Here is a 57,671-nt window from a genome sequence, read left to right on the forward strand (position 1 = left end):
TGTTCTCCAGCCCACGCAGCCCGAGGAAGCTGTTGCGCCGCTCGACGGTGATCCCCGGCGAGTCGGCCTCGACGACGAACGCGGTGATCCCGCCCCGCCGGTCCGCCGTCTTCGGCACCCGGGCCATCACCACCAGCAGGTTCGCCACCGTGCCGTTGGTGGCCCAGAGCTTGACGCCGTTGAGCCGGTAGCCGGCGCCGTCACCGGTCGGTTCGGCGGTGCTGCCGAGCCGGGCCGGGTCCGAGCCGACGTCGGGTTCGGTGAGCAGGAACGCCGACACCTCGCCGGCGGCGAGCCGGGGCAGGAAGCGCTGCTTCTGCTCCTCGCTGCCGAACATCTTCAACGGCTGTGGCACGCCGATCGACTGGTGTGCGGAGAGCAGTGCGCCGATCGCCGGGCTCGCCGACCCGGCCAGCATCAACGCCCGGCAGTAGTGCAGATGCGACAGCCCGAGGCCGCCGTACCTCTCGTCGATCTTCATCCCGAAGGCGCCGAGCCGGGCCAGTCCCTGGAACACCTCGTCGGGGATCCGGGCGTCCCGCTCGATCGCCGCGCCATCCACCTCGGACCGGACGTACGCGTCGAGGCGGCCGAGGAACTCCTCCGCCTTCGCCGCCCGCTCCGGGTCGGATCGGGGCCACGGTTCGATCAGGTCGAGCCGGAACCGGCCGAGGAACAACTCCTTGCCGAAGCTCGGCTTGCGCCACTCCGACTCCCGGGCCGCCTCGGCGACCTGCCGGGCCTCCCGTTCGGAGACCTGAACGCCCTCCCGGGGCGACGAGCCGACCTCCGTGGGCAACGGTCCGATCCCGTCGCCGCCGGCGGCCGGAGTGACGGCGGTCTCCGCCGCCGTCCCAGAGCTGTCGGGCTCTCCCGCCGCCGACGTGTTGTGCTGCGTCGTGGTCACGGCACACCCCCTGACGTGTAAGGAAGGGCCCTGCCAACGCTTCTGGTCGAGGAAGGCCCCCTGTTAACGCCTGCAAGCAGTAGGAACAAACGCTACTCCGGCTTGTTACCCGGCGGTAGCTAGCGTTATGCCGGTACGGGGGAAACCTCGCCACTTTGGACATGTCGACCGGTCCGACAGGAAGCCGATCATGCCGGTTCAGGCGTCACGCACCTGCTCGGCCGCGTACTGCACCCGCCGGCGGTACTCCACCCACCACGCCGGGCCGACCGCCGGCAGGTTGCTGGCTTCCTGCAGCATCCCCGCCTTCCCGTCGACCAACTCCCGGACGATGTCCGCGTGGCCGGCGTGCCGCTGCGTCTCGGCGACCACGTGCACCAGGATCCGGTGCAGTGTGACCTCGTTGCGGTCCTTCGGCCACCACGCCACCCGACCGACGGCGTCCAGGCCGAGGGTGTTGATCGTCGTATCCGCGTGTGCCCACACCCGCCGGTAGAGCCCGACGATCCACTCCCGTGACTCGTCGGCGGTGGCCCACATGTCCCCGTTCGGCTCGGTGTGGTCGGTCAGCCACGGCAACGACTCGGCGAACGGCCGTCCGAAGCAGTCCCCGAAGTAACCCGCCTCGACCGTGGCCGCGTGCTTGACCAAGCCCAACAGGTTGGTGCCGGTCGGGGTCAACGGGCGACGGATGTCGTACTCGGCGAGGCCGTCGAGCTTCCACAGCAGCGCGTCACGGGCACCCTGGAGGTAAAGGTGCAGGTCCGCCTTCGGATCCGATTCCATCATGACAAGCAGCCTGCCACCGGGTCTGACCTACGCCGTCACCGACCCACGCCATCACCGACCCACGCCACGCAGGCGGCGCGGCCGAAACAGCCAGCCCGACGGCGCCCAAACGGGCAGGCGGAGCAGCCGGCCGCTCCGGCGGCGGTTCAGTGCGTGGAGTCCTCGGGTGCCGGGATGGCCCGCAACTGGTTCAGGGTGTACTTCGCCACCCGTTCCACCAGCTTGATGCCGTTCTGCTGGCTCTTGTGGTGACCGGAGAGTACGACGACCAGCCAGTCCCGGTCCGGTTCGGTGATCCGGCCGATGCTGTTGACCTGCCAGAGCCCGTTGTCGACGTCGATGGTGTCCCAGCCGTTCTTGACGTAGCTCGCCGTGGCGTCCTCGGTGGCGGCCGCGGTGATCCCCCAGTCCTGGGTCTCGTCGACGTCCCCCATCAGGTCGAGCAGGTAGCTGCGGCTCTCCTCGGTCAGCGGACCCTCCGGATCCATGATCGCCTTCAACAGCCGGAGCTGGTCGGCCGCGGTGGTGGTGGTCATCCCCCAACTCGCGTTCGGCTTCGTCTCCTTCAGGCCGAGGGTCTTGTTCGCCGCGGTGAGCCCGGTACGGTAGCCGATGGCCTGATACAAACCGGTCGTGGCGTTGTTGTCGCTGAGCGTGATCATCGCGCGGGCGAGTTGCCGCTCGGACCGGGTCAACGCCCGGTCCTGCTCCTGACGGCGCAGCAGCAACGCGGCAAGAATGTCGACCTTGACGATGCTGGCGGTCTGGAAGCGCCGGTTGCCGACCGTGACCTCCAGGCCGGTCACCTGGTCGCGTGCCGCGACGGTGACCCGGTCGCCCGCGTCCCGCAGGTACTTCTCGATCTTCGATCGGGCGATGCCCCGATAGTCGGGAGTCGGGGTGGGCGGGGTCGGTGGCGGGAGCGGCGGCCCGGACGTACCGCTGGCGCCGTCCTCCCACCACCGGGTCAGCCCGCTACCGACAACACCGACTCCCAGTAGCGCCGTGGCACCCGAGAGAAGGATTTCCCTACGACCGACACCTCGCCGCCGCGACCGGCTAGCCAAGAAGATCCACCAACTTCTCCGCCGTCTCGTACACCTGCCACCCGTCCATGGGACCCGGCACGTTCAGCGTCGAGAGTAAATCACCCCGACGTACGGTCAGAAAGAGGGTGAACCGTTCGGGTGCGCCGGGAAGCTCGATCGTCCCCGCACCAGCAGGCCCTCCTCGGCCCGCATCCGGCCGTCGTCGAGCACGGCGAACGAGACGGTGCCGCCCCAGGCCGTGTACCGGAAGCAGGTGCGGACCACCCGACGTACGTCGTCCAGCGCGCGCACCACCCATCCCGTCTGGCACGCCTCGACGACGTGCATCGCGGCCTCCTGTGACGATTCGTGCTGGTAGCGGCGTTGCATGGCATTCCGGCGATGCCGCCGGGCGGGGCAGTCCGCGTCCCGGTACGCCGGGCAGTCCGCCTGCGACCACGGCCAGGGTGGCACCTCCGACGGCAAGCCGCCCTCCCGCCATCCCGGGCTTAGTTGACCGGAGGCCGGCAGGGCCGTCCGGAGCGTGTCGCCAGACGGGCCGTCCACGGCGGCCGACGTACTCACCGCACCGACAATATGACTCTTCGTGACCGGACTGCTCCCGGCCGGTCCCCCGCCCCCGCTGCGGCGACGCCGTGTCCGGGCCGGTACCCACTCCCCGCCGTGCCTGGTGGTCCGTCACACCCCTGGTACGACGATGGGGGCCCGCCACGTTGCATGACGTCGACCACTCGTCGGGATCGAGGTTCACCACGGCACAGCCGACGGTCGTACCGCCGGATCGGGCCGGACCGGGCCGCCGCCCGCGGACGACGTCCGGTGCGGGCCGGTGACCGGCTTGGGCCGGCCGACCAGGTACCCCTGGGCGAAATCGACCCCGTAGTCCCGGAGCAGGTCCCGGATGGCCGGCTCCCGGACCTGCTGGGCCGCCGTCCGGATGCCCAACTCCCGACAGGTCTCGACGACCGACCGTACGGCCCGCCGGTGCGGCCGGGAGAGGTGGAGCCCGGAGGTCAGTTCGCCGTCGAGCCGGACCAGGTCCACCGGAAGGTACGTGAGCGCGTCGACGTCGGCACGTCCCGGATCGAAGTCGTCGAGAGCGAGTTGACAGCCGAGTTGCCGCAGGCCGTGCGCGAAGTCCACCGCGCTGGTCAGGTCTCCGGTCAGCGCCGCCTCGCTGATCACGAAGGTGAACTGGGCGGGGTCGACGTCGTGCCGTCGCAGCTGCTGTTGCAGATGCTCCAGCAGTTCCGGGTCGCCCGGCGACTGGTCGGAGAGACTCACCTGGTAGTGCGAGGTACGGGCGCCCCGGGCGACCAGCTCGACGGCATGGTCGACAACCCAGCGGTCCAGTGGTGGGATCGCCTCGTCAACCGGTCGCGCGGTCCCGGCCGGCCCCGCCTTCCGGTGGCGCGCGGCACCCTCGTCGACGAGCCGGAGCAGGATCTCCTGCCGGGTGATCTGGTTCAGCCGCAGGTCGAGGATCGGCCGGGTGTGCAGGGTGAACCGGTGTACAGGTGGTGGCACCGGCGCGGCGCCCGCCGTCCGCTCCGTCCCGCCGGCCGCCTCTCCGGGTGCGACGCAGTCGACCCCGGCCACCCGGGCCAACCGCCAGGCGGCCTCGGCGTCGAGCAGCACGTCCAGGGCCCGACTCCCGTGCCGGCCCGGATAGCGGATCAGACCGGCCCAGGCGTGCAGACGCAGCCGGTTGCGGCCGAGCAGGAAGGACTGGTGGCGAATCCCCGCGACCACCGCCTCGGCGACCGCCCTGGCCGCCCCGAGCGTGGTCCGGTGCATCAACACCCCGAACTCGCCGGGCGCGGTACGGCCGCAGAGGTCACCGCGACGGATCGCCCGCCGCACCACCGCGCCGACGGCGGCGTCCAGCCGGTCGTGGTCGTCACCACCGGCGAGGTCGGGGTGCACCGGGTGGACCCCACTGGTGTCGGGATAACCCGATCGGGCTCCGGCCCGGACCGGGCCGACCGGGGCGACGGCCACCACCAGCAGTACGCCCGGGCCGGCCCGCCGGGCGGCGTCGATCTCCTCGACGAACCGTGGCCGGCTGAGCGGTTCGTCGCCCGGGTCCCGAGCGGTCAGTTCGGTCCGTACGGTCTCCCGACGTCGGGCCAGCCGGACACGCTCCTGCCGGGCCAGCTCCGCCTCGGTGACGTCCTGCCCGATGGCGACGATCCCGGACGGGCGGTTCCGCTGGTCGACGACGATCTCGACCAGCACGGAGACGTACCGGATGACCTTGTCCGGCCGGACCACCCGGAAGGTCGTCTCGCGGGCCGTCTCGGTCCGCCAGGCGCTCTCGACGGTCCGGCGGGCGTCCGCGAGGTCGTCCGGATGGATCAGCCGGGCGAGCAGGCCCACCGACGGTCGAACCGTGCCCGGCGCATAGCCGAAGACCAGCGACATCTCGTCCGACCAGCGCAGTTCGCCGTCGGACCGGTTCCACCACAGGCTGCCCAGCTTGGCCAACTGGGCGGCCCGGCTGATCCGGGCCGCCTCGTCGACATCGTCGGCCAGCGGATCGCGTACGTCGACATCGCTGATCGGGTCGATCCCGACAGACTCGGCACGTTGGTACTCCTGCTGGACCCGCCGGGTCGCCCGGCGGGCCCGGGCCCGTTCCAGTTCGCTGAGGCCACGATCGCCGGCCAGGGCGAGAACCTCGTCGAGGTTCACGACCGCCCGTCGCCCTCGGCGTGCCCCGTCCGCTCGGCGACCTCCCGGAGCCGGCGCCGGGCCTGCCGCCGGTAACCGCGGGCGGTGCGGTACGCGACACCGAGCACCCGGGCGATCTCGTGGTCGGACCAGCCGTCGAGAGCCAGTGCGAGAACCTCCGCCTGGCGCGGCGGCAACTGTCGCAGCCACCCCCGGAGCACTTCCCGCGCCACGGCGGCCGAGCCGTCGGGTGGCTCGTCCGACGCTCCGGCCGGCGGCGTACCCGGCCCACCGGGCTCCACCGTCTCCCCCGGTTCCGCCGCGCCGCGCCGCCGGACGATCAGCAGCCGGTGCCGGGCGGTCTGCACCACCCAGGCCAGCGGCTTGCGGTAGCCACGGATCTCGTGCCACTCGGCCCGGGCGGCGACAAACGCCTCCAGTACGGCGTCCTCGACCACGCCCGGATCCGGACACTGGTGGAGCAGGAAACGCTCGACCAGTACGAAGTTCTGTTGGCAGAACTCCTCGAAGCTGGCGTCCAGGTCGACCTCGCCCCGGTCCCCCAACCGGGTGTCGACCCGTACCGCCGCCTTGCCGCCGTCCCCCCTCACGCCGTCCCGCCCCCATCTGGTCCGAGCCCCGCTCCCCCGATCGGGCCCGCTACAGCTGCCGCCGGTTCCCCGGTCGACAACCCCCCCTGCAGGTGATCCATTCTCGCCTCTCGCCTCCATAGGTGTGGTTCCGCGTATAACTCTCCGTCAATGACGGGGATGTCGGCGGCGACGCGCGGAGGTCAGGATGACGATGATCAAATAGACGACGTCCACCTGCGACACCTCGGATGATCGGTCAATGGAGAAAACCAGATCATACGAGCATAGGTACTGTCCAGTATGGATCGCGGAGAGTAGTACTTTTCTGTTCCGGGATGTTACCGGCCCCGGCCCGCGTTGTCAGGCAGGCGAATCCGGCTCGTCACCTCCATCGACAGACCCCCACACCGGGGGGTCGGCGCGGCGGGCGGCCGGCTCAGGCCCCGACCACCTCGTCGCGGCCGGGAAACTCGTCGTCGCCGTCCTCGTCGTCGGGCTCACCCCAGTTGCGTCGCAGCCACGGCAACGCGACCCAGAAGGTCAGGAACCAGGCCCCGGTCAACCCGCTGAGCACAAAGGCCACCCCTCGGGGCAGGACGAAGTCCGTGATCAGCAGGACCGAGCTGACCATCGCGATCAGCATGAAGGCCAGACCGGCGGTCGCCACGGCGTGCGCGAACCGGACCAGTTCCGGCTTGCGCCCCTGCCGGAAGAGCGCCCGGTGGAAGGCGACCGGCGAGATGATCAGCGCGGTCGCGGCGGCCGCGGCGATCAACGCGACGATGTAGGTGTCCTTCTGGAACTGGGTGGCCCGGGGAAAACCGTTGCTGAACGGCAGGGTGAGCAGGAAGGCGAAGAGGATCTGGACACCGGTCTGGGCCACCCGCAGTTCCTGGAGCAGGTCGGTGAAGTTGCGCTGCCAGCGCTGCTTCTCGGTTTCGACGCTCACCCGGCCACCTCCGCTGCCACCGCCGCGTTCGTCCGGCGGAATCAAGTGCGGAGCAGTGTGCCCGGCATCGACGTACCCGAAACGCGAGGCCGGTTCGCGCGGTTTGGGCTCCTTCGGACGGTTCGGGCTGTGGTAGCCGGTTCGGCTCCTGCGGGCGGTTCGGTCCGCGGTTGCCGGTTCGCCGACGGTGGTTGTCGGCTCAGGAACCGAGATCCGGCCGGAACAGGGCCAGCGCGGCCCAGTCCAGCGGCCGCACACACGCATGTCGTGTCGGGCCTCGGGCGCCGGGTCCGTGACGTCGGACCCGGCGCCCGCTCACGCCCCGCGCCGGATCCGGCCCGCGTACCGGGCCTCCAGCACCTTGTTGTGCTCGTCCCCGGCGGGAATGTTGGCCGACAGGTAGACCGGCGGCGTCTCCCCCGCCTCGACCAGCCGGGCCACCACCTCGACCGTGATCTGCTGGGCGAGCAGCGCGGCGGTGATCGACGAGACCGCGCCGACCGCGCCGCCGCCGGGCAGCGGTAGCGTCGCGTCGCCGTACGGGGCACCGTTGTCCAGCACCACGTCGGCGAGGTCACCGAGTCGGCGACCGGACGGATGCCGGGACGGCACCCCGGCCGAGTGCTCCGCCGAGGTGATCGCGATCAGCGGGTGCCCACGCTCCTTCACCAGGGCGGCGAACTCGACGATGGTGCCGTTCACCCCCGAGTTGGAGGCGATCACGAAGATGTCCGCCGGCTGGACCGGAGCCAGTTCCAGCAGCCGGCGGGCCACCGTGGGGTCGCGCTCCAGGGTCGGGCCGAGGACGTCGGCCGGCGCACCGCCGTACAGCACCAGGTCACGCAGGGCGATCCGGTTCGTCGGGACCAGTCCACCGGCCCGGCCGGCGATCTCCATCGAGAGCGCCTCCGAGTGGCCGGTGCCGAACGCGTGCACCACCCCGCCGGCCCGCAGCGCCGCGCTGACCAGGTCGGCGGCCCGGCGTACGTTGTCCCGCTGCTCAGTCGCGACCCGGGTCATCAGCCCGGTCACGACCTCCAGGTAAGCCTCGGCGCTCAGTGTCACCGGTCCCGTCCCTTCGCCCCCACCGTTGATCATCCGTCGGTGTCGACGATGCCACGCCCGGCCCGGAAACTCACCTCGTGTCGGTGATCCGGGCCAGTACGGCGTCGGCGAGCGCCTGCGCCGCCGTCTCCGGAACCCAGTGCCCGACCCCGGTCAGTGGCACGAAGCGGTAGTCGCCGGTGACGAACCCGGCGCAGTTCCGGGCCGCGACCGGGCCGACCGCCATGTCGGTGTCGCCCCAGACGAAGGTGGTCGGCACCGCCACCGGCCCGGTGCCGACCAGTGCCTCCGTCGACATCGCCCGGTACCAGTTCAACGCGGCGGTCAGCGCGCCCGGTTCGCGCATCGGGGCGACGTACCGCTCGATCCGGTCGGAGGGCAGCCCGCCGAGCATCCGGCGCAGTGCCGCCGCGTCGTCCGCGAGCAGCACCCGCTCCGCCTCGCCGGCCTGCCGGAACAACTGCATGTACGTCGAGCGGGCCTGCTGGTCCGGGTCCTGCGCGATCGCGGCCCCGAACGGGGCCGGATGCGGTACGGAGACCGCGGTCAGGGTACGGACCCGGTCCGGATGGTCGGCGGCGAGCCGCCAGGCGACCGCCGCACCCCAGTCGTGCCCGACCACGTGCGCCGACGGTACGTCGAGCGCGTCGAGCACCGCCACCGCGTCGGCGACCAGTTCGGGCAGCTGGTACGCCGACACCTCGGTCGGCCGGGCCTGCGGCGAGTAGCCCCGCTGGTCCAGGACGAGGGTGCGCAGCCCGGCCGCGTGCAGCGTCGGCAGCAGGTCGTCCCATTCGCCACCGTGCTGCGGGAAGCCGTGCAGCAGCAGGACGGCCCCGCCGTCCGCCGGCCCGCCGGTGTGCAGGTCGAAGGTGAGGTCCCGGACGGTGATCCGCATGACCCGAGCCTAGTCGTGGCTATCGGCGCAGACGGATCCGGTGCTAGCGTTCGCGAAACAACCGCACATCCGACAGGGGAGCGCGCAGCGCTGAGAGTGTGGGCCGACCCGCCCGCAGACCCTCGAACCTGATCTGGGTAATGCCAGCGCAGGGAGTTCGGTCACGTCTCCAGCCGCGTCACGGTCCGGGACCCGGGCCGTGACGCGCGTTCCGCCCCTGGATCGCCGAGCGACTGGGAGGCAGTACACATGAAAGAGTCCGGCAGCACACGGTGGCGCACCGTCGACATCGTCGTCGCCTCGGTCATCGCCGTCGCCTTCGGCGTCATCTTCTGGGCCTGGAACCTGGTCTGGGGCGCCACCGAGGGGGCCTTCACCTTCTTCCCGCCGGCCCAGGCGGTCATCTACGGCGTCTGGCTGCTGCCCGGGGTGCTCGGCGGCCTGGTGATCCGCAGGCCTGGAGCGGCCCTGTACTGCGAGTTCCTCGCCGCGTTCGTCTCGGTGCTGCTCGGCAGCCAGTGGGGCACGATGGCCATCCTGCAGGGTCTCTTCCAGGGTCTCGGCGCCGAACTGGCCTTCCTGGTCTTCGGCTACGGCTTCTTCCAGCTGCCGGTCGCGGTGCTCTCCGGCGCCCTGGCCGGGCTCGCCGCCGCGATCTTCGACCAGATCCGCTACTACGCCGGGTACGACTTCGCCTCGGTCCGGCTGCCGTTCTTCGTGATCACCGTGGTCAGCTCGTTGATCATCGCGGGTGCCGGCGGCTGGGCACTGACCCGGGCGCTGGCCCGGACCGGCGTACTGGACCGCTTCCCGGCCGGCCGGGACCGGGCCGCGGTCTGAGCCCGGTCGACCGGACGGCGGAACGGACGGTGTCCCGGTGAGCGCGGTCGACCCGACGACGCAACGGACGGTGCCCTGGTGAGCGCGGTCGAGCTGCGCGGCTTCGGCTGGCGGCACGCCGGGCGCCGGGCCTGGGCGGTCCGTGACGTCGACCTGCGGATCGAGCACGGCGAACGGGTCCTGCTGCTCGGCGCCTCCGGGGCCGGCAAGAGCACCCTGCTGGCGGCGCTCGCCGGGCTGCTCGCCGAGGACTCGGGTGAGCAGACCGGCAGCGTCGAGATCGACGGGCTGGACCCACGCAAGGCCCGGGAGCGGGTCGGCATCGTCTTCCAGGATCCGCAGACCCAGCTGGTGATGGCCCGGGCCGGGGACGACGTGGCGTTCGGCCTGGAGAACCGGGGCGTGCCGGCGGCGGAGATCTGGCCCCGGGTCACCGAGGCGCTGGACCGGGTCGGTTTCCCGTACCCGGTGGACCGGCCGACCGCCGCGCTCTCCGGCGGTGAGCAGCAACGGCTCGCCCTGGCCGGGGTGCTGGCGCTACGCCCGGGGCTGCTGCTGCTCGACGAGCCGACCGCCAACCTCGATCCGGCCGGCGCCGCCCTGGTCCGAGGCGCGATCGGCGCCGCGTTGGACGCCGACACCACACTGATCCTGGTCGAGCACCGGGTGGCGGAGGCGCTGCCGCTGGTCGACCGGGTGGTCGTCCTGGAGCCGGGTGGCGGGATCCGGGCCGACGGGTCCCCCGCCGAGGTCTTCGCCGCGCACGGCGCCGAGCTGGCCGCCGCCGGGGTCTGGGTGCCCGGCCCGCCGCCGGCACCACGCCGCTCCGGCGCCGCGGCCGGGGCGGTGCTGCTCGCCGCCGAACGGCTCGGCCTGCCGCCGCGGCTGGCCCCGACCGACCTGACCGTACGCACCGGCGAGGCGCTCGCCGTGCTCGGACCGAACGGAGCCGGCAAGTCGACCCTCGCGCTGCTCCTCGGCGGCCTGCTCGACCCCGGCACCGGCACGCTGCGGACCACCCCGGCCCTGGCCGACCGGTACGCGGGCCGCCCGCCGCACCGCTGGCGGGCACCGGTGCTGGCGCAACGGATCGGTTCGGTCTTCCAGAACCCGGAGCACCAGTTCGTCACCGGCACGGTACGGGCCGAACTGGCGCTCGGCCCGCTCCGGGCCGGTCGCCCCGACGCCGAGGTGACCTCCATCGTGGACGACCTGCTCGCCCGGCTCCGGCTGGACCGGTTGGCCGCCGCCAACCCGTACACCCTCTCGGGTGGGCAGGCGCGGCGGCTGAGCGTGGCGACGGCGCTGGCCACCGCGCCCCGGCTGCTGATCCTGGACGAGCCGACGTTCGGTCAGGACCGACGGACCTGGCTGGAGCTCGTCGACCTGCTCGCCGGGCTGCGGGACACCGGACACGGCATCGTCGCCGTCACCCACGACCCGGACTTCGTGGCCGCCCTGGCCGACCGGACCCTCACCCTCGACCCACCGCAACGTGATCTCCTCGACACCGCGGTACGGGGGCCGCGATGATCCCGTACCCGACGGTTCCGACCTCCGCCGCGCCGCTGGCCCGACGCAACCCGGTGGCGAAGCTCGCCGCCGCGCTGCTCTTCTCGGTGCCGCTGCTCGCCACCCTCGACCCGTTCGTCCCGGCCCTGGCCATCGGAGTGGAACTGCTGGTCGCGCCGCTGTTCGGCGTCCCGTACCGGCTGCTGGCCCGACGGGCCCGGCCACTGCTGCTCAGCGCGCTCGGCATTCTCGTCACGATGCTGTTCTTCGCCGCCGATCGCTCCGGTGACGTCCTCGTCTCCGCCGGTCCGCTGCTGGTGACCACCGGGGTGCTCAGCACCGGTCTGGGACTGGCGCTGCGGGTGATCGCGGTGGCGCTGCCCGCGGTCCTGGTCGTCGCCACCACCGACCCCACCGATCTCGCCGACGCCCTGGTGCAGAACGCCAAGGTGTCCCCCCGGTTCGCGATCGGCGCCCTGGCCGCGTTCCGGCTGGTGCCGTTGCTCGGCACGGAATGGCGGATGATCAGCATGGCCCGCCGGGCCCGCGGCGTGGACGCCGGGCGCAACCCGGCGACCCGGCTACGACTGTTCGGCTCGACGGCGTTCACCCTGCTGGTCGGGGCGATCCGCCGGGGCACCCGGCTGGCCACCGCGATGGACGCCCGCGGCTTCGACTCCGGTGTTCCGCGTACGTCGGCCCGCCGGCAGCACTTCACCGGGGCGGACACCGTCCTGGTCGTCGGGGCGCTGCTGCTCGCCGCCGGAATCCTGGCGGCCAGTGTGGCGCTCGGTACCCACCGCCCCCTGATCGGCTGAGCCCACCGCTCGGCGGCGACGGCCCAGGTCGAACCATCAGTACGGTCGCATGTTCGCATAAGTGCCCCGAGCAGGCCATCTGTTGTTTGCCGAGGTAGGCGAGATTGATCAGCTGATCAGATTCGCCAGTCGATGGAGCAACCGATGGGCCACGGCCACCCGCACCACCACCACGACCACAGCCACGACCACGACCACGACCACGCGGTCGGCGGCGACCTGCCCGCCGCCCTCGACCCGACCGTACCGGAGACCGAACTCTCCCCGGCCGATCGCTCCCGACGCAGTTTCCTGCGCAACGCCGGCCTGCTCGGCGCGGGCACCGCGGCCACCGTCCTGGCGACGCCGGAGCTCGCGCACGCCCACGGTAACGGCGGCGACACCGGACACGGCGGCGACAAGGAGCCGAAGGGCGGCTTCCACTGGCTCGCCGGCGACCACCACATCCACACCCAGTACAGCTCGGACGCCCAGTACCGGGTGATCGACCAGGCCCGGCACGCCCGCGGCCACGGTCTGGACTGGATGGTCGTCACCGACCACGGCAGCGTGGCGCACGCGAAGATCGGCGTGGAGAAGGTCAACCCGGACATTGTCGCGGCCCGGGAACAGCTCAAGGACCTGCTGATCTACCAGGGCCTGGAGTGGAACATCCCGGCCGCCGAGCACGCCACCGTCTTCGTCGCGCCGGGGCGCAACGAGGTCGCCGTGCTGAAGGAGTTCGAGAACGCGTACGACGGCAGTGTGAAGAACGCCGGTGGCTCGTCACCGGCCAACGAGGCGCTCGCCATCGCCGGCATCAAGTTCCTCGGCGAGCAGGTCCGTCGGCGCCGGGTCGACGGCGCGCTCTTCCTCGCCAACCACCCGGCCCGGCGCGGCATCGACTCCCCGCACGAGGTGCGAGCCTGGCGCGACGCCGACCCCACGGTGGCGATCGGCATGGAGGGTGCCCCGGGCCACCAGGCGGCCGGCCTGCCCCGGCCGACCGCCGGCCGCAACCGCGGCTACTACGACAACGGACCGTCGGCGGACTCGTTCGCCGGCTACCCGCTGGAGAGTTACCGCACCTGGGGCGGCTTCGACTGGATGACCGCGACCGTCGGTGGCCTGTGGGACAGCCTGCTCGCCGAGGGCAAGCCGTGGTGGATCAGCGCGAACTCGGACTCGCACGTCAACTATCTGGACACCTCGCAGCGTGGGCCGGGCAGCAACTTCGACCTCAACGGCCGGCACGACGACCCGGTGTACGGGCCGCTGCTCACCGACGCCGGCGACTACTGGCCCGGCCAGTACAGCCGTACCCACGTCGGCGCCGCCTCGTTCAGCTACCGGGCGGTCATGGACGGGCTTCGGGCCGGTCGGGTCTGGGTCGACCACGGCGGCCTGATCAGCGGTCTCGACGTACGTGCCCGGGTGGCCGGCGACCGGCGGCCCGACTCGGGCACCCCGCTCGGCGGCGTGCTGCGGGTCAAGCGCGGCACCCGGGTCGAGCTGACCATCGACATCGACCTGGCCAACACGCCGAACTGGTCGCAGTTCGTCCCGGTGCTGGGCCGGGTCGACGTGATCGCGGGCCAGGTCACCGGCCCGGTCGCCGACCGGGACACGTTCACCGCGCCGACCGCCCGGGTGGTCAAGTCGTACGAGGTGGGCAAGGGCACCGGACGGGTCTCGTTCACCTACGCCTTTGGCCGGGTCGACCAGCCGTTCTACGTCCGGCTCCGGGGCACCGACGGCAACCGGACCGCCCCCGGCCTGATGGGGGCACACGTCGACCCGTTCGGTCCGGCGCTGGACATCGCCGGGGACGCCGACCCGTGGAAGGACCTGTGGTTCTACGCCAACCCGATCTGGGTACTGCCGAGCTGACCCGACCGGTGATCGGACTCAGCTTCGGGCACCGGACCGTCCGGGAGGCCGAGCACTGGCTGCACGAGGTGGTGCGGCCGCTCGGCCTTCCCGGCCTGGTCGCCTGTACCCATCTCACGCAGCACCCCTTTCCACACGTCGCGATCAGCCTCTCCACCGACGGGGAACCGCCGGCCGGGCTCCTCGCAGGCGTACCGGTGGAACTGGTGGTGGCCGGCGAGCACGCCGCCGCCGAGCACTCGACCCGGCGGTCCGGCCGGGCGGTGCTCTTCCCCGGTGTGGCACGGCTGACCGGCGTACTGAGCGTCGACGAACTGCTCGCGGCGAGCGCCATCGAGCGGGTGACCGCACTCGGTGGTGTGCCGCCGGCCGGGGACACCCTGGTCGAGACCCGGGACTTCGTACGTCCACTGTGGGCGGAAGGCCGGCTGACACTGGTCACCACGCCGGTGGCCGGCGGCCGGATCGGACCGTTCGAGGTACCCGAGCCGACGCCCTGCTGCGCGGACCACTGAGCACGGCAGGCGGGCGTTGCACCGGGCAACCCTGTGACGGCCGGACGGACCACCACCGTCCGTCCGGCCACCGGATCTCCCGACCTGGCGTACCTGACGGTTAGGCTTCACCCGTCGGTATCGGAGGCCCGGTCATGAAACACGTCGTACTCGGACTGCTCGCCACCGGGCCCGCCCACGGGTACGAGCTGCGCCGACGGTACGACGACCTGTTCGCCGACGCCGGCGTCGAGGTCAACATCGGACAGATCTACGTCACCCTCGGCCGGCTGGAACGCGACGGCCTGGTCAGCCACACCACCGAGTCCGGCGGCGACCGGCGGGACCGCAAGGTCTACCGGCTCACCGAGGACGGCGCCGCCGAACTGCGCGACTGGGTCACCCGGCCCTCGGACACCCCGCTGGTGAAGCCGGACGTCCTGCTCCGACTCGTCACCGCCCGCCTCGCCGCCGTGCTGCTGCCCGACGTCGACCCCACGGCGGTGATCACCGACCACCGGCAGCGCTGCCTGCAGGCGCTGCGGGACCTCGACCGGCAGGCCGCCCGCACCAGCGGCACGAGCGTCGGCGGTCTGCTGGTGCAGGCGACCGCGCTGCACCTGCAGGCCGAACTCCGCTGGCTGGAAGCGTGTCAGCGACAGCTCGCCGAGATCGAGCTGACCACCTCGGGGAACGGAGGCCACGATGGCTGACCCGGTGCTGCGCGCGGCCGGGCTGACCCGGACCTATCGGCACGAGGCGCGGGACCGGACCGCCCTGCGGGACGCCTCGATCGAGGTCGGCCGGGGTGACTGGGTCGCGGTCACCGGGCCGAGCGGCAGCGGCAAGTCCACGTTGCTCCACCTGCTCGGCGGACTGGACCGCCCGGACCGGGGCGAGGTGTGGCTGGCCGGGCACCGGTTGGACAACCGTTCCGAGAGTGGCCGGGCCCTGCTGCGCCGCCGACACGTCGGCTTCGTGTTCCAGTTCCTCAGCCTCGTACCGACGATGACGGTCCTCGGGAACGTCGAACTGCCGCTGGTGCTGCAGGGTGTCGGACACCGCGACGCCCGACGCCGGGCGCGGGAGGTCCTCGACGAACTCGGGGTCGCCGACACCGCCGACACGGTACCCACCGCCCTCTCCGGCGGTGAACAGCAGCGGGTGGCGCTGGCCCGGGCCGTCGTACACCGGCCTGACCTGCTGCTCGCCGACGAACCGACCGGGGCGCTGGACTCCACGGCCGCCGGGGTTGTCCTCGATCTGCTGCGGCGCCGGCACGCCGACGGGCAGAGCATCGTGCTGGTCACCCACGACCACCGGGTGGCGGCCGCCGCCGACCGGGTGGTCACCATGCTCGACGGGCGGATCGCCGACGAACGGAAACTGGCCGAGCCGGCCGGCGAACCGACGTACGCCCACCTGCTCGACCTGGACGGCTGACCGGTGGCCGCCGTCCTCCGCCTCGTCCTGGCCGGCGTCCGGGGCGGCAACCGGGCCACCGCGCTGGCCGCCGTCGTCGTCGCGGCGCTGGCCACCGCCGGCATCGTCGCCGGGCTGTCGGTACGGGACCAGGGCGGTCCACGGGTGGACCGGCTCTACGTGGAGGCGGGCCGGCCCGACCTGGTCGTCTACGGCACCCCGGAGGCGCTGGAGACGGTCCGCCGGGACCGGGCCCTCGCCGACTCCTCCCCCGTCGTCCGGTACGTCGCCGCCACCGTCGCGCTGCACGCCGAGCCGGTCGACGCCCGGGTCGACGCCCTGTCCGGCCCCGCTGCCACCGGCGGCAACCCGCCCGGCCGCGCGCCGACCGTCGACGGCCCCGACCCCGGTACGGGCGCCGGCCCCGGCCGGCCACTGCTGCGCACCGGACGCTGGCCGGTCCCGGGCGCCACCGACGAGGTCGTCTTCGACCGGGCCGCCGCCACGGACGCCGGGATCCGGGTCGGCGACCGGGTGGAGGTGACCGTCGCCGGCCGGCCGTACCCGCTGACCGTGGTCGGTACCGCGATCGACCTGACCGACTGCTTCCACCCCGACTGCGACCCGATCCGGCTCTTCGTCGACGCCGCCACCCTGTCCCGACTCGCCCCTGCCCCGGGCGACACCGACACCGGCGCCCCGACGTCCCCCGACCCGACCGCCGGCACCCCGACGTCACCCGCCCCGGGCCGGTCCGGGGCGCTGCTCGTCGGCCGGCTCACCGATCCGGCGGACGCCGAGGCGGTGGCCGCCCGGCTGCTCGCCGACGGTCAGGTGACCGGGGTGCAGACCTGGGCGGACACCCGGGACGACATCCTGATCCGGGACCGGATCTTCGGCGCCTCGCTCGCCGGGTTCGGCCTCTTCGTCCTCGTCGCCGCCGCGTTCGTGGTCGCGGGTACGGCCACCGCCCGGCTGCTCGTCCGACGGCGGGAGATCGCACTGCTCGCCTCGGTCGGGTACACCGGACGACAGCTGGTCGCCGGACTGGTCGGTGAGATCGTGCTGCTCGGTACGACGGGGGCGCTCGCCGGCGGGATCGCCGGCAGTCTGCTCGCCCCCTACCTCCAGGTCGGCCTGACCAACCCGCTCGGTCGGCCCGCTCCCCGGATCGCACCGCTGACCCTGCTCGGTGCCGGCGTGCTCGTCGTCCTGATCCTCGGGGTGGCGACCGGGCTGCCGGCGCTGCGGGCCGCCCGGCAACCCGCCTCCGAGGTGCTCCGGGACCGGCCACCCCGGGCTGTCACCCCGGACCGGGTCGCCCGACTGCTCGACCGGCTCCGGCTCGGCACCACCGTCCGGTACGGCATCGGCGCGGTGCTGGTCCGCCCCGGCCGTACCGCCCTGACCGCCGGGGCGGTCGCGGTCGCGGTCGCCGCGCTCGTCGTCGGCGGCGGTTTCACCGCCACCATGGACCGGCTCGTCGCCGAACCCGCGTACACCGGCGACCCGTACGACGTGGTGGTCGCGCCGGCGTCCGGCACCGACCCGCAGCGGCTGGTGGCGGCCCTCTCCGGGATACCGGAGGTAGGGGGCTGGTACAGCCAGACCGACCGGCGGGCGCTTCTCGGCGACCGGACGTTCCTGTCCCGGGCGGTCGGCGGCGACCCCGACGACGCCGGGTTTGTCGTCCGGGAGGGTCGACCGTTGCGGGCGGCCGGTGAGGCGCTGGTCGGCTACGGCCTCCTGCACCGCCTCGACCTGCGGGTCGGCGACACGGTGCCGGTCCGGGTCGACGACATCCCGCTCACCCTCACCGTCGTCGGCTGGTACAGCGAGACCGAGGACACCGGGGAGGTGCTGCTGTACCGGGCCGAGCAGCTGCCCGGGGTGCCGCCCGACGCCTTCCTGGTCAGCGCCCAGCCGGAGGGTACGCCCGGGGCGCTCGCCGCCGTACTCCGGGACCGGCTCGGCACGGACGCCACCGTCCGGATCCGGGCGTCCGACCCCGACGAACTCGGCACCTTCACGGTGGCGGTACGGCTGATGGCCGGCCTGCTCCTCGCGGTCGGTCTGGCGCACCTCGGCACCGGACTGCTGAGCGGGGCCCGGGAACGGTCCCGGGCCCTCGGCGTACTACGGGCCGTCGGCTTCACCGTCCGGCAGACCGTCGGACAGGCCGCCGCCGGTGGCGCCGCGCTCGGGCTGCTCGCCGCGAGCGTCGGCCTGCCACTCGGCCTGGTGGCCCACCGGCTGCTCGCCGACCGGGCCACCATCGGGATGGGCGCCGGCCCGGGCCTGGCCGAGGCGCCTCCGCTGTTCCTCCTGCTCGGGACCGTTCCCGGCACCGTGCTGGCCGGGGCGGTCGCCGGGGCGCTGGCCACCCGGCGACTCGCCCGACGCGCCGCGTCCGAGCTGGTGCGCTGGGAGTGAGCCGGACCGCTCAGCTACGCCGGAAGGCGTAGCGGCGGGCCGACCCCGCCCCCTGGCCGCGTCCCATCCCGGAGAAGCCCGCACCACCTCGGGGAACCGGTCCGGTGGTCGGTGCGGCCGGCCGGCTCGCGGCCGGCAGCACCGGCCGGGCCGCCTCCGACGACTCGGCCACCGCCGCGTCACCGGCGCCGGCCGACGTCGGGCCCGCCGACTTCCCACCAGCCAGCTGATCGCCGGCCAGTTCCCTGCCGGTCGGTTTGGTGACGGTTGCGGACTTCCGCCCACTCCTGGTCTTTCGCTTGGCCGCCATACGGCGCCTCCTCGTTGGTCTCAGGACCGCCCTGCGGCGGTGGAACGACGGGACAGTGCCCCGGGAAGGTCCTGTGTCCTGAGGATGCCGTGACGGCGGAGAGTGCCGAACTGGCGGGAGGAAACGGACGCCCGGAGCGCACAGACCACGCGGCAAGCGGCAAGCGGCAAGCGACAGTGGCAAGCGGCAGCGCGGGTCCGGCTCTGCTGAAGGGGCGTCAGTTACGCATGGAGCCACAGTAACCGGCCGGGCCGGCCGGCGCAGCCCGTTTTCGCCACGCACCGCCGACTGAGTCTCCGGGCCGGCCCGGAGACTCAGACCCGGGACGTCTCCGGGGCGACCGGGTTCGGCAGCGCCCCGCCGAATCGCCGGTCCCGCTGGGCGTACAACTCGCAGGCGTACCAGAGGTGCCGGCGGTCGAAGTCGGGCCAGAGCGTGTCGAGGAAGATCAGCTCGGCGTACGCGCTCTGCCAGAGCATGAAGTTGGAGGTGCGCTGCTCGCCCGAGGGCCGCAGGAACAGGTCGACCTCCGGAACCTCGGGGTGGTAGAGGTACCGGGCGATCATCTTCTCGTTCACCTTGCCCGGATCGACCCGGCCGGCGGCGACGTCCCGGGCGATCGCGGCGGCGGCGTCGGCGATCTCGGCCTGACCGCCGTAGTTGACGCAGAACTGCAGGGTCAGCGTCGAGTTGTCCCGGGACATCTCCTCGGCGGTCTGCAGCTCCGAGATCACGCTCTTCCAGAGCCGGCCGGCCCGGCCGGACCAGACCACCCGGACGCCGAGGTCGACCAACTGGTCCCGGCGCCGTCGGATCACGTCCCGGTTGAAGCCCATCAGGAAGCGGACCTCGTCCGGCGAGCGCCGCCAGTTCTCGGTGGAGAACGCGTACGCCGTCAGGTAGGGGATGCCCAGTTCGATCGCGCCCTCGATGGTGTCGAAGAGCGAGTACTCGCCCTGCTCGTGCCCCTTGGTCCGGGGCAGGCCCCGCTCCTTCGCCCACCGGCCGTTGCCGTCCATCACGATCGCCACGTGTCGGGGCAGCGCCTCGGCGGGCAGCGCGGGCGGCCGGGCACCGGACGGATGGGGAGTCGGTGGACTCGGCTGTCGACGGTTTCCCCGGCTCAACGCTCGACTCACTGTGTTTCCCTCGCTCCGTCCCGCACGCCGTTCGATCCTCTGTCGACCAGCGGCAAAGAGCGTAACCCCCGCTCCAGATGCCACTGCAGGTGTGCCGCCACCAGACCGCTGCACTCCCGGCGGTGTGCCGGCTCGGCACGGTCGGCGATCCGCCAGTCCCCGGAGGTGAGCGCGGCCATCAGCTCGATGGTGGCGGGCGCCGGATGGGCGGCGCCGGGCGGTCGGCAGTCCGGGCAGACACAACCCCCGGCCGGTACGGAGAACGCGCCGTGCCGCCCCGGCGTGCCGCAGACGGCGCAGGCGACCAGAGCCGGTGCCCAGCCGGCCAGCGCCATGCCCCGCAGCAGGTACGCGTCGAGCACCAGGGTGCTGGCGTGCTCCCCGTCGGCGAGCGCCCGCAACCCGCCCAGGGTCAGTTGGAACAGCCGCAGCGACGGCTCCCGTTCCACCGGGGTGAGCCGTTCCGCGGTCTCCACGATCGCGCTGGCCGCCGTGTACCGGGGGTAGTCGTCGACAAACCGCTTGCCGTACAGCTGGATTCCCTCGACCTGGCTGATGCTGTGCAGCGAACTGCCCTGCTCCCCCTTCGGGTCACCGGCGAGCTGCAGGTCGACGTGCCCGAACGGCTCCAGCCGGGCCCCGAACCGCGACGTGGTCCGCCGTACGCCCCGGGCGACCGCCCGGAGCCGGCCGTGCCGGCGGGTCAACAGGGTGATGATCCGGTCCGACTCGCCGAGTTTCTGGGCGCGCAGCACCACCGCGTCGTCGCGGTAGAGCTGGCGGCGGTACCCGGGCATCCGCCCATTGTCCCCTGCCCGCCGGAGACGATCACGGGCCGGTCCGGGCTGAGTGTCGCCGGTTCGGGCTCAGGGTCCGGCTCAGGGTTGTGCTCAGGGTGCTGTCCTGACCTGGATCATGGGGTTACCCGGATGTCCAGCCCGCCCCTACCGCCGTAATCTGCGGACATGTCAGTCCACCGCACCACCCTCGCCGCAACCGCCGGAGTCGTCGCGATCGCCACGCTCGGCGGATGCTTCCCGAGCAACCCGCTCACCGAGCACCGCGTCGAGTTCCGCGACACCGAGCAGACCACGATCACCGAGATCCGGCTCTCCCCCGGGGCCGGGGACCTGACCGTACGGACCGCGCCCGACCAGAAGGACGTCGGCATCAACCGGATGGTGCGCTACCACTCCGGCGGCTCGGACAAGGCGACGTACCGGATCGAGGACGGCGTCCTGTACGTCGACACCGACTGCGGCCAGCGGTGCAGCGTGTCGTACGACATCCTCGCCCCGCAGGGCGTGACGGTGCGCGGCGAGAACGGCTCCGGAAACGTCACCCTGACCGAGGTGGCGGCGGTGGACATGACAGTCGGTTCCGGCGAGGTCACGGTCTCCGGCGCGACCGGCACGGTCCGGGTCGAGACCGGATCCGGCAACATCGACCTCAGTTCGGTGTCCGGGGAGGTCACCGCCCACGCCGGCTCCGGCGACGTCGAGGGGCGGGAGCTGGGCGGCGGGCGGCAGGTGCGGGTGGAGACCGGCTCCGGAAGCATCGACCTGTCCCTGGCCAGCCCCGGATCCGTCCAGGCCCGGGCGTCCAGCGGTGAGGTCGAGTTGTCCGTGCCCGCCGGCAGCTACCAGGTACGGACCAGTACCAGTTCGGGCACGGTGCACAGCGACGTACCGAACGACCCGGCCGCGACGGCGGTGCTCGACGCCAGCACCGGCAGCGGCGGCATCACCATCCGACAGCGCTGAACGGCCCTCGGGAACGGTCCTGGCCGCGCGTGCTCACACGTCGAGCCGCTGCCGCAGCTTCTCCCGCATCCCCGCCGGGAGGTGCGGCACCGACAACAGGCGGGGCAGCAGCTCGGGCTCACGCGTCCAGGCCCGGAACCCCTCGGCGACGCTCACCCCGTGTTCGGGGCGGTCCAGCACCGTCACCCCGTCACCGGCCCGGACCTCGCCCGGCTCCACCACCCGCAGGTAGGCCCCCGGCCGGGCCTGCTCGGTGAACCGCCTGACCCACTGCGGTTCGGCCATCTTGAGCTGGAACGTGGCGCACGGGATGCGGGCGAAGGTGACCTGCAGCACCAGCGTCTCGCCGATCCGCCACCGCTCGCCGATCACCGCGCCGTTCACGTCAAGTCCGACCGTGGTGAGATTGTCGCCGAAGATGCCACCGGGCAGGTCGCGGCCGAGCTCCGCCGCCCACCAGTCGTAGTCCTCCCGGGCGTACGCGTACACCGCCTGGTCGTCACCGCCGTGGTGGGCCACGTCGAAGATCTGGTCGCCGACCAGCCCACTGCCGAGGCCGGTGGTCTTCGGGCCCGGCGCCCGGACCGGCACCGGCCCGTCGACCGGCTGCTTCCGGATTCCGGTGACCCCGACCCCCTTGGCGCTGTTCGGCTCCGGCACCGCCAGGTTGACCGACAGAATCCCGCCCATCCGCACACCCTTTCCACTGGTCCCCGGGAACGGTACGCGGTCCAGTGCCGCCCGCCGAGCGGATTTCGGGTGGTCACCGCCGCCCGCCGAGCGGATATCGGATGGTCAGTGCCGCTCACCGAGCGGATATCGGGTGAACTGCGCCCCGAGCAGCCCGTTGGTGCCGACCTCGTCCGGCAGCGGTCGGGCCCGGTCGGCGTTCGGCTCGGCGTCGTCGCGCGGCTCGTAGCCGATCTCCCGCCCCTCGGTCAGCGACCACCACCGACGGCTGTTCCGGCTGACGCCCCAGAGCACGCGGAACCCGGTCGCGCCCGTACGCAGGCAGACGTCGACCAGGCGCGCGCAGTCGTCCGGGGAGAGCCAGCCGTCGAGTCCCCGCAGCCCCGGCGGCTCCGGGAAGCAGGCCCCGATCCGCAACGCGAAGACGGTCATCCCGAACCGGTCCGCGTAGAGACTGCCGAGCGACTCGACGGCCGCCTTGGTCCAGCCGTAGTAGGAGTCCGGTCGCGGTGGCACCCCGGACGGCACCCCGTCCGGCCCGATCGGCGCCACCACCCCGGGCGGCTCCGGGCTGCTGTCAGGCTGGCGGTAGAAACCGGCGGCGTGGATCGAGGAGGCAAGTACGACCCGGCGCACCCCGGCCGACCGCGCCGCCTCCAGCACGTTGCGGGTGCCGGTCACGTTGACCGTCAGCAGCCTTTCCCAGGTGTCCTCGGTCGGGATCGCCGCCAGGTGCACCACCGCGTCCACGCCGGCACAGGCCGCCGCCAGCGCCGCCTGCTCGGCCAGGTCGGCCCGGACCAGCTCCACCCGCTCACCCGGACCGGCCGCCTCCTGGTCGACGACGTCGAGCAGGCGCAGGATCCGGTCCGTGGCGGCGAGCCGCGGCCGCAGATATCCGCCGATCCGGCCACCCGACCCGGTGACCAACACCCGTTCCGGCACGTCTACCGCCCCTCGCCGTGACGACGACCCCGCCCCGGTCGGGTTGGGGGCGGATCGCCCGCGTCGGGATCAAGCCTGACCGCCCAGAGCGGGTGATCGGCCCCCAACCCCCACCCGGAACCGGCTCAGAAGCCGAGCTTGCGGAGCTGCTTCGGATCCCGCTGCCAGTCCTTCGCCACCCGCACGTGCAGGTCGAGATAGATCCGGGTGCCGAGCAACTCCTCGATCTGCTGCCGGGCCCGGATGCCGACCTCCTTGAGCCGGCTGCCCCGGGCACCGATCACGATCGCCTTCTGGCTGGACCGCTCGACGTACACGTCGGCGTACACCTTCGTCACCCGGTCCTCGGGAATCATCTCCTCGACCACCACCGCGATCGAGTGCGGCAGCTCGTCGCGGACGCCCTCCAGCGCCGCCTCCCGGATCAGCTCGGCAACCAGCACCTGCTCCGGCTCGTCGGTGAGCATGTCGTCCGGGTAGAGCTGCGGAGACGGCGGAAGATGACCGGTCATCACGTCGACCAGCGTGTCGACCTGGTGGCCGGAGACCGCGCTGACCGGCACCACGTCCGCGAACTCGCCCAGCTCGCTGACCGCGAGCAGCTGTTCGGCCAACCGCTTCCGGTCGACCAGGTCGGTCTTGGTCACCACCGCCAGCACCGTGGCCTTGAGCTCGGCGAGCTCGCCGGTGATGAACCGGTCGCCCCGGCCGATCGGCTCGTCGGCCGGGATGCAGAGGCCGATCACGTCGACCTCGCTCCAGGTCTGCCGGACCAGGTCGTTGAGCCGCTCGCCGAGCAGCGTACGGGGCCGGTGCAGGCCGGGGGTGTCCACCAGGACCAGCTGCGAGTCGGGCCGGTGCAGGACCGCCCGGATCACGTGCCGGGTGGTCTGCGGCTTGTTCGAGGTGATCGCGATCTTCTGGCCGACGATGGCGTTGGTCAGGGTCGACTTGCCGGCGTTCGGGCGGCCGACGAAACAGGCGAAGCCCGCCCGGTAGTCGCCGCCTGCCTGGCGGTTCGCGGTCACTCGACCACCGTGCCGAGCACGGTGCCGTCCGGGGCGGCCACGTGCACGGGGGCGTCGGTCGACAGGTCCCGTACCGCGGCGTGCCCGGCCCCGTCCAGCGTGGACGCCTCGGTGACCACGGCGGCGGCCTCGAGCCGGGTGGCTCCGGCGGCGACCGCCGAGGCGACCGCCAACTGCAGCGCGGTGATGGTCAGCGACGGCAGCGACACGCTGGCCGCCGCGTAGGTACGCCCGTCCTGGTCGCGGACGGCCGCACCCTCGACCGCGCCGATCCTGGCCCGGGCTCCCCGGGCCAGGACCACCAGCTTGTTGTCCTCGGCGCTCAACTCGACCGCCGGTGGCGCGGTCGGGGCGGGGGACGACTCAGGCATCAGCGGGTTGCCTCTCCTCGGACCGGGAGTGTTCCTCCCGGGTCGGTTGTGCCGCCCGGAACTCGGGATCGGTACGGGTCTGCTGGTCGGGGTCCCGGTCGCCGTCCCGGTCACGCGAACGGTCCGGGTCCCGGTCACGCGAGCGGTCGTGGTCCCGGTCGTCGGTCTCGGTCACCCGACGGACCAGTACGGAGTCGATGTGGTTCCGCCGACCTGTGGTGCCCTCGGCGAGCAGCCGCAGGCCGCCCACCTCCGCCTCGGCCCCGGGGATCGGCACCCGGCCGAGCGCCTGGGCGAGAAGTCCACCGACGGTCTCCACCTCGTCGGCCGGCAGCTCCACGTCGAACAGTTCGCCGAGGGTCTCGACCGGCAGCCGGGCGGTGACCCGGACCTCGTTGTCGTCGAGCCGCTCGACCGGCGGCCGTTCGACGTCGTACTCGTCGGTGATCTCGCCGACGATCTCCTCCAGAATGTCCTCGATGGTGACCAGGCCGCCGGTGCCGCCGTACTCGTCGACGACGATCACCATGTGGGTCCGGGCCGCCTGCATCTCGGAGAGCAGGTCGTCGACCGGCTTCGACTCGGGCACGAAGGTAGCCGCCCGCATCACCTCGGCGACCGGCCGCTCCTCGCCGTCCGGGGCACCGCCCCGGGTCTGCCGGATCACGTCCTTGAGGTAGAGCACGCCGAGCACGTCGTCGACGCTCTCCCCGATCACCGGGATCCGGGAGAAACCGGAGCGGAGGAAGAGCACCAGCGCCTGGGACAGCTTCTTGTCCGCCTCGATCCAGACCATCTCGGTACGCGGCACCATCACCTCGCGGACGATGGTGTCGCCGAGCGCGAAGACCGAATGGATCATCTGCCGCTCGCCGTGCTCCACCACACCGCGCTGCTCGGCCAGGTCGACCAGCTCCCGCAACTCCACCTGGGTGGCGAACGGGCCCTCCCGGAACCCCCGGCCGGGGGTGACCGCGTTGCCGATCAGGATCAGCAGCGAGGCGAGCGGGTTCAGCACCCGGCCCAGCCAGCGGACCACCGGCGCGGTGACCCGGCCGACCGCGTACGCGTGCTGCCGGCCGATGGTGCGCGGCGCGACACCGACGACCACGAAGCTGACCACGGTCATCGCGCCGGCGGTGACCAGCGCGGCGGTCACGCCGGCGCCGAAGGTGTCGACCGCGACCAACGCGACCAGCACCGTCGCGGTCAGCTCGCAGAGCAGGCGCAGCAACAGCAGCAGGTTGATGTGCCGGGCCGCGTCGGTGGCGACGATCTGCAGGGTACGGGCCCCGCGTACGCCGTCCCGGGCGAGTTCCCCGGCCCGGGCCGGGGAGACCGCGCCCAAGGCCGCGTCCGCCATCGCGACGATCCCGGCGAGTACCACCAGGGCGGCGGCGAAGAAGATCAGCTGCAGGTCGGGCAGGCCGGTTGCCGGGGAACCGGCCGCGGCCAGCGGGGCGGACGGGAGGCCCACCGCGCCGGCCAGGGTGGCTAAGTGACCGGGCATCAGTGGGCCCGGGTCGCGCGCCAGCCGTCGAGGAGGCGGGCCTGCAGTCCGAACATCTCCCGCTCCTCCTCCGGCTCGGCGTGGTCGTAGCCGAGCAGGTGCAGCACACCGTGCACGGTCAACAGGTGCAGTTCGTCGGCGGCCGAGTGCCCGGCGGTGGCGGCCTGCTTGGCGGCCACCTCCGGGCAGAGCACGATGTCGCCGAGCAGCGCCGGCTCGCCGCCGTTCACCTCACCCGGCCCGTGGTCGACACTGCCCTCGTCCATGGGGAAGGCGAGGACGTCGGTGGGTCCGTCCCCACCCATCCAGCGGTGGTTGAGTTCGGTCATGTAGTCGACGTCGACGAGCAGCACCGACAACTCGGCCAGGGAGTTCACCCCCATCTCGTCGAGGGCGTACCGGGCGACGGCGAGCACCGCGTCGGTGTCGACGGGCGTACCCGACTCGTTGGCGATCTCGATGGACAACTTGTTTCTTTCCTCTGCTGCAGTCAGCGGCGGCGGCCGGCCCGGCCGCCGTGGGCGGTACGGCCCGGCACGGCGTGCACGCCCTGGCCCTGCTGGGACTCCCGTTCGGCGTCCCAGCGGGCGTACGCGTCCACGATCTCACTCACCAGCCGGTGCCGTACGACGTCGGAGCTGGAGAGCTGGGCGAAGTGCACGTCGTCGACGCCGTCCAGGATCTCCCGTACGGCACGCAGCCCGCTGGTCGTCCCGCCGGGCAGGTCGACCTGGGTGACGTCACCGGTGACCACGATCTTGGAGCCGAAGCCCAGTCGGGTGAGGAACATCTTCATCTGCTCGGGCGTGGTGTTCTGCGCCTCGTCGAGGATGATGAACGCGTCGTTGAGCGTGTTGTGGGTGACCAGGAAGTCGTCGGTGACATACAGCGAGTCCTCCGCCGCAACCTGGATGCACATCGTCTCCTGCACGCCGGCCGGGAGGATCGAGTCGATGTAACGCATCGGCCGACCACTGCCGTGCTGCTCGTACAGGCGGCGCTTGCGGGCCAGACGGAACGGTGGGACGCCCTCGGGCAGCCGGATCTCGACGACGTAGGCATCGGCCCGGTACGGAACGGGACGCCCCTTGGCCAGGCCGGGCTTGCGCCCCTCGGCCGGGCGGACCCGCCACGAGGCGACCCCGCCGAGCGACCGGACCAGGAAGACCACGTCGTCGCGCAGCCGCGGGGAGGTCGTGCTGTACTGCACCCGACAGGTGCGCCCCGCCTGGGCGACCGGCCCGCCGTCGCTGTCCAGCAGTCCCTGGAGGACGGCCAACCGGACGTCCACGCTGTTGTTCCGGTACACGTCGGGCACGAACTTGGTCCCGGACTTGCTCCCCGCCAGGCCCAACTCGCGGAGCGCGACCGTCACCGGGTTCGCGACGATCACACCACCGCGATGGCCGTTGACGTGCCGGAGGACGTAGTCGACCTCACTCTTACGGACCAGTTCGATGTCGACGAGCGCCGCTTCGAGCGCGACCGCGAGCTCGGGATCCGACGTCGCGAATCCGGGAGTCGACCGGGACGAGATGGAGCCGTCGCCGAGCAGCAGACCGAGCGCGTACGGGTCGAGCGGTACGTCCCGGGATTCCATCTGCACCGGCGCCACCACCGGGAGTTCGTACCGGTGGATGTGGCCACGCCACTCCTGGCCGATCATCTCCTGGGTCTCCAGGGTCCGCCGGACCCCGCGCCGTTTGTCCTCCGGAGTCGCGACGGTCCAGAGGTGCTCGCCGCAGCAGAGGGTCGACGCCCCGTCCTGGGTGGTGACGCGGTAGACCTGCTTGGGTCCCTGCGGGTAGATGCCGATCACCGGCGTGGGCATCCCGTTCGAGCCGATGACCAGGTCGCCGATCCGAAGCGACCCGAACGGCTTGAATCCCTCCGGCGTGAGGACCCGGGCGTCGTACGGCTGTGCACGGCCCCGCATGTATGCCAGCGGGGCGACCTCGATCGTCCCGGCGGCCATCAGCTTCGGGATCGACTCGGGGTCGAGCATGTCGTGCAGCGCGTCGTAGAGCGGGCGCAGGTACGGGTCGATCTTCTCGGAGAGGGTGCCGGGCAGGAAGCCGAGCCGCTCGCCGGCCTCGACCGCCGGGCGGGTCAGGATGATCCGGTTGACCTGCTTGGCCTGCAGCGCCTGGACGGCCTTCGCCATCGCGAGGTACGTCTTGCCGGTACCGGCGGGGCCGATGCCGAAGATGATGGTGTGTTGGTCGATCGCGTCGACGTACCGCTTCTGGCCGAGGGTCTTGGGCCGGATGGTGCGTCCGCGCCGGGACAGGATGTTGAGCGTCAGCACCTCGGCGGGGCGCTCGGTGCCGCCCTGCTCGATCATGCCGAGGGTACGCCGCACGGCGTCGGTGGTCAGGGTCTCGCCTTTCTCGATCAACTCGAGCAGCTCGGTGAAGAGCCGCTCCGCGAAGGCATTGTCGCCGGGGGCGCCGGTGACGGTGATCTCGTTGCCCCGGACATGCACGTCACTGGTGATCGACCGCTCGATCAGTCGCAGGATCTCGTCGCCCGCGCCGAGCAGATTAACCATGATCTTGGGGTCGGGGACCGTGATCCTGGTCTGCACCCGGGGCTGCCCGGGGGGTGGGGTACCGGTCATGGGTCGGGCCAGCGGCCCTGTGCCACCTGCTCTCGATCTCGGTGCCGCGCCCTGGTGGCGCAGCGTGCGAACGTTGCAGTCATCGTATCTGTTCAACACCGACGGCACGCTGCCCATTTCCGCCGGGACGGTCAGCCGTGTCAGGTGTCGGCAAGGGGCCCCATCGGGTACCGAAAACGATGATAAGGGCCCGTTCCCTACACCTGGCGGAAGTTGAAGCGGTCGAACGTCTCCTGGTGGCGGGTGAACCGGTAGGTCGCCCAATGCAGCACGACCACGTCGCCGCGGTCGTCGCGGGTGAGACGGAGGAGTTCACCGACCTCCCGACCGGAGACCGTCCGCAGCACGTCGGGGCGGTCCGGGAGGGGTTCGAAGACCGCGGGCGGCTTGCCCGCCGGGTCGTCGGCGGCCCGGGCCCGCAGGGTGCCGTCCCGCCAGTGGAAGACGTACTCGAAACCCTCGCCCCACCAGCGGCCGAGCATCCCCCGGTACGGCGGCGGCGCCGGCTCGCCCGGAACCCACGGCATGATCTCGGCCGGGTCGTCCTCGGCGGAGGCGGCCAGCAGCTGGTGGCTCAGGTCGTTCACCGCCGTGCCGGTGCCGGAGGAGCCGAGCACGGCGCAGCCCAGCGCCGGCGGGCCGGCGGTGCCGCCGCGCCGACCGTAGACGCTGGCCAGGAAGCCCGGCATCGCGCCGTCGTGCCCGACGTGACTGATCCGCTCGCCGCCGGCCGACCGCACCCCGGTCGGCCCGGTCTGCGGCACCAGGATCAGACCGAGGCCGAACCCGGCGGACCAGAGCGCCTCGTCGGTGGTGGTCGCCGGCCAGCGCATCTCGTCGAGGGTCGCCGGACGGAGCACGGCGCCGTCCGGGTCGACCGCCGCCGGGTCGGCCAGGAAGGCCGCCCAGCGGGCCATGTCCGCGGCGGTGCTCCAGAGCTGGGCGGCGGGCCCGACCGCGCCGAGGTCGGTGTTCGGCTCCGGCCTGGCGTGGTCGGAGTAGGCGTCGACCAGGAAGCCGGTCGCCGCGTCCGGCGGCGGGGCGAGGCTGGTGTCGGCGAGCCCGAGCGGGCGCAGGATCCGGTCGGCGAGGACCTCGGCCCAGGCACCGCCGCGCAGCCGGGCGACGACCTGGCCGGCCAGCGCGACGCCGAGGTTGGAGTAGTGGAAACGGCGGGCCGGGGGCAGCACCCGCTCGGCCCGGGCCAGGTCGGCGAGAAGTTCCGTCACGTCCGGAGTGTGCAGGGTGTCCCAGATGTCCCCGTACGGCTCGCGTTGCACCCCGGAGGTGTGTGACAGCAGCCGACGTACGGTCAGTTCCCCGTGCGCCGGGACGTCGAGATGTGCCGAGATCGGGTCGTCGAGGTCGAGCAGCCCGTCGTCGCGGCACTGCATCACGAGGACCGCGGTGAAGGTCTTGGTGACCGAGCCGATCCGGAAGGCGGTCCGGCTGCTCAGCGGGGCGTCGTTCCCGGTGGTGCCCACCGTGCAGGTCCAGAGCGGCCGGTCGGCCCGGTGCAGCGCGACCGAGACCGCCGGTATCCGCGACTCCGCCTGTGCCTGCCGCACCACACGCTCGTACCGCTGACTGATCCCCATCGCCCATCGCCCCCTCGTGCCAGGCCAGGACACTGGTATACCGGCTGGTCCGCCGGCCCCCGACACCGGGTGCCGGCGGGGCGCCGGGTCAGCGGGACCGCATCGGTCCGAGCGGCTCGCCGCCGAGCACGTGCGCGTGCGCGTGAAAGACCTCCTGGCCGCCGTACGGGCCGGTGTTGAAGATCAGGCGGAAGCCGTCGGCGAGCAGCCCCTCGGTCTCCGCCACCACCGCCGCCGTGCCGAGCACCTCGCCGGCCAGCGCCGGGTCCGCCTGGGCGAGCGTCGCCACGTCGGCGTAGTGCTCCTTCGGGATCACCAGTACGTGCACCGGTGCCTGCGGCCCGATGTCCCGGAAGGCCAACGTGTTCCCGGTCTCCCGTACCACGGTCGCCGGGATCTCCCCGGCGACGATCCGGCAGAACAGACAGTCGCGGTTGCTCTCCATGCCCGGCATCGTAGGGTGTCGTCCCGGCCGCCCGGCGCCTCCCCGGCCGCCGGGTCGGGCGTGCCGCGTCTGTCGGGCGGTGACCGGGAGTACGGCGGCGCGTGGTCGAACCAGTTGGGCGGGATTGGCTCTGTCCCGGCCGGGTCGGGACTGGCGACCCTGGACACCATGACCGTCTTCGCGTCGAGCCCGATGACCACCCTGATCGACGTTCCGGTGCGCTACGACCTCGCCGAGAGCACCTGTCCGCCGTTGACCACCGGTGACCTCGCCGGAGCCGAACTGGTCGCGAACCTGCCGCTCGGCTACGGCACGTCCCGCGGCGACGCCGAGCTGCGGGCACTGGTCGCCGCCGACACCGGGGTCGCGCCGGACCAGGTCCTGGTGACGGTCGGCGCGATCGAGGCGATGTTCCTGGTCGCGCAGGCCACCTGCGGGCCCGGCGACCGGGTGCTGCTCGCGACACCGTGCTTCCCGCCGGCCCGGACCGTGCCGGAGGGGCTCGGGGCGCGGGTGGACGTCCTGCCGCTGTCGTTCGACGACGGCTATCGGCTGCCGTTGGACCGGCTGGCCGGCGCGCTGACGCCGGCGACCCGCCTGGTGTCCGTGGCGTCACCACAGAACCCGTCGGGCGTCCGGTTCACCGAGGAGGAGCTGCGTACGCTGCTCGCCGTCGTCGCGGAGTCCGCGCCGGAGGCCGTACTGCTGGTCGACGAGACGTACCGCGCCGCCACGTACGGTGGGTCACCGGTCCCCCGGTCGGTCGCCGCGCTGTCCCCGCGGATCGTCACCTGCTCCTCGCTCTCCAAGGCGCACGGGGCGCCGGGGCTGCGGGTCGGCTGGTTGACCACGACCGACGCCGACCTCTACGAACGCCTCCGGGAGGCCAAGTTCCTCAGTACGATCGCCTGCCCCACCCTCGACGAGTTCCTCGCCGCCCGGCTCCTCCGGCGGCAGACCGAACTTCTCCGGCCCCGTGCCGCACGGCTGCGGCAGGCGCTCGACGAGCTGGTCGGCTGGGCCCGGGCACACCGGCTGGAGATCGTCGCGCCGGACGGCGGCGCGATGTGCTGCCTGCGTCTGCCGGCCGACCGGTTCGCCGACGACACCGTCGCGGAGTTCCACGCCCGCCTCGCCGAGCGGGACACCCGGGTCGCGCCCGGCTCCTGGTTCGGCGAGTCGGACCGGGTCTTCCGGGTCGGTTTCGGCCACCTGCCGCCCGCCGACTTCAGCGCGGCGCTCGACCGCCTCGCGGACGCGCTTCCCCGGCAACGGAGCACGGCGGAGGCTGCGGCATGATGATCAGATGACGGGACGTGCGGTACTGGTGACGGGGGCCTCCCGGGGCATCGGGCGGGCGGTGGCGACGGCCTTCGCCGCCGGCGGGGACCGGGTGGCCGTACACCACCGGGACTCGACGTCACTGGCCGAGCAGCTCGTCGCGGACCTGCCCGGCGACGGACACGTCGTGGTCCGGGCCGACCTCGCCGACCCGGGCGAGGTACGGAGCATGGTGGACGAGGCGGCGGAGCGGCTCGGCGGGCTCGACGTACTGGTCAACAACGCCGGGGTGTTCGGCGGGGTGGACGACCCGCACCCGGTCTTCGGGACCTCCTACGAGCAGTGGCAGCGGCAGTGGCGGCGGATCCTCGACGTCAACCTGCTCGGGGCCGCCAACACGATCTGGTGCGCGGCGCCGTACCTGCGCGAGCGGCGGGGCCGGATCGTCAACGTCTCGTCCCGGGGCGCCTTCCGCGGCGAGCCGACCCAGCCTGCGTACGGGGCCAGCAAGGCGGCGTTGAACTCGCTCGGGCAGTCGCTGGCGGTGGCCCTCGCCCCGTACGGCATCGCGGTCGCCACGGTGGCGCCCGGTTTTGTCGAGACCGACATGACCAACGAACACCTGAAGGCACCGCGCGGGGACGCGATCCGGGCGCAGAGCCCGTTCAACCGGGTGGCCCGCCCGGAGGAGATCGCCGCGGCCGTGCACTGGCTCGCCTCGCCGGAGGCGGAGTGGGCCTCGGGCACGATCGTCGACCTGAACGGCGCGTCGTACCTGCGGACCTGAGCTTCCGACCGGAGCCCGGTCAGCGGTCCCAGTCGTGCAGTACCGCCTGCGCGTAGGCGACCCGGTGGTCCAGCCGCCGGGGGTCGAGGTGGTAGACCTTGTTGACGCCCCGGTACTCCAGCGCCGTGCCGTGTCCCGGCGCACGCCACCGGGTCCGGGTCGGCCCGTCCGGCATGTCGCCGCCGCCGGAGCTGAGGATCATGGACACCACGATGGCGGCGTAACACGGGATCCACAGTGGCGCGAACACCACGTACACCAGCCAGGTGTACCAGCTGCCGACCCGGCCGGTGTAGGTCGGCGCACCGGGGGCGGCGGGAGTCAGGGTCCACCGGATCCGGCGCGGCCACGGCCACGGCCAGAACCGGCCGGGCCGGCGGGTGATGGTGGCCAGTGGGAAACCGTCCGGCCCGCTGACCTGGTAGCTCTCCGGTCCGGTCGGCTGGACCGTGCAGAGGATGTTGTTGTCCGGCAGGCTGCGGATCGTGAACGGTAGCCGGGGCAGGACGACGGCCTTCTTCGCACCGCGCGGCGCCGAGGCCCGGGCGAGGTTGAGGTTGTGCCGACCGGCGCCCCAGGTCTTGATGTCACCGTTGCCGCCGTGCACCGTCAGCCCGAACGACCAGCGGGATTCCGTCGCGCCGTCCGGGTCGTACGGTCCGGCCTGGTGTGTTGTTCCGATCCCGTCCACGCCGGGCATGCTTTCATGATCGACTCAGCGGGTCAACGGAGGCGCCGGCCGGTAGCCTTCCCTACACTCGGTCGATGGGACGAGAGATCGAAGCCGCGGTCGAGCGGGCCCTGTCCGCACTGGACCTGGCGACGAAGGTACGGCTCCTCTCCGGTCGGGACTTCTGGACCCTGCCCGGCATACCGGAGATCGGCCTCGGTCCGCTGGTGATGTCGGACGGCCCGATCGGCGTACGCGGCATCCGGTGGCAGCCGGACAATCCCTCGATCGCCCTGCCCAGCCCGACCGCGCTCGCCGCCACCTGGGACCCGGGACTGGCCCGGCGGGTCGGCCGGCTGCTCGCCGCCGAGTGCCGCCGCAACGGCATCCACCTGCTGCTCGCCCCGACCGTCAACCTGCACCGCAGCCCGCTCGGCGGCCGGCACTTCGAGTGCTACTCGGAAGATCCGCTGCTCACCGCCGAGATCGGCGTCGGTTATGTGACCGGGTTGCAGGAGTGCGGGGTCGGCGCCACGGTGAAACACCTCGTCGCGAACGACTCGGAGACCGAGCGGATGACGGTCGACGTCCGGGTCTCCGACCGGGCACTGCGGGAGCTCTACCTCGCCCCGTTCGAGCGGATCGTCGCCGCCGGCGTCTGGGCGGTGATGGCGGCGTACAACGGGGTCAACGGGGCCACCATGACCGAGCACCGGCCACTCCTGACGGACCTGCTGAAGCGGGAGTGGGGGTTCGACGGGATCGTCGTCTCGGACTGGACCGCCGCGCGGAGCACGGTGGCCAGCGCCGACGCCGGGCTCGACGTGGTGATGCCGGCCGCCGGCGACCCGTGGGGCGACGCGCTGGTCGCCGCGGTCCGCGCCGGCACCGTCGCCGAGACCGTCGTCGACGACAAGGTACGTCGGGTGCTCCGGCTCGCCGCCCGGGTCGGACTGCTCGCGGGAGCGCCGGAGAACGCCGGCGCGATGCCGGAGCGGGACAGCGCCGGCGCGGTGCCGGAGCGGGACGGCGCCGCCCTGGCCCGCGAGGTGGCGACCCGGTCGATCGTGCTGGCCCGCAACACCGGTGACCTGCTGCCGGTGGACGCCGGGCGGCTGCGCCGGGTCGCGGTCCTCGGTGCGCTCGCCGACGACGCCCGGATCCAGGGCGGCGGAAGTGCCCAGGTCTCGCCGCCGTACGTGGTCTCACCACTCGCCGGACTGACCGCCGCCCTGCCCGACGTCGCCGTCGACCACGCGGTCGGCGCCGACCCGCGCCCCCGGCTCCGGCCGGCCGGCGGCCCCGGCTGGGGCCCGATCGTCGCCACGTTGCGGGCCGCTGACGGCCGTGAGCTGCACCGGGCGGAACTCGATCGGGCGACGGTGCGCTGGATGGGTGAGCTTCCCGAGGGGGTGCCGCCGGTCGAGGTGGACCGGGTGGAGATCACCGCCCGGTACACGCCGTCGCGCGGCGGCCGGCACCGGTTCGCGCTGCACGGTTTCGGGGAGTTCCTGCTCTCGGTCGGGGGCGTGGAACTCTTCGCCGGTCCGCTCTTCGACGACGCCGACGGCCCGTCAACGGTCTTTTTCTCCACCGTGGAGCGCCGGTTCGACGTGGCGCTGACCGCCGGCGAACCGGTCGAGGTGCTGGTCAGCCGGACGGTGTCGCGGGAGCGGAACGGTTTCGTGTCGGTCAGCCTCGGCCACCAGGCGCCGACCGGGAACCGGGCCGGCGGGCCGGCCGAGGACGGCGAACCGGACGGCGACGAGGCGGAGGCGCTGCTGGTCGAGGCGGTCCGGGTGGCGGCCGACGCCGACCTGGCGGTGGTGGTGGTCGGCACCACCGAGGAGGTGGAGTCGGAAGGCTTCGACCGGAGCACGCTGGCCCTGCCGGGCCGACAGGACGACCTGGTCCGCCGGGTGACGGCGGCCAATCCCCGTACGGTGGTCGTGGTGAACGCCGGCTCCCCAGTCCTGATGCCCTGGGTCGACGAGGTGGCGGCAGTCCTGCTCACCTGGTTTCCCGGCCAGGAGGCGGGACATGCGCTCGCCGACGTCCTGCTCGGCCGGGCGGAGCCCGGCGGACGGCTGCCCACCACCTGGCCGCGTCGTCCCGAGGACTGTCCCGCTCTCGACGTCACCCCGGTCGACGGCGTACTCGACTACTCCGACGACGTGCTCGTCGGCTACCGGGGCTGGCGGGCGGAGCCGCTCTTCCCGTTCGGGCACGGGATCGGCTACACCGACTGGGCGTACCGGTCGCTGTCGGTCGAGGACGGACCGGCCGGGCCGGTCGCGGTGGTCACCGTGGCGAACACCGGTCGCCGCCCGGGCGCCGAGGTGGTGCAGCTGTACGTCGGCCCGGCGCACCCGGAGCCCGACCGGCCGGTACGGTGGCTCGCCGGTTTCGCCCGGGCCGAGGCCGACCCCGGTGAGCCGGTGACCGTACGGGTGCCGCTGCCGGTGCGGGGCTTCCAGGTCTGGACGGAGCACGGCTGGCGTACCCGGACCGGTCGTTACCGGCTCGAGGCGGCCCGCAGTGTCGCCGACCGACGGCTCAGCGTCCTCTTCGAGGTCTGACCGGTCACGGGACGCCGGCCCTCACCAGCGGCCGCGCCTCGTCACCGGCAGCCGGGACGGCGCCCCGTCACCAGCGGCCGAGCCGGACGGAGAGTACGGCGAGCGCGGCGACGCCGGCGGTGGAGGTCCGCAGCACCTCGGCGCCGAGCCGGACCGGCACCCCGCCGGCCGAGGTCAGGGTGGTCAACTCCTCCGGGGCGATGCCGCCCTCCGGGCCGACCACCAGCACGATCTCGCCGTGCTCCGGCAGCGTCACGGTGGCGAGCCGCTGCTCCGCCTCCTCGTGCAGGACGAGTGCGGTGGCGCCGACGAACCGCTGGGTCACCGTCGCCAGGGACGCCGCCGGCACCGACGACGATCCGCCGACCGCCGGCAGCCAGGAGCGGCGTGCCTGCTTGGCCGCCTCCCGGACCGTCGCCACCCAGCGGTCCCGGGCCCGGGCGCCGCGTTCGGCCCGCCACTGGGCGACCGAGCGGCCCGCCGCCCAGGGGACGATCTCGTCCACCCCGACCTCGGTCATCGACTGTACGGCCAGTTCGGCCCGCTCCCCCTTGGGAATGCCCTGTACGACGACGAGCCGGGGGTCGGGCGGGTCGACGTACCGCCGGGTGGTGACGGAGGCGGTCAGGGTGCCCCGGCCGACGGCGGTGACCACGGCGGTGGCCGTGCCGCCCCGCCCGTCGGCGAGCAGCAGTTCCTCGCCGGTCCGCAGCCGTTGCACGGTCGCGGCGTGGTGGCCTTCGGGTCCGTCCAGCGTGACGACGTCGGCCGACGGCAGCGACTCGACCAGGAACAACGGGGCACTCACGCCGAGCAGGTTAACCCACCGGCGTCCAGCCGCTGCTGATTCGGCCCCGGCAGCGGCCGGATCAGCCGGCGGGTCGGATCAGCCGTGGCCGTTGAAGGCGTCGCGCATCCGGGAGAAGAAGCCGCCCTGCTTGCTGAGCTCGGCGACCTCCTCGCCCCGGGTCTTGGCGAACTCGCGCAGCATCCGTTCCTGGTCGGCGTCGAGCTTGGTCGGCGTCCGGACGTCGAGGTGCACGTAGAGGTCGCCCCGGCCGGTGCCGCGCAGGTGCGGTACGCCCCGGGCCCGCAGCCGCAGCGTCGACCCGGGCTGGGTACCCGGCTTCACGTCGACCGGCTCCTCGCTGTCCAACGTCTTGATGGTCAGCCGGGTGCCGAGCGCCGCCGCGGTCATCGGCACGGTGACCCGGCAGTGCAGGTCGTCACCCTTGCGGGAGTAGACGTCGTGCGGACGCTCGTGGATCTCGACGTACAGGTCACCGGCGGTGCCGCCACCGGGGCCGACCTCACCCTGCTGGGCGAGCCGGATCCGCATGCCGTCCTCGACCCCGGCCGGGATCTTGACGGTCAGCGACCGCCGGGTCCGGACCCGGCCGTCACCGGCGCAGGTGGGGCAGGCGTGCGGGATGATCGTGCCGTAGCCCTGGCAGACGGTGCAGGGCCGGGACGAGACGACCTGGCCGAGGAAGGTCCGCTGCACCGACTGGACCTCGCCGCGCCCACCGCACGCCTCACAGGTGGAGAGGTGGGTGCCGGGTGCGGTGCCGGCGCCGGAACAGGTCGTGCAGAGCACCGCGGTGTCGACGGTGATCGGCGCCTCCACCCCGAACGCGGTCTCGTGCAGGTCGAGTTCCAGCCGGAGGATGGCGTCGGCGCCGGGCCGGGTACGCGGTCGCGGCCCCCGGGAACCACCGGCGGCCCCGAAGAACGCGTCCATGATGTCCTGGAAGCCGACGAAGGGACCACCGGCACCGCCCGGTCCGGGGGCTCCGCCGCCGCCCGGCGCGAGCGGGTCCCCGCCGAGGTCGACGATCTGCCGCTTCTGGTCGTCGGAGAGGACCTCGTACGCGGCGTTGATCTCCTTGAACTTCTCGTGTGCCTCCGGGTCCGGATTCACATCCGGGTGGTACTGCCGCGCCAGCTTGCGGTAGGCACGCTTGATCTCGTCGTCGGAGGCGTCCCGGCTGACGCCGAGAATCCCGTAGTAGTCCCTGGCCACTGCGTTCCGTGTCCTCATGTCTGTCTCGCGTTACCGTCCGCCGGTCGTCAGCTGAGCCTTGGTGGTCAGTTCTGCGCAAGGTGTGGGTGGGTCAGTTCTGCGCCAGCACGTCGCCGACGTAGCGTGCCACGGCCCGCACCGTGGCGATGGTGCCCGGGTAGTCCATCCTGGTCGGTCCCAACACGCCGAGCCCACCGACGATGGTGGCCCCTGGCCCGTAGCCGGTGCTGACCACCGAGGTGGCCCGCAGGTTGTCGATCTCGTTCTCGTCGCCGATGCGTACCTGGAGGGTGTTCGGTTCGACCTCGCCAATCAGCTTGAGCAGGATGACCTCCTCCTCCAGCGCCTCCAGGATCGGACGCAGCGAGCCCTGGAAGTCCAGCAGGCCGCCCCGGGCGAGGTTGGCGGTGCCGGCCAGGGCGATCCGTTCCTCGTGCCGTTCGACAAGGGTCTCGAGCAGGACGCTGGCGAGGGTGGCCATCGCCGACCGCAGCGCCGGGGGCGCCTCCTCGACCAGTGCCTGGACCAGGGGCGGGGTGTCGACGAGCCGCTTGCCACCGAGCCGCTCGTTGACCAGGCGCCGCAGGTCGATCACGTCGTCCGCGCTGGCCGGCGCGGGCAACTCGACGAGGCGCTGCTCCACCCGACCGGTGTCGGCGATCATGACGAGCATCAGGCGGGTGGTGGAGATGGGTACGAGTTCGAGGTGGCGTACCGAGGACCGGGCGAGGCTCGGGTACTGCACGACCGCGACCTGCCGGGTCAACTGGGCGAGCAGCCGTACGGTGCGGTGCACCACGTCGTCGAGGTCGACCGCGCCGACCAGGAAACGCTCGATCGCCCGACGCTCGGCCGGGGTGAGCGGCTTCACCCGGGAGAGCCGGTCGACGAAGAGCCGGTATCCCCGGTCGGTGGGCACCCGGCCGGCGCTGGTGTGCGGCTGCCGGATGTAGCCCTCCTCCTCCAGCACGGCCATGTCGTTACGGACGGTGGCTGGAGACACCCCGAGCTGGTGGCGTTCGACCAGGGCCTTGCTGCCGACCGGCTCCTGGGTGGCGACGTAGTCCTCCACGATCGCGCGCAGCACGTCGAGCTTGCGGTCGTCGAGACCCATCCTCACCTCCCTGCGACGTCCCGGCCCCGGCTGCCGACACGACCGGGGCGACCACACGGTCGGGCCACGGATACACCTTGGCACTCGACCGTATCGAGTGCCAGTCTACGACCACGGCGCAGGAGACGCGATGATCGTCTGGATGGGCGCCGCGATCCGGGCCTCCCGCGCCTGCCGATCCCGGACCACCTGCTTGTTGGCACACCCTACCCTGGCCGGGCCAGCCGGTACGGTCGACTATTGTCCAGTTTCAATCGCCAGGGGGCGTCTGGCGCCGTTTGGACGGTGCACCTACCGTGACCCCCATGACTGAACCACCTCGCCCTCCCGGAGAGTACGGCTCGCACAATCCGTACGACGCGCCGGGCACTCCCCCGCCCACCTCCGGTGGCGGCTACCCCCCGCCGACCTCGGGTGGCGGCGCCTATCCCCCGCCCACCTCGGGTGGCGGCTACCCGCCGCCCACCTCGGGTGGCGGCTACCCGCCGCCCACCTCGGGTGGCGGCTACCCGCCGCCCACCTCGGGTGGCGGCGCCTACCCGCCGCCCGGTGGCTACCCGCCCCCTGGCGGCTACCCGCCGCCCGGCGGTTACCCACCCCCTGGTGGTTACCCGCCGCCCGGCGGCTACCCGGCGGGTGGCCCGTACGGCGCTCCCGCCCCGGCCGGCTACGCCACCAGCGACGAGAAGACCTGGGCGCTGATCGCGCACTTCGGTGCGATCATCGCGGGCTTCATCGCGCCCCTGGTCGCGATGCTGGCCAAGGGGAACGAGTCGCCGACGGTCCGGGCACACGCGGTGGAGGCGCTCAACTTCCAGATCACCTGGGGCATCGCCTCGTTCGTGGCGGTGATCATCTCGATGTGCACCCTGGGCATCCTGTTCTTCCTGCCGCTGATCACCTGGCTCATCGCGGTGATCTTCGCGATCCTCGGCGGGATGAAGGCCAACGAGGGTGTGCTGTACCGCTATCCGATGAGCTTCCGGATGGTCAAGTAGCCCCGACCGGGCCGGAGTCAGCCAGTCCCGACCGGGCCGGACCGGCCACGGCCCGTGCCGGGGTCATCGACGCCACCACGCGTTCGCCGATCCCCGGGCACGGGCCGTCGGACACCGCCGTCGCCCGCGATGCCGCTGGTACCGGTGGTCAGGGCAGCAGGTCACGGACGACGGCGTCGGCGAGCAGCCGCCCGCGCAGGGTCAGCACCGCCCGACCCTCCTCGTACGCCGGCCGGCTCAGCAGCCCGCCGGCGAGCGCCTCCGCCGCGCCGGCCCGCCCCGGCCCGTCGAGGACCGCCAGCGGCAGGCCGGTGGCGAGCCGGAGCCGCAGCAGCACGTCCTCCACCCGTCGGTCCTCGGCCGAGAGCAGTTCCCGCCCCTGACCGGGGGACTGCCCGGCGCCGAGCCGGGCAGCGTACGTCGTCGGGTGCTTGACGTTCCACCAGCGGACCCCGCCGACGTGGCTGTGCGCCCCCGGGCCGAGGCCCCACCAGTCGCCGCCGGTCCAGTAGAGCAGGTTGTGCCGGCACCGCGCCTGCGCCGAGGTGGCCCAGTTCGAGACCTCGTACCAGGAGAAACCGGCCGCGCCGAGCCGGGCCTCGGCCGCCAGGTAGCGGTCCGCGGCCACGTCGTCGTCCGGGTACGGCAGCTCGCCGCGCCGCATCCGGGCCGCCAGCCGGGTCCCGTCCTCGACGATCAGCGCGTACGCGCTCACGTGGTCGACCCCGGCGCCCACCACGGCGTCGAGCGAGGCGGCGAAGTCGTCCGCGCTCTCCCCCGGCGTCCCGTAGATCAGGTCGAGGTTGACGTGGTCGAAGCCGACCTCCCGGGCCTCCTCGGCGGCGGCGGTGGCCCGACCGGCACTGTGCCGGCGGTCCAGCACCGCCAGCACCCCCGCGGCCGCCGACTGCATGCCGAGCGAGATCCGGGTGTAGCCGGCGGCCCGCAGCGCCTTCAACGACTCGCGGGTCACCGACTCCGGATTCGCCTCGGTGGTGACCTCCACGTCGCCGGCCAGCCCCCACAGCCGGTCGATGCCGTCCAGGATCCGGGCGAGGTCGTCGGTGGGGAGCAGGGTCGGAGTACCCCCGCCCACAAAAACCGTGTCGACCCGGGGCGGCGGGCTGTCACCGAGCACCCGGCCGGCCAGCGTCAACTCGGCGAGCACCTGGTCGGCGTAGCCGTCCCGGCCGGCGCCGCCGCCCAGCTCGCTGGCGGTGTACGTGTTGAAGTCGCAGTAGCCGCAGCGGCTGGCGCAGAACGGGACGTGCACGTAGACCCCGAAGCCACGCCTGCCCACCTCCGTCCGGGCGGTGTCGGGCAGCGAGCCGTCGACGGGTACGGGTTCGCCTTCTGGGAGGGTTCCGGGCATACGACTAGTGTGCCGGCATGACCTCAGCCCCCGAACCGCTCGTCCGGGTCTCGACCGCCCACGGAGTGACGACTCTCACCCTGGACAGCCCGGGCAACCGGAACGCGCTCTCCACCCCGTTGCTGACCCAGTTGCTCGACGCGCTGGCCACGGCGGTCGCCGACGACGCCGTACGGGTGGTCGTGCTGTCCCACACCGGGCCGGTCTTCAGCTCCGGCGCGGACCTGAAGGAGACCGCGGCCGCGTACGAGAACGGCACCGTGCCGGTGGCGAAACTCGGTGACGTGCTCGCCGCGATCCGGGAGTGCCCGAAGCCGGTGGTGGCCCGGATCGGCGGGCCGGCCCGGGCCGGTGGTCTCGGACTGATCGCGGCGGCGGACATCGCGATCTGCGTACCGGAGGCCACCTTCGCCTTCACCGAGGTACGCCTCGGGGTGATCCCGGCGGTGATCTCGGCGACCGTACTGCCCCGGCTGCAGCCCCGGGCGGCGGCGGAGCTGTACCTGACCGGCGACGTCTTCGACGGGCGCCGGGCGGCCGAGATCGGCCTGGTCACCACGGTGACCCCCGCCGAGGCGCTGGACGAGGCGGTGGCCTCCTACTGTCTGGCGCTGGTACGCGGCGCGCCCGCCGCGCTGGCCGGGGCGAAGGAACTGCTGCGTCGCCCACCGGCCGCCGACCTCCGGGCCGAACTGGCCGAGCTGCGTGACCTGTCGGTGCGGTACTTCCACTCCGCGGACGGGCGGGAAGGTGTCGCGGCGTTCCGGGAGAAGCGGCCCGCCCGGTGGGTACCCGAGATCTGACCCGCCCGACGGGTAACCGGGAGCCGACCCGACGACCGACGACCGACGGCCGGCGGGCCGGCGGGCCGGCGGGCCGGCGGGCCGGCGGGCCGGCGGGCCGGCGGGCCGGCGGGCCGGCGGGCCGGCGGGCCGGCGGGCCGGCGGGCCGGCGGGCCGGAAAGCGACAACCGGTACGGCCCGGCACATTCCACGCCGGCACTGCCGGGAGGCTGGGCGGTCATCGTAGGCTGTGCCCACTATCGATCAGGGGGTGGCGGTGCGGACTCGGGCGGTGGTGGCGGCGGGAGTGGCCCTTGCGACGGTCGCTAGCTTCGGCATCTACCTGGGAGCCCGCGAGTTCGGGCACAAGCTGCCGCTGCCCCGCCCGGCGAGCGGCTGTGTCGTCGAGGCCGACGGTCGGGTCAGCCTCAACGCCGAGCAGATGGCGAACGCGGCGACCATCGCGGCGGTGGGGATCCGACGGAAGATGCCGGAACGGGCCGTGGTGGTGGCGTTGGCGACCGCCTTCCAGGAGTCGCGCCTGCGCAATCTGGCCGGCGGCGACCGGGACTCGGTCGGCCTGTTCCAGCAGCGGCCGAGTCAGGGTTGGGGCACACCGGAACGGATCCGGGACCCTCGGTACGCGGCCACCAAGTTCTACGACGCCCTGCGCAAGGTACGCGGCTGGGAGCAGATGGAGATCACCGACGCGGCCCAGAAGGTGCAGCGGTCCGCCTTTCCCCGGGCGTACCAGCAGTGGGCCGACGAGTCGGAGGTGCTGACCCGGGCCCTGCTCGGCAACGCCACCGGCGCGGTGGCCTGCACGGTCAGCCGCGACCCGGTGATCCGGGGCTCGGCCGCGGCGGCGGCGCTGAGCGCCGGCCTGACCCTCGACTGGGGTCGGCTGGACACGGTCTCCCCGGCCGAGCTGACCGGTCTGGCGGTGCCCACCTCCAGCGTGCAGGCAGGCTGGCGCTACGCGCACTGGCTGGTGTCGCACGCCGGGGACCACGGGGTGAAACGGGTTCGTTTCGGCGACCTGCAGTGGACCGCCGACGAGGGCAGGTGGTCGCCGGTCCAGGGCGCCGCGACCGCCGACCAGGTCGTCGCCGAGGTCTTCACGGACTGAGTGGCGCCCCACCGGACAGGCGCCCTCCGGCTCCTTCGCGGACGGCTCCCACCCGGCCGGTTGCGACGTCCAGCCGCCGTAAAACACTGCATCCGATAACCCGCAGTGATTGCACAAACGGGCATAACCCGGGTTTCTTCGCAAAAGATCAGCGCAGTAGCGACTTTCTGTCAGATCGCCATTTCTGTCCGTGCCACCGGTACGAAGTCCACCGACACTCGCCGATGCCCGGGTCCCGCACAGCGCTGCGGGTCTTGCGTACCGCGTTACGATCGGCAGCCTGTGTGCTCAGAACGAGTTTCACCTCAGGGGAGGGGATGGACGCGGTGTTCGACTACGGCGGCCGGACGGGATACGAGCCGATCAGTGACACGGACCGCAAGGAGTTCCACGAGCAGGGCTTCCTGCTGCTCCGCAACGTCCTGACCGAGGACCACCGCGCCGCCCTGGAAGAGGCGGTCGACCGGGTCTACGCGGAGGAGAAGGCGGCCGGCCGGACGACCAAGGACGGCACCCTGCACCTGCTGGGCTTCCTCGAGCGGGACGAGCTCTTCGGCGAACTGCTCACCCACCCGATCGCGTTCCCGTACATGTGGGGCCTGGCGGGCTGGAACATCTACACGCACCACAACCACCTGGACGTCACGCCGCCGGCGCTCGAGCCGGAGAAGCCCTACTGGGGCTGGCACCAGGACGGGTACCGGCAGAACTCCGACCCGGAGACGATGGACCCGAACCTGCCGCGGCCGATGTTCTCGCTCAAGGTCGCGTACGTCCTCTCCGACCTCTCGGAGAAGGGCCGGGGCGCCACCAAGGTCATCCCGGGCAGCCACCTGTGGAACTCGCTGCCCCGCCCGGCGGACCTCACCGTGCACAACCCGGACCCGGAGGGCACGGTGGAGATCACCGCCAACCCCGGTGACGCGTTCATCTTCGACCGGCGGCAGTGGCACTCCCGGTCGACGAACCTCTCCACCATCACCCGGAAGATGCTCTTCGTCGGCTACACCTACCGGTGGATCCGGCCGCTGGACGAGCTGCACCCAGACAAGAACGGGCCGTGGTACCAGAACCGCACGCCGGTACAGCGCCAGCTGCTCGGCGAGGGTACCCACACCGCCAACTACTGGGGCATCAACTGGGACGGCTACGTCGACGACGAGATCCCGCTGCGTAAGGAGCTCAAGGAGCGCGGCCTGCTGGACCGCAGCATCCCCTGGCTCCGCTGACCCGTCGCCCGACGAACAGCTCAACCGGCCCCGCCGACCGTCCGGTCGGCGGGGCCGGTGCCGTACGGCGTCCGGCGGCCGCCGCAACGGCGCGGGGCGCCGGCCAATCAGGCCAGCGCCCCGAATCCGCAGGGGGTGTCGATCAGTACCGACTGATCCGGCGGCGTCGGCCGACACCGGCCACCAGGGCCACCGCGATCGCGGCCAGGGCGACCTGGACCAGCAGCTCCATCCAGTCGATGCCGGCGGTCTCGGTCGCGATGCCGGCGGCTCGCGCGATCACGGTACCGAGCAGCGCGGCGCCCACACCGATGAGCATGGTCAGCCAGATCGGCATGTCCTGACGGCCGGGTACGACCAGCCGACCGAGCGCGCCGACGATGAGACCGATGATGAGCGCGGTGATGATGCCCCAGACGGTGAGTTCCACGGCCGTCCTCCTTCGGATGCGGTCACACGGTGTTGTGATGACTGCAAGGTTCCCGAAGGCGCAAAAACTCAAACCGGCCTAGCGGCACAGACGTCGCACGGCGTCCCGAACAGCCGCATCCATCGTGGCGAAGGCCAACGGGGGCGGCGCGAGCAGGGGAAACCACGTCGCCTCGGTGGCCTCGGCCCGATTGAGGGCGATCACCTGGTCACCCAGTGTGGCCAGGAAGAAGATGTCGAGGACCGGGAGCACCTCGTCCTGGAACTCGTAGCTCCCGACGTACATGCCGAGGTAGTCACCAAGCGTCAGGTCGACGCCCAGCTCTTCGCGGCCCTCCCGGACCGCCGCGTCGGCCGGGTGCTCCCCGCCGTCGCAGAATCCGCCCGGTAGCTCCCACCGGCCGGCCATCGGCTCCGCCGCCCGCCGCAACGCGAGGAACCGGGGACCGTCCGGCTCCGCCACGGACCCCGGCGACGCCGCAGCCCGGCCCGGACCTGGTACGCCTGCCGGACGGTCGAGGATGACCAGTCCGGCGGTGGGTCGGGCGTTGACGAAGAGTTGGTAACCGCAGCGGGTGCAGGCGGTCGGGGCGGGACCGGGCAGCGGGGTGGCGCACCGGGGGCAGAAGGCGGCGCTGGGGCCGTACCCCCGAGGGGTCACTTCTTGCCGCCGGCCTTGCCGCCGCCGTCACCGGAGTCGCCGGTGGAGAGCGCGGCGATGAAGGCCTCCTGCGGCACCTCGACCCGGCCCACCATCTTCATCCGCTTCTTGCCTTCCTTCTGCTTCTCCAGCAGCTTGCGCTTCCGGGTGATGTCGCCGCCGTAGCACTTCGCGAGCACGTCCTTGCGGATCGCCCGGATGGTCTCCCGGGCGATCACCCGGTTGCCGATCGCGGCCTGGATCGGCACCTCGAACTGCTGCCGGGGAATCAGCTTCTGCAGCTTCGCCGCGATCGTGACACCGTAGTTGTACGCCTTGTCCTTGTGCACGATGGCGCTGAACGCGTCGACCGGCTCCCCGTTGAGCAGGATGTCCACCTTGACCAGGTCGGACTGCTGCTCGCCGGAGGGCTCGTAGTCGAGCGAGGCGTAGCCCTTGGTACGGCTCTTGAGCTGGTCGAAGAAGTCGAAAATGATCTCGGCCAGGGGCAGTGTGTAGCGCAGCTCGACCCGGTCGGCGGAGAGGTAGTCCATGCCCTGCAGCGACCCGCGCCGTCCCTGGCACAGTTCCATCACCGCGCCGACGTAGTCGTTCGGGGTGAGTACGGTCGCCCGGACCACCGGCTCGTACACCTCGGCGATCTTGCCGGTCGGGTACTCGCTCGGGTTGGTCACGGTGACGTCGGTGCCGTCCTCCATCCGTACCTGGTAGACGACGTTCGGGGCGGTCGAGATCAGGTCGAGCCCGAACTCCCGCTCCAGCCGCTCGCCGATGATCTCCAGGTGGAGCAGGCCGAGGAAGCCGCAGCGGAAGCCGAAACCGAGCGCGGCGGAGGTCTCCGGCTCGTAGCTCAGCGCGGCGTCGTTCAGCTTCAGCTTGTCGAGCGCGTCCCGCAGCGCCGGGTAGTCCGAGCCGTCGATCGGGTAGAGCCCGGAGTAGACCATCGGCTTCGGGTCCTTGTAACCACCGAGCGCCTCGGCCGCCGGTCGGGCGTTGATGGTGATGGTGTCACCGACCCGGGACTGCCGGACGTCCTTCACCCCGGTGATCAGGTAGCCGACCTCGCCGACCCCGAGCGCGCCGGCCTTGACCATCTCCGGGGAGATCACACCGATCTCCAGCAACTCGTGCACCGCGCCGGTGGACATCATCTTGATCTTGTCGCGAGCCTCGATCCGACCGTCGATCACCCGGACGTACGTCACCACGCCGCGGTACACGTCGTAGACCGAGTCGAAGATCATCGCCCGGGCCGGTGCGGCGGCGTCCCCGGTCGGCGGGGTGAACTGCCGGACGATCTCGTCGAGCAGGTACGGCACCCCCTCGCCGGTCTTGCCGGAGACCCGGATGCAGTCGGCCGGATCGCCACCGATCAGGTGCGCCAACTCCTCGGCGTACTTGTCGGGCTGGGCAGCCGGCAGGTCGATCTTGTTGAGCACCGGAATGATGTGCAGGTCGTTCTCGAGCGCGAGGTAGAGGTTGGCCAGCGTCTGGGCCTCGATCCCCTGCGCCGCGTCGACCAGCAGGATCGCACCCTCGCAGGCGGCCAACGAGCGGGACACCTCGTAGGTGAAGTCCACGTGGCCCGGGGTGTCGATCATGTTGAGCACGGCCTGCTCGCCCTGCCGCTCGCCCTCGCGTACGGTCCACGGCATCCGGACCGCCTGGCTCTTGATCGTGATGCCGCGTTCCCGCTCGATGTCCATCCGGTCGAGGTACTGGGCACGCATCTGCCGCTCCTCGACCACACCGGTGAGCTGCAGCATCCGGTCGGCCAACGTCGACTTGCCGTGGTCGATGTGGGCGATGATGCAGAAGTTCCTGATGCGGCCAGGTTCGGTGGCACCAGGGAGGTTCGCGCCGGAGTCGGGCGTCGGTGGCACGGCGATCCGTTCTGCTGGGCTGACAACTGTCGGGCCCTCTATGTTCCCATGCCGTCCCGGGACACCCGGTCGAGCCCGTCGGATCGTCCCGGCGTACCCCGGCCTGCCCCGCACCCGGACCCTCACCGTGACCGTCCCGGCCCGCAGGGTGACCACCCAGGCTCCCGCAGGATGACCCGCCCGGCGCGACACGACCGGTCCGGCTCGGGGGTTCCGGGTACGTCGACCGGACCAGGGCAGACTTGGCGCCATGGCAGTCATCTCGGTGCCCCCGCGACCGTACGACACGACCGCCGTACGACCCGGCTGGGCTGATCTTCCTGCCGAACTCCGGGCGGCGATCAGTGCCCGGCTGGGTTCCCGGGTCAGCTGGGCCGGTACCGCCGGCGGCGGATTCACCCGGGGCTTCGCGGGCGTGCTGCAGACCGTGGCCGGGGACCGGGTCTTCGTCAAGGCCGCCTCCCTGGTCGACCAGCGTCATCTGAGTGACTGGTACGCCCGGGAGGTCGCGATCACCGCCGCACTGCCGGCCGGGCTGCCCGTCGCCCGGCCCCGCTGGACGTTGACCGCCGCCGGCTACTACGTGGTCTGCCTGGACGCCATCGACGGACGGATGCCGGCACTGCCCTGGTCCCGGACCGATCTCGAGGCGACCCTCGTGGCGTACGCGACGGTCGCCGAGGCGCTGCGGGAGCCACCGGCCGAACTCGCCGCTCTCGGCGCGCCCCGCCTCGCCGACCTGGCCCGCGCCGACCTCGCCTGGTGGGGCGAACTGGCCACCGGCCGCGAAACGCTGCCGAACCCGCCGGCCGTGGCCCGGCACCGGTTGCCCGACCTCGCCGCCCTGGAGGCCCGGCTACCCGGGTACGCCGAGACCACGGCGATGATCCACTGCGATCTCCGGGTCGACAACGTGCTGATCGACGCCGCCGGTGCGAGCTGGATCTGCGACTGGACCTGGCTGTGTTTCGGGCCGGCCTGGTTCGACCTGGCCGGCCTGCTGGTCACCGCGTACGCCAGCGGGCTGCCGGCCGACGACCTGTTCGCTGCCCATCCGGCGGCCCGCGACGCACCGGACGACGGCCTGGACGCGGCGCTGGCCGCACTCGCCGGCTACTGGCTCGTCCGGGCGGCGGCCGGGCCGAGCACCGCTTCCCCGCACATCCGTGGACACCAGCAGTGGAGTGGCGAGACGGCACTGTCGTGGCTCGCCGCCCGCCAGGGCTGGCAGTGACCGCCCGGTCATTTTGGCCTTGGACGTGGGCACCTGGTAACGTGGGATTTCGCGCGTGCCGACACGGCCGCAGTGTGACGTGCCTTCCCGCATGTCACGTGCTTCTCAACACGTGACGCGGGTCCCGCATGTGACGTGGTCGTCGCCCGCGCGTAATCAGGCAAACGGAAACCCTAGCTACCAGGCTGAGCTAGCTACCAGGACGAGGCTGTCGCGTGGCGAACATCAAGTCCCAGATCAAGCGCAACCGGCAGAACGAGAAGCGCCGGTTGCGTAACAAGTCGGTCAAGTCGTCGCTGAAGACCGCCATTCGCAAGTTCCACGAGGCGACCGAGAGTGGCGACAGCGCCAAGGCCACCGAGCTGATGCGGGACGCCTCGCGCAAGCTTGACAAGGCGGTCAGCAAGGGCGTGATCCACCAGAACCAGGCGGCGAACCGCAAGTCGGCGATCGCCAAGCGTCTGCAGTCGCTCTCCGCCTGACGCGCTCCGCAGATTTCTGCACGGTGGCCCCGAGCCGGTCGGCTCGGGGCCACCGTGCTGTGCCCGGCCGCGTCCCGGCGCTGAAATCCGGTACGGCGACGGCCCCACTCGTCATGGCTCCATGTCATGTCACTCGTAGCCGCCGACAGCCGGTCCGTTCGGCAGGCCCCGGTGTCACTCGTAGCGGCGTCGGGCGGACTGCCGGGCCCGCTGGCGGCTACTGTCCATCGGATCCAGCCGGACCAACCACCGTCGGGTCGGCCGTTCGACCAGCCGGTCGTTGCGGCGGCACCCAGCGGCTGCTGATCCGGAAGCCCCGGTCTGCTGCCGGCTCGACGGCTCGGTTGGTGGGAACCAGGGCGCCCGTGGGTCCCGGCCCGACCATGCGACGCCGCCCGTCTGGTCCGGGGCGACCCGGCTGGCCGGTGGGACAGCCGCGGACGGGCCGGTCACCATGAGTGGTGACAGGCCCGGCACGCCGGCCCGGAGGCGTTCCATGAGATCCAGATCAGGGCGGGGCTCCCAGTCGGACTCCGGCCGGGGCCGGGCACCGGATTCCAGCCGGGCCCGGACCATCGAGGTCATGCTCAGCGGACGTCCGGCCGGGACGAGCCGGGCGATCAGGCGCCCACCGACGTCCCGTATCCCGGGGGCGAAGCAAAAGAGCGCACCGGCAGAAAGCGCACCGCCGGGAACCGTGCCCGTGGCCGTGCCGGGCACCGTCACCGCGCCGGATGCGGCGACTCCGGTCAGGGCGTCGGTCGGCGGTTCCGACCCGGGGTCCGTCAGCAGCGCGCCGGGTACCCGGGCCCGTCCGACCGCCGGCTGCAACTCACGGCGGAACCGCTGGCGTTCCTGGGCGGGCACCCGGGCGGCGGTCCGGGCCACCGCCGCGGCCACGAGATCGTTGGCCTTCACCATCGCCGCGACGGAGACCGGCAGCAGGAACACTGCCCACCAGTTCACCAGCTCGGCCAGGGCGAGCAGCAGACCGAGCGACACCATGCCCTCGAAGTAGAGGAAGCACAGCACCCCGCCCGGATCGACGTGACGCAGCCGGAGCACACGGGAGTACAGCGGCCGTAACCGCTCCTCCTCCTCGGCCGACAGCGCCATCGCCCAGGTCATCGTCGGCCGCTCACCCCGCGCGCGGTCGCGACGGCGACCACCGCCCGTTCCAGGGCGTAGCCCCGGTCCTCGGCGCCACCCTTGACCGCGGCGTTGCACTCGGCCGCGGCGTACATCGCGTCGGCGATCCCCTCGGGGGTCCAGCCGCGCCCCACCCGCTGGGCCTTCTCGATCTTCCAGGCGGGCATGCCGAGGCTGCTTGCCAGCTGGTACGGGTTACCCCGACCCGCCGAGCTGACCCGGGCCACCGTACGTACCCCGTCGGCGATCGCGTCGGCGATCGGGACCGGATCGACCCCGACGTGCAGTGCCCAGCGCAGTGCCTCCAGCGCCCCCGGTACGTCTCCAGCCATGGCGGCGTCGGCGACGGTGAAGCCGCTCACCTCGGCCCGACCCCGGTAGTACCGCGCGACCGTGTCGGCCCCGATCCGGCCGTCGGTGTCGGCAAGCAGTTGGGAACAGGCGGAGGCGAGTTCCCGCAGGTCGTTGCCGACCGCCGCGATCAGCGCCTCGGCCGCCTCCTCGGTGCACCGGCCACCGCCACGGCGTACCTCGTCGCGGACAAATCCCACCCGCTCGCGGTGTCCCTTCAGTTTCGCCGCCGGTACGACCTCCGCGCCCGCCGCCCGCAGTCCGTCGGCGAACGCCTTGCCCTTCGCCCCGCCGGCGTGCGTCACCACCAGGTGCACCTCGGGGTCGGGGTGCTTCGCGTACGCCAGCAGTTCGGTCACCAGGTCCTTGCGGGCGTCCTGTCCAGCTCGGACGATCAGCACACGGCGACCGCCGAACAGGGACGGACCGAGCAGTTCGGCGATCTCTCCCGGGTTCAGTGCCCCGGCCTCGTGGTCGTGTACGTCGACACCGGGATCGGCGGCCCGGGCCGCCTCGACGGCACCGGCCACCGCCCTGGTCACGAGCAACTCCTCGTCGCCGAGGACCAGGAGGACAGGAGCGAGGTTCGTGGACGTCACGTGGTCATCGTCGCACGCGGTGCCGGCCGGTCGGGCCTGGTCATCCGGGTAGCTACGGCTGACCCCGCACTTAGCGCAAATCCAGACATTTATCTTAACTCAGGCATTTCTCGTGGTCCTGCCGTCGCTCGTCTCCGTCCCGGCCGCCGGGTCATCGCCCGTTGTCCTCGCCCGGCGGCAGTCCGCGTACCGCCACCGCAAGCCGCCCGCCGTCGGTACGTACCACCGCCAGGTCACCGTCCCGGTCGGTGCGGAGCACCCGGACCCCGGACCGGGTCAGCCGATCCAGCAGGCCGGGGTTGGGGTGCCCGTAACCGTTGTCGGTGCCCACCGGTACCAGCGCCACCGCCGGGTCCACCGCCTCCAGGAAGGACCACTCCTGGTACGCCGATCCGTGGTGCGGCACCTTCAGCACGTCGGCGCGCAGCGATCCGACCGGTGCCCGGTCCAGCAGTGCCCGCTGCTCCTCGGTCTCCGCGTCCCCGGTGAGTAGTACCTGAACACCGGCAACCTCGGCACGCAGCACCACGGAGTTGTTGTTCGGATCCGAGCGGGTGCCCCGGATCGGATGAACCGGAGCGAGCCCGGTCAGCGCCACGGCACCACCGAGATAGGTCCAGCCGGCACCGATCTCCCCCACCGGCACGTTCCGCAGGGTGGCGGCCCGGTGCACGGCGGCCCGTGCCTCGACCGGTTCCGGCCACGGCGGAACGGCGATCCCGCCGACCGCCCGACCCCGGAGAACGCCGTCCAGACCACCCACGTGATCGGCGTGGAAGTGGCTGACGACCAGTAGCGGCACCGTCCGGATCCGGAGCCGGCGCAGGCACCGGTCGACCGGATTGGGGTCCGGGCCGGCGTCCACCACCACCGCCCGGCCCGGGCCGACCGGCAGGACCAGGGTGTCGCCCTGACCCACCGCGCAGGCCACCACCACCCAGCCCGGCGGCGGCCAACCGGTCGCGATCAGCCGTACCGGCAATGTCCCGACGACCACGGCGGCGGTGACCACGGCGACGAGTCGGCGGACCAGCGGGCGACGGACCGCGACCAGCAGGGCGAGTGTCAGCGCCGCGAGCAGCAGCCCACCGGCTGCCCCGTCCAGCCAGGGCAGTGTGCCGGCGGGCACCTGCGCGCCGTACCGGGCCACCAGGACCAGCCACCAGGCCGGCCAGTGCCCGAGCCAGGCCAGGATCTCGGCGCCGGTCGGCCAGAACGGGGAGAGCACCGCGGCGGTCACGCCGAGCACGGTGGCCGGTGCGACAGCCGGAACCGCCAGGAGGTTCGCCGGTACGGCCACCAAGCTGACCGTTCCGGAGAGCCCGGCGATCACCGGGGCGCAGGCGAGTTGCGCGGCGGCCGGGATCGCCAACGCCTCGGCCAGCCCGGGCGGCACGCCCCGGCGACGCAGTCCGTCCCGCCAGCGCGGGGCGAGCAGCAGCAGGCCACCGGTGGCCAGTACGGAGAGCGCGAACCCGGCGTCGCCGGCCAGTTCCGGATCAACGACGACCAGCACCGTCACCGCGCCGGCCAAGGCCGGGAGAGCCGCCCGGGGTCGACCGGTGGCCAGTCCGATCAGGCCGATCGCCCCCATGGTCGCGGCCCGTACGACGCTCGGCGACGGCCGGGCCAGGATGACAAAACCGACCAGTGCCGCCCCGCAGCAGAGCGCGGCGAGCCAGGGCCCGGCCCGGGCCCACCGGGTCAGCAACAGCACGGCACCGATGACAATCGCGACATTGGAACCTGACACAGCAGTCAAATGGGTCATTCCGGTGGTCTGGAAGTGGTGTTCGACCACCGGTTCCAGGCGGCTCGTGTCACCCACCACCAGCCCGGGAAGCAGCCCGCCCGGCTCGGCCGGCAGCGGCGCGCAGGCCCGCTGCAGACCGGCCCGCAGGGTGCCTGCCAACCGCTGGCCCCAGGATGACCTCCCACGCAGCTGGGGTGGGGTGGTCACCGTCAGCACGGCCGCGGTGAGGTCTCCGCCGCGTGGCGTCCCGAGGCGTCCGGTGGCGGTCAGCCGCTGTCCGGGCAGCAGGTGCCGCCAATGGGGATCGGCGGCCAGCACCAGGATCCGCGCCGGCAGGCGCAGCCGACCCCCGACCGGCCGCTCCAGCCAGCCGAGTCGGGCCGAGAGCAGGTACGTCGTCGGTCGACCGGCCGGGGCGGCCAGAGTCCGGGGGTCGTCCCGGACCACCAGTTCGACGGTGACCCGGGTTCGCGCGTCGGCCAGTTCGCGCAGCGACGCGGCGTCGCGTACGCCGAGTCGGGCGGCGGTGGCGGCGCTGCCGCAGAGCACCCCGAGCAGCACCGTGACCACGATCCAACCGTGCCGCTCCAGCACCGGAACCGGTCGACGGATCAGTCGATGTCCGAGCACCAGCGCGATCGCCACCGCGAGCGCCGCGACCAGCATCGCCATGCCGGCGGTCGACCGCAGGCAGGCCAACGCGGAGAGCCAGGCACCCACGGCAAGCCCGGCCAGACGCAGGTCCGAGCTCTGGCGACTGCCACTGTCGGGGTCTGCCCCGTCCGCCGGGCCGGACGGGGCAGACCCGGTGGGCAGTGCCCGTCGGCTGGACCAGGCCGACCGGCGGGCCGCCGCCGGGCCGAGCGACGCGAACCGACTGGGCGGGGCCGGGGCCGGACGGTCGGTCCACGTCTGCCCGTTCTGGCCCCTGGTCTGCCCGGTCACACCGTCACCAGGTCCTTCAGGTCCTCGTACCGGGCGTCGCCGATGCCGGTCACCTGGCGCAGGTCACCCACCGCTCGGAAGCCACCGCTGCGCTCACGGTGGTCGACGATGCGTTGGGCGAGCACCGGCCCCACTCCGGGCAGAGCATCGAGTTGCGCGGCGGTGGCGGTGTTGAGGTTCACCTTTTCGGCGGGACCGATCCCGGTGGCCGAGGACGATCCGTCCCCGGCCGGTCCGGCCGCCCCGGGTGGCGGTGTGACACCGACCAGGATCAGCTCACCGTCGGCCACCTTGCGGGCCAGGTTGAGCGACGCCATGTCGACCCCGGGTTGCGCCCCGCCCGCGGCGGCGAGGGCGTCCGCGACCCGCGCTCCGGCGGGCAGTCGTACCAGTCCTGGCCGACGAACCCTGCCGGCCACCGCGACGACCAGCTCGGCGGGGCTCGGGCCGACACCGGAGTCGAGCGATCCGGATACGAGGGGTGCCGCGGCGGTCGGTGCGTCCGGTACCGGTTCGCTGTGTGGACGGGACAGCCAGGCCCAGCCCGCCGCGACGAGCACCACCACGGTGGCCACCACGGCAAGTGCCCGGACGCCACGCCGTCCCGGATCGAACGCGCCCGGCCCGGTCAGCCGTCGCGATCCGGTGCCGTCCGATCCGGTCAGCCGTCGCGGTCCGGTGCCGTCCGGTTCTGCGTCCTCGCCGGCCCCGGCCGCCTCGCGCCGCCTGGCGTCGTTTCCCCGCTCGGCTCCCGGATCGACCCCCGGGTCGGCCGACGGACCATCCTGGTCGACGCTCCGACGGGTGGTCCCGTCCAGCTCCCCACCGGCGGTGCCGCCGGCCTCCCCCACGGCGGCGGGAAGGCCGGTGGGGAACCCATGCCCGTCACCGCCGGCCCTGCCCGGGGGTGGCGAACCGGATCCGGCGTACTGCCACGGGTCGGCCGTCGGCCGTCGCGGGCGGACCCCGGACGTGGCCGGCGCCCCGCCTCCGCGCCTCTCGTCGGCGCCGAAGAGCCGGTCCAGGCGCTCTCGCACGATCGTCTCGTCGTCGGACACCCGCCGAAGCTAGACCCGGCACCAACCCGCCTGCCGGCCGAGCATGCACCGCTGTGGACAACCTACCCCACTGTGGACAACGCCCTGATCATGGCCAGATGTGCTAGCGAGCCGGCGCGGACCTCGACATCCGGACCGCCGGGCCGGGGAGACCCCGGCCGCCGACCGGCACACGACGGCCGGGGGGTGATGCCCGCTGGGCAGGCGCCCCCGGCCGACGATGATCGGACTCAGTACGGGTTGCTGGCGTGGGTCAGCGTCTCCCAGGCGACGAAGAGATAGTTGGTACCGGCCGGACGCTGCTGCTCGGTGAGTTGCTGGCTACGGGTCATCGGCACACCGCGCCGGAAGTTCAGCGCGTTGAACGCGACCTCGGTGACCGGGCCCAGCCCGAGGTTGAGCGTGCCGCCGCAGAGCGAGGACGGCACCGGGTCACCCAGTTGGTAACGCGAGTGGAAGCCAAGCGCGTGCCGGAGCCGGTCCTGGATCTCGGGATAGATGTCCTGCCCCTGGTGCCGGAGCGTCTCCGCGACGTGGGAGATCGCCGAGATGCCGTACCCGGTGTGGGTGAAGTCCCGGCAGGTTTCCTGGGACAGCCCGTCGACGAACGTCGACTGTCCGTGCCAGTACGACACCACCTCGGCCCGGGTGTCGATGTGACTGCCGACCGGACCCCGGGGGTAGGCGCCGTCGGTGGTCAGGTAGAGGAAGGCGGGCAGCCGGTCGCGAAACCTGGCCAGCGCCCGGTCGTAGACGCCCCGGTCCTCGAGGAAGACGGAGATGCCGAGGGTCGCCTCCATCATGCTCAGTTCCCAGTTGCCGTTGCTGGTCAGGTTGCCGTTGACGATCTCCGGCAGGTAGACGTCCCGGAGCATCGTGGCGAACCGGCTGACGCCGGTCGAGGACCAGCCGCCGTACGTGTACCGGATGATCTCGGCCGCCCGGGGCCAACTCGACCCGGCCCACGCGGTCTGCAGCGGCGCGTTGCTGTTGGTGTGGTCCCGGATCACCGCCGACCAGGCGTCCATGATCTGAATGGCCTTCTCGGCGTACCGGCTGTCCTGGGTGACGTACCAGGCCAGCGCGAGGGTGTAGGCGGCGAGCGCGTCCTGTCGCTCGTCGGTGCAGCCGTTGTTGGGGTTCGAGTACGACCCGCACTCGACGACCGCCCGTGGTTTCGGGGTACGCGACAGCGAGGCGAAGTTGCTCGCCATCATCTGGTCGAAGGCACCCCGCCAGGGTTGCGTGCCGGCGTTGACCCGGGACCGGATGAAGTCGAGCTGCGGGCGGCTGACCAGCACCCCCGGGTGGGTGAAGGTTGCCGGTGCGGCCTGGGCCGACGACGGGTTGCCGGGGCCGGCGTACGGGACCACCACCGCCGTCACGGCCAGCAGCGCACCGAGAGCGATCAGCCGGGGAATCCTGCCCCGGAGACGTGACCTGGACACAGCACTTCCTCCTGCTCGGAACACCGGAGCGCCGCCGGTCGGGCGACAACTCTTAGGAAGGTTTGTTGTCCAATGCGACCACGTCAATCGATCTCAGTCAACCCATTGCGGGCCCAGGTATCCGGAACGGGCCCTTCCCATACAAACCCCCTCCTCACCGTCGATGGACGACAACGCAGGCCAGGCCCGGCCCGACGTGTGCGCCGATCACCGCACCCGCCTCGGTGACGTACCGGGCCCGTACCCGGGGGCCGAGGCGGGAGTCGAGCGCCGCAGTGAGTTCGGCCGCCCGCCCGGGAGCGGCCAGGTGGTGTACGGCGACCTCGACGTCCCCCTCCCCGGCCACCTCGACGGCCAGGTCGACCAGCCGGGCCAGTCCCCGCCCGGCGGTCCGGACCCGGTCCCGCAGCGCGATCGTGCCGTCGACGACGTGCAGGATCGGCTTGACCGACAGCGCCGTGCCGAGCAGCGCCCCGGCGGCGTTGATCCGGCCACCTCGACGGAGGAGTTCCAGGGTGTCCAGGTAGAACAGGGTGCTGGTCCGGTCGATGGCGTCGAGCGCGGCCTGCCGTACCTCCGAAAGCGGCACGCCCCGGTCGGCGGCCTCGGCGGCGGCGACGACGGGAAAGCCGAGGCCCATCCCGGTCGACCGGGCGTCGACCACGCCCACCTGGTCGCCGAGCTCGGCGGCGGCGAGCCGGGCGGCCTCCACCGTGCCGGAGAGCTCGGCCGACAGGTGGACCGAGAGCACACCGGTGGCGCCTCCGTCGGTGAGCAGTCGGCGGTACGTCCGGACGAACTGTTCCGGTGCCGGGCGGGAGGTGGTCATCGTGCTCCGACGCGCGCTCAGCGCACGGGCGGCGTCGGCCGGGGTGACGTCGACGCCCTCCAGTCCGGCGACCCCGTCCACGACCACGGTGAGCGGTACGACGGTGAGCCGGTACCGGTCGACGAGTTCCGCCGGGAGGTAGGCGGTGGAGTCGGT

52 protein-coding genes, 3 pseudogenes and 1 riboswitch (2 of these 56 cut by a window edge) are annotated in these 57,671 nt (G+C 72.5%); of the genes and pseudogenes, 18 read left to right on the forward strand and 37 right to left on the reverse strand.

Features of this window, described 5'->3' with window-relative positions; genetic code table 11:
• From ABGB05_RS15500 to ABGB05_RS15540, 9 genes are all read right to left on the reverse strand, one after another.
• Window positions 1-808 carry the 5' end (the start) of an acyl-CoA dehydrogenase family protein gene (locus ABGB05_RS15500; RefSeq protein ID WP_347654151.1) on the reverse strand. Its footprint begins 1,154 nt before the window's first position, so the window shows 808 of its 1,962 coding nt (coding positions 1-808); the start codon lies at window positions 806-808; its stop codon lies beyond the left edge, outside the window.
• Window positions 809-1,105: 297 nt separating this feature from the next.
• On the reverse strand, window positions 1,106-1,696 hold the full coding sequence (locus ABGB05_RS15505) for a DinB family protein (protein ID WP_347654043.1): 591 nt from the start codon (window positions 1,694-1,696) through the stop codon (window positions 1,106-1,108).
• Between the two features lie 146 nt (window positions 1,697-1,842).
• Window positions 1,843-2,763, reverse strand: a complete 921-nt coding sequence (locus ABGB05_RS15510) for a serine hydrolase (protein WP_347654045.1) — start codon at window positions 2,761-2,763, stop codon at window positions 1,843-1,845.
• Between the two features lie 96 nt (window positions 2,764-2,859).
• Entirely contained in the window at window positions 2,860-3,210 is a 351-nt protein-coding gene (locus tag ABGB05_RS15515; RefSeq protein WP_347654047.1) for a hypothetical protein, read from the reverse strand.
• Between the two features lie 282 nt (window positions 3,211-3,492).
• Window positions 3,493-5,439 (reverse strand): EAL domain-containing protein, encoded by a 1,947-nt coding sequence (locus ABGB05_RS15520; RefSeq protein WP_347654049.1) that lies wholly within the window; start codon window positions 5,437-5,439, stop codon window positions 3,493-3,495.
• Window positions 5,436-6,029, reverse strand: a complete 594-nt coding sequence (locus tag ABGB05_RS15525) for an RNA polymerase sigma factor (protein WP_347654051.1) — start codon at window positions 6,027-6,029, stop codon at window positions 5,436-5,438. Before ABGB05_RS15525 ends, ABGB05_RS15520 begins: the two co-directional genes overlap by 4 nt.
• A 418-nt stretch (window positions 6,030-6,447) precedes the next feature.
• Window positions 6,448-6,960: a DUF6328 family protein gene (locus ABGB05_RS15530; RefSeq protein ID WP_347654053.1), complete on the reverse strand. Its 513-nt coding sequence runs from the start codon at window positions 6,958-6,960 to the stop codon at window positions 6,448-6,450.
• 315 nt (window positions 6,961-7,275) lie between these two features.
• Window positions 7,276-8,025, reverse strand: coding sequence for an SIS domain-containing protein (locus ABGB05_RS15535; protein WP_347654054.1), 750 nt, complete (start codon window positions 8,023-8,025; stop codon window positions 7,276-7,278).
• Window positions 8,026-8,095: 70 nt separating this feature from the next.
• On the reverse strand, window positions 8,096-8,923 hold the full coding sequence (locus ABGB05_RS15540) for an alpha/beta hydrolase (RefSeq protein WP_347654056.1): 828 nt from the start codon (window positions 8,921-8,923) through the stop codon (window positions 8,096-8,098).
• Between the two features lie 64 nt (window positions 8,924-8,987).
• Window positions 8,988-9,096: riboswitch (TPP riboswitch) on the forward strand.
• Between the two features lie 76 nt (window positions 9,097-9,172).
• Between ABGB05_RS15540 and ABGB05_RS15545 the strand changes: the two genes are divergently transcribed.
• The 8 genes from ABGB05_RS15545 to ABGB05_RS15580 all read left to right on the forward strand — a co-directional run bounded on the left by ABGB05_RS15545 (window position 9,173) and on the right by ABGB05_RS15580 (window position 18,311).
• Window positions 9,173-9,763 (forward strand): ECF transporter S component, encoded by a 591-nt coding sequence (locus ABGB05_RS15545; RefSeq protein WP_347654058.1) that lies wholly within the window; start codon window positions 9,173-9,175, stop codon window positions 9,761-9,763.
• Window positions 9,764-9,841: 78 nt separating this feature from the next.
• A complete protein-coding gene (locus ABGB05_RS15550; protein ID WP_347654060.1) occupies window positions 9,842-11,296 on the forward strand; it encodes an ABC transporter ATP-binding protein in 1,455 nt (484 codons plus the stop codon).
• Entirely contained in the window at window positions 11,293-12,093 is an 801-nt protein-coding gene (locus ABGB05_RS15555; protein ID WP_347654062.1) for an energy-coupling factor transporter transmembrane component T, read from the forward strand. The genes ABGB05_RS15550 and ABGB05_RS15555 overlap by 4 nt, the downstream gene beginning before the upstream one ends.
• 144 nt (window positions 12,094-12,237) lie before the next feature.
• Complete coding sequence (locus tag ABGB05_RS15560) at window positions 12,238-13,962, forward strand: PHP domain-containing protein (protein WP_347654063.1); 1,725 nt, start codon at window positions 12,238-12,240, stop codon at window positions 13,960-13,962.
• Window positions 13,963-13,970: 8 nt separating this feature from the next.
• Window positions 13,971-14,477, forward strand: a complete 507-nt coding sequence (locus tag ABGB05_RS15565; RefSeq protein ID WP_347654064.1) for a hypothetical protein — start codon at window positions 13,971-13,973, stop codon at window positions 14,475-14,477.
• 134 nt (window positions 14,478-14,611) lie between these two features.
• Entirely contained in the window at window positions 14,612-15,169 is a 558-nt protein-coding gene (locus ABGB05_RS15570) for a PadR family transcriptional regulator (RefSeq protein ID WP_347654066.1), read from the forward strand.
• Entirely contained in the window at window positions 15,162-15,899 is a 738-nt protein-coding gene (locus ABGB05_RS15575) for an ABC transporter ATP-binding protein (RefSeq protein ID WP_347654068.1), read from the forward strand. The genes ABGB05_RS15570 and ABGB05_RS15575 overlap by 8 nt, the downstream gene beginning before the upstream one ends.
• A 3-nt stretch (window positions 15,900-15,902) precedes the next feature.
• Window positions 15,903-18,311 carry an ABC transporter permease gene (locus ABGB05_RS15580; RefSeq protein ID WP_347654070.1) on the forward strand — a complete coding sequence of 803 codons (2,409 nt, stop codon included), beginning with the start codon at window positions 15,903-15,905 and terminating at the stop codon, window positions 18,309-18,311.
• Between the two features lie 10 nt (window positions 18,312-18,321).
• Here the strand turns inward: ABGB05_RS15580 and ABGB05_RS15585 are convergent, their stop codons facing one another.
• The 3 genes from ABGB05_RS15585 to recO all read right to left on the reverse strand — a co-directional run bounded on the left by ABGB05_RS15585 (window position 18,322) and on the right by recO (window position 20,557).
• On the reverse strand, window positions 18,322-18,621 hold the full coding sequence (locus ABGB05_RS15585) for a hypothetical protein (protein ID WP_347654072.1): 300 nt from the start codon (window positions 18,619-18,621) through the stop codon (window positions 18,322-18,324).
• Window positions 18,622-18,935: 314 nt separating this feature from the next.
• Window positions 18,936-19,760 (reverse strand): isoprenyl transferase, encoded by an 825-nt coding sequence (locus tag ABGB05_RS15590; RefSeq protein ID WP_347654074.1) that lies wholly within the window; start codon window positions 19,758-19,760, stop codon window positions 18,936-18,938.
• Window positions 19,757-20,557 carry a DNA repair protein RecO gene (gene recO, locus ABGB05_RS15595; protein ID WP_347654075.1) on the reverse strand — a complete coding sequence of 267 codons (801 nt, stop codon included), beginning with the start codon at window positions 20,555-20,557 and terminating at the stop codon, window positions 19,757-19,759. Before recO ends, ABGB05_RS15590 begins: the two co-directional genes overlap by 4 nt.
• 168 nt (window positions 20,558-20,725) lie before the next feature.
• Here recO and ABGB05_RS15600 point away from each other — a divergent pair, with 168 nt between their 5' ends.
• On the forward strand, window positions 20,726-21,523 hold the full coding sequence (locus ABGB05_RS15600; protein WP_347654077.1) for a DUF4097 family beta strand repeat-containing protein: 798 nt from the start codon (window positions 20,726-20,728) through the stop codon (window positions 21,521-21,523).
• Window positions 21,524-21,556: 33 nt separating this feature from the next.
• On the opposite strand, the gene ABGB05_RS15605 is transcribed toward ABGB05_RS15600, so the two are convergent.
• From ABGB05_RS15605 to ABGB05_RS15655, 11 genes and pseudogenes are all read right to left on the reverse strand, one after another.
• Window positions 21,557-22,213, reverse strand: coding sequence for an MOSC domain-containing protein (locus ABGB05_RS15605; protein WP_347654079.1), 657 nt, complete (start codon window positions 22,211-22,213; stop codon window positions 21,557-21,559).
• Window positions 22,214-22,318: 105 nt separating this feature from the next.
• Window positions 22,319-23,158 carry an NAD(P)-dependent oxidoreductase gene (locus ABGB05_RS15610; RefSeq protein ID WP_347654081.1) on the reverse strand — a complete coding sequence of 280 codons (840 nt, stop codon included), beginning with the start codon at window positions 23,156-23,158 and terminating at the stop codon, window positions 22,319-22,321.
• A 125-nt stretch (window positions 23,159-23,283) separates the two neighbouring features.
• Window positions 23,284-24,186 carry a GTPase Era gene (gene era / locus ABGB05_RS15615; protein ID WP_347654083.1) on the reverse strand — a complete coding sequence of 301 codons (903 nt, stop codon included), beginning with the start codon at window positions 24,184-24,186 and terminating at the stop codon, window positions 23,284-23,286.
• Window positions 24,183-24,557, reverse strand: a complete 375-nt coding sequence (locus tag ABGB05_RS15620; RefSeq protein WP_347654085.1) for a cytidine deaminase — start codon at window positions 24,555-24,557, stop codon at window positions 24,183-24,185. Before ABGB05_RS15620 ends, era begins: the two co-directional genes overlap by 4 nt.
• Window positions 24,550-26,034, reverse strand: a complete 1,485-nt coding sequence (locus ABGB05_RS15625) for a hemolysin family protein (RefSeq protein ID WP_347654086.1) — start codon at window positions 26,032-26,034, stop codon at window positions 24,550-24,552. Before ABGB05_RS15625 ends, ABGB05_RS15620 begins: the two co-directional genes overlap by 8 nt.
• 32 nt (window positions 26,035-26,066) lie before the next feature.
• Window positions 26,067-26,534: an rRNA maturation RNase YbeY gene (ybeY, locus tag ABGB05_RS15630; protein WP_347654088.1), complete on the reverse strand. Its 468-nt coding sequence runs from the start codon at window positions 26,532-26,534 to the stop codon at window positions 26,067-26,069.
• A 23-nt stretch (window positions 26,535-26,557) separates the two neighbouring features.
• On the reverse strand, window positions 26,558-27,031 hold the full coding sequence (locus ABGB05_RS15635; RefSeq protein ID WP_347654152.1) for a PhoH family protein: 474 nt from the start codon (window positions 27,029-27,031) through the stop codon (window positions 26,558-26,560).
• A 153-nt stretch (window positions 27,032-27,184) separates the two neighbouring features.
• Window positions 27,185-28,003, reverse strand: a pseudogene (locus ABGB05_RS15640) (LAGLIDADG family homing endonuclease); the annotation flags it as partial.
• Window positions 27,992-28,687, reverse strand: a pseudogene (locus tag ABGB05_RS15645) (PhoH family protein); the annotation flags it as partial. The pseudogenes ABGB05_RS15640 and ABGB05_RS15645, both read right to left, overlap by 12 nt.
• A gap of 197 nt (window positions 28,688-28,884) precedes the next feature.
• Window positions 28,885-30,285 (reverse strand): serine hydrolase domain-containing protein, encoded by a 1,401-nt coding sequence (locus ABGB05_RS15650; protein WP_347654090.1) that lies wholly within the window; start codon window positions 30,283-30,285, stop codon window positions 28,885-28,887.
• An 88-nt stretch (window positions 30,286-30,373) separates the two neighbouring features.
• Window positions 30,374-30,730, reverse strand: a complete 357-nt coding sequence (locus tag ABGB05_RS15655; RefSeq protein ID WP_347654092.1) for a histidine triad nucleotide-binding protein — start codon at window positions 30,728-30,730, stop codon at window positions 30,374-30,376.
• 168 nt (window positions 30,731-30,898) lie between these two features.
• Between ABGB05_RS15655 and ABGB05_RS15660 the strand changes: the two genes are divergently transcribed.
• A complete protein-coding gene (locus ABGB05_RS15660; RefSeq protein WP_347654093.1) occupies window positions 30,899-32,029 on the forward strand; it encodes a pyridoxal phosphate-dependent aminotransferase in 1,131 nt (376 codons plus the stop codon).
• A gap of 7 nt (window positions 32,030-32,036) precedes the next feature.
• Complete coding sequence (locus ABGB05_RS15665) at window positions 32,037-32,798, forward strand: SDR family oxidoreductase (RefSeq protein ID WP_347654096.1); 762 nt, start codon at window positions 32,037-32,039, stop codon at window positions 32,796-32,798.
• A gap of 19 nt (window positions 32,799-32,817) precedes the next feature.
• Here the strand turns inward: ABGB05_RS15665 and ABGB05_RS15670 are convergent, their stop codons facing one another.
• Window positions 32,818-33,498, reverse strand: coding sequence for a hypothetical protein (locus ABGB05_RS15670; protein ID WP_347654097.1), 681 nt, complete (start codon window positions 33,496-33,498; stop codon window positions 32,818-32,820).
• A gap of 65 nt (window positions 33,499-33,563) precedes the next feature.
• On the opposite strand from ABGB05_RS15670, the gene ABGB05_RS15675 reads away from it, so the two are divergent.
• Window positions 33,564-36,047: a glycoside hydrolase family 3 C-terminal domain-containing protein gene (locus ABGB05_RS15675; protein ID WP_347654099.1), complete on the forward strand. Its 2,484-nt coding sequence runs from the start codon at window positions 33,564-33,566 to the stop codon at window positions 36,045-36,047.
• A 67-nt stretch (window positions 36,048-36,114) separates the two neighbouring features.
• On the opposite strand, the gene ABGB05_RS15680 is transcribed toward ABGB05_RS15675, so the two are convergent.
• The 3 genes from ABGB05_RS15680 to hrcA all read right to left on the reverse strand — a co-directional run bounded on the left by ABGB05_RS15680 (window position 36,115) and on the right by hrcA (window position 39,184).
• Entirely contained in the window at window positions 36,115-36,855 is a 741-nt protein-coding gene (locus tag ABGB05_RS15680; protein ID WP_347654101.1) for a 16S rRNA (uracil(1498)-N(3))-methyltransferase, read from the reverse strand.
• A gap of 78 nt (window positions 36,856-36,933) precedes the next feature.
• Window positions 36,934-38,070, reverse strand: a complete 1,137-nt coding sequence (gene dnaJ, locus ABGB05_RS15685) for a molecular chaperone DnaJ (RefSeq protein WP_347654153.1) — start codon at window positions 38,068-38,070, stop codon at window positions 36,934-36,936.
• 91 nt (window positions 38,071-38,161) lie between these two features.
• Window positions 38,162-39,184: a heat-inducible transcriptional repressor HrcA gene (gene hrcA, locus ABGB05_RS15690; RefSeq protein WP_347654103.1), complete on the reverse strand. Its 1,023-nt coding sequence runs from the start codon at window positions 39,182-39,184 to the stop codon at window positions 38,162-38,164.
• A 305-nt stretch (window positions 39,185-39,489) separates the two neighbouring features.
• On the opposite strand from hrcA, the gene ABGB05_RS15695 reads away from it, so the two are divergent.
• Window positions 39,490-40,182 (forward strand): DUF4870 domain-containing protein, encoded by a 693-nt coding sequence (locus ABGB05_RS15695; RefSeq protein WP_347654105.1) that lies wholly within the window; start codon window positions 39,490-39,492, stop codon window positions 40,180-40,182.
• A 148-nt stretch (window positions 40,183-40,330) separates the two neighbouring features.
• On the opposite strand, the gene hemW is transcribed toward ABGB05_RS15695, so the two are convergent.
• Window positions 40,331-41,554: a radical SAM family heme chaperone HemW gene (gene hemW, locus ABGB05_RS15700; RefSeq protein WP_347654107.1), complete on the reverse strand. Its 1,224-nt coding sequence runs from the start codon at window positions 41,552-41,554 to the stop codon at window positions 40,331-40,333.
• 17 nt (window positions 41,555-41,571) lie between these two features.
• On the opposite strand from hemW, the gene ABGB05_RS15705 reads away from it, so the two are divergent.
• The 3 genes from ABGB05_RS15705 to ABGB05_RS15715 all read left to right on the forward strand — a co-directional run bounded on the left by ABGB05_RS15705 (window position 41,572) and on the right by ABGB05_RS15715 (window position 44,694).
• Window positions 41,572-42,357, forward strand: a complete 786-nt coding sequence (locus tag ABGB05_RS15705) for an enoyl-CoA hydratase-related protein (protein WP_347654109.1) — start codon at window positions 41,572-41,574, stop codon at window positions 42,355-42,357.
• A gap of 250 nt (window positions 42,358-42,607) precedes the next feature.
• Entirely contained in the window at window positions 42,608-43,465 is an 858-nt protein-coding gene (locus ABGB05_RS15710; protein WP_347654111.1) for a hypothetical protein, read from the forward strand.
• Window positions 43,466-43,749: 284 nt separating this feature from the next.
• Window positions 43,750-44,694 (forward strand): phytanoyl-CoA dioxygenase family protein, encoded by a 945-nt coding sequence (locus ABGB05_RS15715; protein ID WP_347654113.1) that lies wholly within the window; start codon window positions 43,750-43,752, stop codon window positions 44,692-44,694.
• A 142-nt stretch (window positions 44,695-44,836) separates the two neighbouring features.
• On the opposite strand, the gene ABGB05_RS15720 is transcribed toward ABGB05_RS15715, so the two are convergent.
• From ABGB05_RS15720 to lepA, 3 genes are all read right to left on the reverse strand, one after another.
• Window positions 44,837-45,124: a GlsB/YeaQ/YmgE family stress response membrane protein gene (locus ABGB05_RS15720; RefSeq protein ID WP_347654115.1), complete on the reverse strand. Its 288-nt coding sequence runs from the start codon at window positions 45,122-45,124 to the stop codon at window positions 44,837-44,839.
• A 78-nt stretch (window positions 45,125-45,202) separates the two neighbouring features.
• Window positions 45,203-45,784 (reverse strand): NUDIX domain-containing protein, encoded by a 582-nt coding sequence (locus ABGB05_RS15725; protein ID WP_347654117.1) that lies wholly within the window; start codon window positions 45,782-45,784, stop codon window positions 45,203-45,205.
• The gene (gene lepA / locus ABGB05_RS15730; RefSeq protein ID WP_347654119.1) at window positions 45,781-47,667 is read right to left on the reverse strand and encodes a translation elongation factor 4; all 1,887 of its coding nucleotides are present in this window, start codon (window positions 47,665-47,667) and stop codon (window positions 45,781-45,783) included. Before lepA ends, ABGB05_RS15725 begins: the two co-directional genes overlap by 4 nt.
• 250 nt (window positions 47,668-47,917) lie before the next feature.
• On the opposite strand from lepA, the gene ABGB05_RS15735 reads away from it, so the two are divergent.
• Complete coding sequence (locus ABGB05_RS15735; RefSeq protein ID WP_347654121.1) at window positions 47,918-48,901, forward strand: phosphotransferase; 984 nt, start codon at window positions 47,918-47,920, stop codon at window positions 48,899-48,901.
• A gap of 215 nt (window positions 48,902-49,116) precedes the next feature.
• On the forward strand, window positions 49,117-49,383 hold the full coding sequence (gene rpsT, locus ABGB05_RS15740) for a 30S ribosomal protein S20 (RefSeq protein WP_107269985.1): 267 nt from the start codon (window positions 49,117-49,119) through the stop codon (window positions 49,381-49,383).
• Between the two features lie 801 nt (window positions 49,384-50,184).
• Here rpsT and ABGB05_RS15745 read toward each other — a convergent pair.
• From ABGB05_RS15745 to ABGB05_RS15770, 6 genes and pseudogenes are all read right to left on the reverse strand, one after another.
• Window positions 50,185-50,511, reverse strand: a pseudogene (locus ABGB05_RS15745) (hypothetical protein); the annotation flags it as partial.
• Complete coding sequence (holA, locus tag ABGB05_RS15750; RefSeq protein ID WP_347654123.1) at window positions 50,508-51,482, reverse strand: DNA polymerase III subunit delta; 975 nt, start codon at window positions 51,480-51,482, stop codon at window positions 50,508-50,510. The gene holA and the pseudogene ABGB05_RS15745, both read right to left, overlap by 4 nt.
• A gap of 151 nt (window positions 51,483-51,633) precedes the next feature.
• The gene (locus ABGB05_RS15755; protein WP_347654154.1) at window positions 51,634-53,976 is read right to left on the reverse strand and encodes a ComEC/Rec2 family competence protein; all 2,343 of its coding nucleotides are present in this window, start codon (window positions 53,974-53,976) and stop codon (window positions 51,634-51,636) included.
• 200 nt (window positions 53,977-54,176) lie between these two features.
• Window positions 54,177-55,031 (reverse strand): ComEA family DNA-binding protein, encoded by an 855-nt coding sequence (locus ABGB05_RS15760; protein ID WP_347654155.1) that lies wholly within the window; start codon window positions 55,029-55,031, stop codon window positions 54,177-54,179.
• Between the two features lie 437 nt (window positions 55,032-55,468).
• A complete protein-coding gene (locus ABGB05_RS15765) occupies window positions 55,469-56,686 on the reverse strand; it encodes an alginate lyase family protein (RefSeq protein ID WP_347654125.1) in 1,218 nt (405 codons plus the stop codon).
• 154 nt (window positions 56,687-56,840) lie between these two features.
• On the reverse strand, window positions 56,841-57,671 hold the 3' portion of the coding sequence (locus ABGB05_RS15770) for a DegV family protein (RefSeq protein WP_347654127.1). Its footprint extends 18 nt past the window's final position; the window shows 831 of its 849 coding nt (coding positions 19-849); the start codon falls outside the window, past its right edge; its stop codon occupies window positions 56,841-56,843.

It is taken from the genome of Plantactinospora sp. B5E13, from assembly GCF_039871775.1.
Lineage (GTDB): Bacteria > Actinomycetota > Actinomycetes > Mycobacteriales > Micromonosporaceae > Plantactinospora.

Coding starts and splice junctions, on each gene's coding strand:
- ABGB05_RS15675 (WP_347654099.1), top strand. CDS start 33,564: ATGGGACGAGAGATCGAAGCCGCGGTCGAGCGGGCCCTGTCCGCACTG.
- ABGB05_RS15735 (WP_347654121.1), top strand. CDS start 47,918: ATGGCAGTCATCTCGGTGCCCCCGCGACCGTACGACACGACCGCCGTA.
- ABGB05_RS15620 (WP_347654085.1), bottom strand. CDS start 24,557: ATGCCTGAGTCGTCCCCCGCCCCGACCGCGCCACCGGCGGTCGAGTTG.
- ABGB05_RS15600 (WP_347654077.1), top strand. CDS start 20,726: ATGTCAGTCCACCGCACCACCCTCGCCGCAACCGCCGGAGTCGTCGCG.
- ABGB05_RS15540 (WP_347654056.1), bottom strand. CDS start 8,923: ATGCGGATCACCGTCCGGGACCTCACCTTCGACCTGCACACCGGCGGG.
- ABGB05_RS15670 (WP_347654097.1), bottom strand. CDS start 33,498: ATGCCCGGCGTGGACGGGATCGGAACAACACACCAGGCCGGACCGTAC.
- ABGB05_RS15655 (WP_347654092.1), bottom strand. CDS start 30,730: ATGGAGAGCAACCGCGACTGTCTGTTCTGCCGGATCGTCGCCGGGGAG.
- ABGB05_RS15695 (WP_347654105.1), top strand. CDS start 39,490: ATGACTGAACCACCTCGCCCTCCCGGAGAGTACGGCTCGCACAATCCG.
- ABGB05_RS15635 (WP_347654152.1), bottom strand. CDS start 27,031: ATGCGTTACATCGACTCGATCCTCCCGGCCGGCGTGCAGGAGACGATG.
- ABGB05_RS15585 (WP_347654072.1), bottom strand. CDS start 18,621: ATGGCGGCCAAGCGAAAGACCAGGAGTGGGCGGAAGTCCGCAACCGTC.
- ABGB05_RS15560 (WP_347654063.1), top strand. CDS start 12,238: ATGGGCCACGGCCACCCGCACCACCACCACGACCACAGCCACGACCAC.
- ABGB05_RS15705 (WP_347654109.1), top strand. CDS start 41,572: ATGACCTCAGCCCCCGAACCGCTCGTCCGGGTCTCGACCGCCCACGGA.
- ABGB05_RS15575 (WP_347654068.1), top strand. CDS start 15,162: ATGGCTGACCCGGTGCTGCGCGCGGCCGGGCTGACCCGGACCTATCGG.
- ABGB05_RS15570 (WP_347654066.1), top strand. CDS start 14,612: ATGAAACACGTCGTACTCGGACTGCTCGCCACCGGGCCCGCCCACGGG.
- ABGB05_RS15605 (WP_347654079.1), bottom strand. CDS start 22,213: ATGGGCGGGATTCTGTCGGTCAACCTGGCGGTGCCGGAGCCGAACAGC.
- ABGB05_RS15555 (WP_347654062.1), top strand. CDS start 11,293: ATGATCCCGTACCCGACGGTTCCGACCTCCGCCGCGCCGCTGGCCCGA.
- ABGB05_RS15660 (WP_347654093.1), top strand. CDS start 30,899: ATGACCGTCTTCGCGTCGAGCCCGATGACCACCCTGATCGACGTTCCG.
- ABGB05_RS15545 (WP_347654058.1), top strand. CDS start 9,173: ATGAAAGAGTCCGGCAGCACACGGTGGCGCACCGTCGACATCGTCGTC.
- ABGB05_RS15505 (WP_347654043.1), bottom strand. CDS start 1,696: ATGATGGAATCGGATCCGAAGGCGGACCTGCACCTTTACCTCCAGGGT.
- hemW (WP_347654107.1), bottom strand. CDS start 41,554: ATGCCCGGAACCCTCCCAGAAGGCGAACCCGTACCCGTCGACGGCTCG.
- ABGB05_RS15665 (WP_347654096.1), top strand. CDS start 32,037: ATGACGGGACGTGCGGTACTGGTGACGGGGGCCTCCCGGGGCATCGGG.
- ABGB05_RS15650 (WP_347654090.1), bottom strand. CDS start 30,285: ATGGGGATCAGTCAGCGGTACGAGCGTGTGGTGCGGCAGGCACAGGCG.
- hrcA (WP_347654103.1), bottom strand. CDS start 39,184: ATGGGTCTCGACGACCGCAAGCTCGACGTGCTGCGCGCGATCGTGGAG.
- recO (WP_347654075.1), bottom strand. CDS start 20,557: ATGCCCGGGTACCGCCGCCAGCTCTACCGCGACGACGCGGTGGTGCTG.